The sequence below is a fragment of the Rhodococcus sp. USK10 genome (assembly GCF_019378875.1).
Classification (GTDB): domain Bacteria; phylum Actinomycetota; class Actinomycetes; order Mycobacteriales; family Mycobacteriaceae; genus Rhodococcus_F; species Rhodococcus_F pseudokoreensis.
The window spans coordinates 1,362,852-1,419,757 of sequence record NZ_CP076048.1 but is presented as its reverse complement, the minus strand read 5'-3'; the positions used below and the strand labels follow the sequence as shown (position 1 = coordinate 1,419,757).

Here is a 56,906-nt window from a genome sequence, read left to right as displayed (position 1 = left end):
TGCCGACTCCGCGGTCCTCGACACGCTCGAGAAGGAGGTCGGCACCGTCCTGGCCGACGTGCGCCAGGTGGTGCGGGACACCGACATCATGCGCAAGCTCGAGCGGACGCTGGCCGACGAACTCGAGGCGTCCGCACCCTGTCCCGGCGTGTCGAAGAACGACCTGGAGGACTGCGCCGACCTGCTGCGGTGGATGTCGCAGGGCAATTACGCGGCGCTCGGGTACCGGCGTTTCGAACTGGGGGAGCCGGACGAGTCCGGCGCCCGGAGCCTGCAGGTGGTGCCGGGCAGTGGTCTCGGACTGCTGCGCTCCGACACGGTCACCGAGGGCCCGCTGAGTCTGCCGCCTGCCGCCGAGATCCCCGACCGCCCCCTGCTCGTGCTCACGCAGGGCTCGTTCCCCGCGACCGTGCACCGTTCGGTCTACCCGTTCTTCGTCGGTGTGAGCATCCTCGACGCGACCGGCAACATCACCGGTGAGCACCGCTTCCTCGGCGTCTTCACCGTCACGGCGCTGCACGAGAACGTCCTCGACATTCCGGTGATCGCCCGCCGGGTGCGCAAGGTGATCGACCGAGCCGGGTTCCAGTTGAACTCGTATTCGGGGCAGGCGATGCTGGAGGTCATCCAGTCGTTCCCGCGCACCGAACTGTTCTCCAGTGACGCGGACACCCTGTTCGACACGGTGACGGCCGTGCACAGCATCGGGCTCCGGCGCCAGGTGCGCCTGTTCGTGCGCGAGGACTTCCTCGGACGGTTCGTCTCCTGTCTGATCTACCTGCCTCGGGACCGGTACACCACCCGGGTCCGGCTCGCTATGCAGGACATCCTGCTGCGGGAATTCGGCGGCGGCACTTTGGAATACACTGCACGCGTCACGGAGTCCGACCTGGCGTTGCTGCACGTGACGATCCGCAAGAATATCGAACACAGGGGGTCGCTGCTCGACCTGTCGGACGCCGACCGCGAACGGGTCCAGGCGATGCTGGCCGAGGCGAGCCGCAGCTGGGACGACCACCTCGGGGACCTGTTGCCGGTCACCGCCGGTGTGGATCCCATTCTGGCGCAGCGTTATGCCGACGTGCTGCCCGAGGGGTACAAGGAGGATTTCGACGCCACCCGCGCGTTGTCGGATCTCGCGAGGCTGGAGGCGCTCGCAGGCGGCTCCATCGACCTGTTGCTGTACCGCGACCGTGGGGCGGAGGTCGGGCACTGGCGGTTCACCCTGTATGTGGGCGGCGACGGTATTTCGCTGAGCCAGGTGCTTCCGGTGCTGCAGAGTTTGGGCGTGGAGGTCCTCGACGAACGCCCCTACCAGATTCCGCGGCCCGACGGGTTGACGTGCTGGATCTACGATTTCGGGTTGTCGGTGCCCGCGGAGTTGCTCCGCTCCTCGGTGGAGGACGACCTCGATGCCGAACTCGCCGCCGAGGAGGCGTCCGCGGCCGAACCGAAGCTTCAGGAACGGTTCACGGATGCGTTCACTGCGGTCTGGTTCGGGCGGGCGGAGGCCGACCGCTTCAACGAGCTGATCCTGCGGGCGGGAGTGTCGTGGCGGCAGGCCGTGATCCTGCGTGCGTACGCAAAGTATCTGCGCCAGGCGGGATTTCCCTACAGCCAGTTCCACATCGAGGGGGTTGCGCTGGCCAACCCGCGGTCGGCGTACACACTCGTCGAGTTGTTCGAGGCGATGTTCGACCCGGAGACACCTTCACCCGACCTGGTGGCCGAACTCGACACCCGCCTGCGGGAGTACATCGACTCCGTGGTCAGCCTCGACGCGGACCGCATCCTGCGCGGTCTGTTCGGGCTGATCACGTCGACGCTGCGTACCAACTACTTCGTGACGGGCGAGACCGGGGAGCCGCCGGCCCATCTGTCGATCAAGCTCGATCCGACCTCGATCCAGGAACTGCCGAAGCCCCGGCCCAAGTACGAGATCTTCGTGTACTCACCCGACGTCGAGGGTGTGCACCTGCGGTTCGGGTCCGTCGCCCGCGGCGGGTTGCGCTGGTCGGACCGGCGTGAGGACTTCCGCACCGAGATCCTGGGGTTGGCGAAGGCGCAGGCCGTGAAGAACGCGGTGATCGTCCCGGTCGGGGCGAAGGGCGGCTTCGTCGTCAAGAATCCGCCGACGCCGTCGGGGGACGCGGCGGCCGACCGCGCGGCCGCTCTCGAGGCGGGCCAGGACTGCTACCGCACGTTCATCTCCGGGCTCCTGGATCTCACCGACAATGTAGATCACGTGTCGGGTGAGATCGTGCCTCCTGCCCGGGTGGTGCGGCGGGACGGCGACGACCGGTATCTCGTCGTGGCCGCGGACAAGGGCACCGCGAAATTCTCCGACCTCGCCAATTCGGTTGCGGAGCAGTACAACTTCTGGCTCGGCGACGCGTTCGCGTCCGGTGGGTCGGCCGGCTACGACCACAAGGGGATGGGCATCACCGCCCGCGGTGCCTGGGAGAGCGTGAAACGGCACTTCCGCGAGATGGGCGTCGACACCCAGGCCGAGGACTTCACGACGGTCGGTGTCGGCGACATGAGCGGCGACGTGTTCGGGAACGGCATGCTGCTGAGCAGGCACATCCGGCTGGTGGCGGCGTTCGACCACCGGCACATCTTCCTCGACCCCGATCCCGACGCCGCCACGTCGTTCGAGGAGCGATCCCGGATGTTCGCGCTGCCCCGGTCGTCGTGGGCCGACTACGACACCGGCCTCATCAGTGCGGGCGGCGGAGTGTGGGACCGGACCCGCAAATCGGTCCCGATCAGCGCGGCCGCGCGAGCCGCCCTCGGACTCGACGACACCGTCACCGAACTCTCCCCACCGGAACTGGTCCGGGCGATCCTGTGCGCCCCGGTGGATCTGCTGTGGAACGGCGGCATCGGCACGTACGTCAAGGCGTCCACCGAGACCAACGCGATGGTCGGCGACAAGAGCAACGACTCCGTGCGCGTCGACGGCAACGAGGTGCGGGCCAGGGTGGTCGGTGAGGGCGGCAACCTGGGAGTGACGGCACTCGGCCGCATCGAGTACAGCCAGAACGGTGGCCGGATCAACACCGACGCCATCGACAACTCGGCGGGCGTCGACTGCTCCGATCACGAGGTGAACATCAAGATCCTGCTGGACTCGCTGGTGAGCTGCGGCGGGTTGCCTCGGGAGGACCGCAATCCGCTGCTGGCGTCGATGACCGACGAGGTGGCCCACCTCGTTCTCGCGAACAACATCGCCCAGAACAACCTCCTCGGTGTCTCCCGGACCAGCGCGGTCCCCATGCTGAGCGTGCACCGCCGTCAGATCGAGCACCTGGCGTCCCGCCGCGGTCTCGACCGCAAACTCGAGGCCCTGCCCACCGAAGAGGAGATCGCTCGTCGCAGGCAGGCCGGGCAGGGGCTGACGTCTCCGGAACTCGCGACTCTCACCGCGCACGTGAAGCTTGCGCTCAAGGACGACCTCCTCGCGACGGACCTGCCCGACAGCGAGACGTTCGCGCCGCGGCTGCCGCGGTACTTCCCGACCGTGCTGCGGAAGCAGTTCCGCACGGCGATCAAGGCGCATCCCCTGCGCAGGCAGATCGTGGCGACGATGCTCGCGAACGAGACCATCGACAACGGCGGAATCACCTTCGCGTACCGACTGGCGGACGAGGCGGGGGCGAGCAGCACCGACGCGATCCGCGCGTATGCGGCGGTCACCGAGATCTTCGCCCTGCCCGACCTGTGGTCGCGGATCCGGTCGGCGAACATCGCCGCGGACATCGAGGACGACCTGATCCTCGAGTCTGGCCGGGTTCTCGACCGGGCGTCGCGCTGGTTGCTGACCAATCGGCCGCAGCCTCTCGCGGTGGGCGCCGAGATCGCCCGCTACTCGGCCGATTTCCGGGCCCTCTCGCCGAAGGTGCCGCAGCTCGTGCGGGGGCATCAGCTCACCGACGTCGAGCTGCGGACGCGGCCGCTGGTCGTCCGCGGAGCGCCCGAAGACCTGGCCTTCGAGGTGTACCGGCTCCTGGACAAGTTCTGCCTGCTCGACATCATCGACATCGCCGACATCGCCGAGCGCGACATCGACGAGGTCGCCGAGCTGTACTACGAACTCGACGCGCACCTCGGCATCGACTGGCTGCTCAGCGCGGTGTCCACCCTCGCGCGCGGCGACCGGTGGCATTCGCTGGCCCGCCTCGCGTTGCGCGACGACCTGTACAGTTCGCTGCGCCAGCTCACGATGGAAGTGCTTCTCGGCGGCGAACCTCACGAGACGCCGCAGGAGAAGATCGACGACTGGGAGTCGACGAACGCGTCCCGGCTGGCCAGGGCGAGGTCCGCTCTCACCGAGATTTTCGAGTCTGGGACCCTTGACCTCGCGACGCTCTCGGTGGCGGCGCGTCAGGTACGCAGCATGGTGCGCGGAATGGGCACCCGATCGGAGGTATGACGTTGAGCGAGGGCTTTCACGCGGAGGTCGAAGTTCGATGGTCGGACATGGACGTCTTCCAGCACATCAACCACGCTCGGATGGTGACGCTGCTGGAGGAGGCGCGGATTCCCTGGCTGTTCGAGGACGACCGGCCCACGGTCACGTTGCGTGACGGCGCGGTCATCGCCGACCTGCACGTGCGCTACCGCGGGCAGCTCCGGCACAGCGATTCACCGCTGGACGTGCTGATGTGGGTCGAGAAGGTTCGCGCCGTCGATTTCACGATCAACTACGAGGTCCGACCGAAGGGTGTCGACGTCTCGGTCGCGCCGTCGATCGTCGCGTCGACGCAGATCGCGGCGTTCGACATCGACACTCAGCGACTCCGCAGGATCACCGACGTCGAGCGCGGGTACCTGGAGAGCTGGCAGCGTGCATGAGCGCGTCCTGTCGATCCCGGACGCGACGGAACGCGGCGATCTCGCCACCTTCCTCACCCGGGTGGTCCGGTTGGACGAGGCGACGGTGGTGCGTCTCCGCCAACGCGGACCCGGCCGTCTGACGGCCTGGGCGGCAACCGGTTTCGACGCGCTGGCGGTGCGCACGATCGCGGGGACGATCACCCCGGACGACACGTCGGCTGCCGGTGACCAACTGCTCGCCGCGCTCGAAGCGGCGACCGCAGCCGACATCGATCCGGGGTTCTCGATGGATTCGGCGTGGCGGGGCGCCCTGCCTCCGACGGAGGGTTTCGTCCACGTCGACGACGTCCCGGCGCGCGTCCTCGTCGACCTCGCACAGCGCGGTGCGGCGCTGGCGCAGGAGCACGGCAGCAGCCACGGACCGCCCGCGTCACTGCTCGACCAGGAGGTCCTGCGTGTGGAGGGCGCGGGGCAGACGGTCGGTATCCCGATGCGGGTGGTGTTCGCGCTCACCGCGATGGGGTTCGTGCCGCACGCCGGCTCGGATCGGCTGACCGCCGACATCGACCTCGATCGCATCGACGCCTCGGAACTGGTCCGGGTGCGGGCCACCGCGTCGTGGCTGCGGGTGGACGCCCGGTTCGGGTCGATCTACCGGCACCGCGGTGGGGGGATTCCGCTGTCGGTGGCCCGGTAGGCCGGGCCGCACACCGCAACCGGGGGAGTCCGGGTCAGATGAGCCACGCCGCCGCGTTCGGCGGAAGCTGTCCCTCGACGAGCGGCGCGCTGCTGAGCAGCACCTCGCCGGGCGGCAGCGAGATCGGCGCCTCGGTGGCGTTCAGCGCGCAGATCAGACCACCGCGCCTGCGGAAGGCGAAGCAGCCCTCGGGACTTCCGTACCAGTCGACTCCGGGACCGGAGAACTCCGGGCGGAACGAGCGTAGTTCGAGTGCCGCCCGGTACAGCGAGAGCGTCGACGTGACGTCCTCGAGTTGCGCCTCGACGGTCAGGCCGGCCCACTCGGCAGGCATCGGCAGCCAGGGTTCGCCCGTGCTGAACCCGAACGGCGGTTCGGTGCCCTCCCAGGGGACGGGCACCCGGCATCCGTCGCGGCCGCGTTCGGTGTGATCGGACCGCTCCCACACCGGGTCCTGCAACGCCGAATCGGGCAGGTCGACGTTGGGCAGGCCGAGTTCGGCGCCGTTGTACAGGAACGCCGCACCCGGCAGCGCCAGTTCGACGAGGATCATGGCCCGGGCGCGTGCGGTGCCGATCTCGCCGCCGCCGTACCGGGTGACCTCCCGTTCGACGTCGTGGTTCGACAGGGTCCAGGTGGGGGTTCCGCCGACCTGGTCGACGGCGGTCAGGGAGTTCTCGATCGCCTCCCGGACCGTCTCCGCCGAGAACTCGGCCTCCGCCAGCCGGAAGTTGAACCCGAGGTGCAGTTCGTCGGGCCGGATGTACTCGCCGAAGCGTTCGTTGTCGCGGACCCAGATCTCCCCGACGGCCACCGTGCCCGGGTACTCGTCGAGGACCTTGCGGATGCCGCGGTGGATGTCGTGGACGGCGGGGTTGTCGAACCGCGGGTCGTCGTCCGAGTTGTGCAGCAGTTCGTTGGCGGACCAGTCGTGATCCGGCAGACCTTCGGGCTTCGCCATGCCGTGCGCGACGTCGATGCGGAATCCGTCGACGCCCCGGTCGAGCCAGAACCGCAGCGTCTTCGTGAGATCCTCGACGACCTCCGGGTTGTCCCAGTTCAGGTCGGGCTGCTCCGCCGCGAAGATGTGCAGGTACCACTGGCCGGGCGTGCCGTCGGCCTCGGTGATCCGGGTCCACGCCGGACCGCCGAAGATGCTCGGCCAGTTGTTCGGCGGCTCCGCGCCGTTCTCGCCGCGGCCGTCGCGGAAGATGTACCGGTCCCGTTCCGGACTGCCCGGTGGCGATGCCACGGCGGCTCGGAACCACTCGTGCTCGACGCTGGTGTGGTTGGGCACCAGGTCCATCGTGACCTTGATCTGGCGGGCGTGCGCAGCCTCGATCAGCTCGTCCATGACCTCCAGATCGCCGAACAACGGGTCGATGTCGCGGGGATCGGACACGTCGTAGCCGTGATCGGCCATCGGGGAACGCATGACCGGGCTCAGCCAGAGGGCGTCGACACCGAGCAGTTCGAGGTAGCCGAGTTTGTCGCGCACTCCCTGGAGATCGCCGATGCCGTCACCGTTCGCGTCGGCGAACGAGCGGGGATAGATCTGGTAGAAGACCGCGTCGGACCACCAGGGTGCCGGCTGTGTGTCGTCGGCGGACGTTTCGGCGGGAGTGCTCACAATCGCCCATCGTGCCAAACGATCGTCCCCGCCACGACTCGACAGGCGCAATCGGCTTGCGGCGGTTTCAGAAGGCGGAGTTCACCATCGACGCCGCGGCCATGTCCATGTACTCCCTCAGAGCCTTGCGATGCGCGTCGTCGAGCGTCCCGGAGTCGATCGACGCGATCGCCGTGTGCATGCACCGCAGCCAGGCGTCGCGTTCGATCGGGCCGATCTTGAACGGGTGGTGACGCATCCGCAGTCGCGGGTGGCCGCGCTCGTCCGAATAGGTGTGCGGTCCGCCCCAGTACTGCTCGAGGAACATCCGCATCCGGCGTTCGGCCGGACCCAGATCTTCCTCGGGATAGAGGGGCCGGACGATGTCGTCCTTGGCGACTTCCTCGTAGAAGCGCGCGGTGAGCTTGCGGAACGTCTCCGCTCCGCCCACCGCCTCATAGAAGGTCTGCTGCACGTCAGTCATGGCGCCTTCCATTGTGCACGTGCGGGCGGGAACGGTCTTCGTCACCGTCTGTTCACCGAATGTCCTGCATTTTTGTCGGAAATGGGCGTGCGCAGGCAGGCAATTCATGGTGCACTTGGTGGCAATCTCCCGGAGGTCGCATGAAGAATCGACACAGCGCCCGCGCGCACCGACAACTCGTGCCCACTGATGCCCGGAGTGCCGGGGTTTCAGGGGCGTTTGCTTTACAAGTGATCACCGAAGGCTCCGCGCGCAGCGCCGAGCCTTCTTTCCCGGGCGAGAATGCGGTTCCGCTCTGGATCAAGCGCCGGGTGCTTCTCCTCAACGTCACCTACGAGCCGCTCACCGCCCTTCCTGCCCGCCGTGCCGTGGTGTTGATGACCTGCGGTAAGGCCGACACCGTCCACGAGGATCCGCAGGCCCCGGTCGTCCACTCCGAGCAGTGGTCCGTTCAGGTGCCGTCCGTGATCCGCCTCCGGAATTACGTCCGCGTCCCGTATCGCGCGCGCGTTCCGATGACCCGCGCGGCCCTCATGCACCGCGACCGGTTCCGCTGCGGGTACTGCGGGTCCAAGGCCGAAACGGTCGATCACGTGGTTCCCCGCAGTCGTGGCGGCGAGCATTCGTGGGAGAACTGTGTGGCCTGCTGCGCGCCCTGCAACCATCGCAAGGCGGACAAGTTGCTGAGCGAACTCGGCTGGACGCTCCGGGCCTCACTGGTGCCGCCGTCGGGCCCGCATTGGCGACTGCTGGCATCGACGAAGGACCTGCACCCGTCGTGGATGCCCTACCTCGGTGAAGGCGCCGCCTGAGCGTTCCGCGCGACCGCTTCGCGAAGTTCGGCCCTGACGCTTCCCTTCGCACGGTTCTGGGCTACCGTTTGCGTTGTGAGCATTCTCGAGACAGTGCTGATATTCGTAGGAATTCCGGCGTTGATCACCGCCTTCTTCGCGGCGATGTCGTTCGTCGGCAAGAAGACGCCGGGCCCCGTGCCGCCCGCGTTCCACCTCGGCGAGGAATGGACGCATGCGCCGGTGCTGTGGAGCGCCGTCGACGAGGTGACCACGCACGGTCATCACGGCGGGCACCACGGCGCGCACGCCGGTTCGGAAGACCTGATTGGAGGCTCGGCAAGTGGCAAGTGGTGACCTGATCCCCGCGACCGTATCCGCGGACAATCTGCCCGTCGGCAGCGTCGTGACCGCCAGCGGTCGCATCTCGGGCGTGCACCGCGTCGGTGAGCCCTTCACCGACGACCTGCCGTTCACGACGGACGAACTCGTCCGCCTCGACGATGCCCTCACCGAAGGGACCCGCAAGACGAAGGTGCGCTTCAACGCGTACGTCGGCGACCTCGGCGAGAACACTGCGGCCGGCGCCGATGCGCTCTTCCCGACGACTCCCGAGGCGGAACGGTCCGTCCTCATCGCGGTCTCGCCCAACCAGCGGACGGTCGAGATCCGCAGCGGCCGGGCCGTGGCCAAACGGGTCACCGACCGGGTCGCCCAACTCGGGGCGACGGCGGCGGTGTCGTCGTTCGGCGACGGAGACCTCATCGACGGTCTCGTCAGTGCCATCCGCGTGATGAGCGCGGCGATCGCCTCGCCGTAGATCCGCACAGATCGGCGTCCGCACGGCCCGTCACCGTTCAGTCCTCCTGAACCGTGACGGGCCGTCGGTGTCTCAACGGGTGTCGAGGGTCCGCCGCACGGCCTCGATGCCGAGTCGCATCATCTGCGCGGTCCTCTCGGCGAGAGTGTCGGGAAGAACGTCCGCGATCCAGACGAAATCGGTTGCGCCGTGACCGTCGTCGCTCACCTGGGCGGACGCATGGTGATGCAGGTAGGGGCCGTCGACGATCGACCAGGCCAGCCTGTGTGCGTGTTCGTCGCACGAGTCGAGACGCTCCCGGACGACAGATCCGTCGCAGAACGTGACGACCCGATCACCCCGGTCGAGCACCGTGTCGGTGACGAACCCGGAGGCGAGCCGCGTGTGCAACGCGCCCCAGGCGCGCAGAGCGTCCCCCGCGGCAGCCGGTGGGACGTCGATGTGGGTGGACTCGAGAATGTATGCCATGACCCCAGCGTGCCGCGGGGAATCCCGCGAAGATTGAAGATTCTTGCAGGGCCACCGGCGCGCTCCGGACGTGTCGGTCCCCGCGGGTAGCGTCCCCGTCGTGCCGATGAGCGAGGTCGCACTGCTGCCGGGCGCGAGCGTCTGGACGGTGGACTGCTGCGCCGTGCAGCCGGGGTGGTTCGCGCACCCCGCCGGGGGAGACCGGTGCACGTCGATCGGCGTCCGGCCCGAGTTGTGGCGTTCCATCGCCGGTGAGCACTGGATACTCGGCCTGCCCGATGTGTACGTCGACGCCTCCGTCGATCTCCTGCACCGACGCCTGCTCCGGGCCGGTCGCACCGGCGACATCCAGTTCGGCCTCGCCGAAGAGGTCGTCCGGCTGGTCGCGGTCGCCGCGCACGCCGCGTCTCGGGAACGGTCGAGTGCGCATCGGCGCGACGGCCTTCCGGATCACACGCTGGCCGCCGCCGCCCGCGCGGCGATCCTCGACGACGAGCCCGGCTCCCACAGACTGATTCCCCTCGCCCAACGGCTCGGTGTGTCGCCGTTCGCTCTGAGTCGTGCCTTCAGCGCGGTCGTGGGGGTCTCGCTCACGCGGTACCGCAACCGGGTCCGGGTAGGTCGGGCGCTCGTGCGGATCGAGGACTGCCACCGGGACCTCGCCGGCCTCGCCGCCGATCTGGGGTTCTCGGATCAGGCCCACATGACCAGGACGATCCGCACGCACGTCGGCAGGACACCCACCGCACTGCGCATGCTGCTGTCGGACTGAACCGTCCTCGACTTCTGTCGGTGGTCGATGCGAACATATGTTCGTGTCCGATTCGCCGCGCCCGCGCATCTCGAGTGGCGCCGAGGCGACCATCCTGCACGCCGACCTCGACGCGTTCTACGCCTCGGTGGAGCAACGGGACGACCCCGCGCTGCGGGGGCGTCCGGTGATCGTCGGAGGCGGGGTCGTGCTGGCCGCGAGCTACGAGGCGAAGGCGTACGGGGTGCGGACGGCCAGTAGTGGTGCCCAGGCGCTGCGGCTGTGCCCGCACGCCGTCGTGGTGCGCCCGCGGATGTCGGCGTACGCGGCCGCGAGCAAGGCGGTGTTCGAGGTCTTCGGGCACACGACACCGCTGGTCGAGGGTCTGTCGATCGACGAGGCGTTCCTCGACGTGGCGGGTCTGCGCAAGATCGCGGGCGCACCGGTCGACATCGCGGCACGATTGCGCCGCGACGTGCGCGAGCAGGTGGGTCTGCCGATCACCGTCGGCGTCGCGAGAACGAAGTTCCTCGCCAAGGTCGCCAGCGCGGTGGGCAAGCCCGACGGACTGCTGCACGTGCCGCCGGACGGGGAGATCGAATTCCTCCACCCGCTGCCGGTCGAACGGCTGTGGGGAGTCGGTGCGGTGACGTCGCGCAAGCTCCGCGACGCCGGGATCGGCACCGTCGGCCAGTTGGCCCACTATCCGGAAGAGCTGCTCGTGTCCATCGTCGGACCGGCGGCGGGTCATCACCTCCACGCACTCGCCTGGGCGCGCGATCCCCGTCCCGTGCAGGTGGGGCGCAGGCGGAGGTCCGTCGGCGCCCAGCACGCCCTGGGGCGCAGACCCACGTCGCGGGAGGACGTGGACGCCGCCCTGGTGACGCTGGTCGACCGGGTGGCGGGCCGGTTGCGCCGCGGCAAGCGGGTGGGACGCACGGTGGTGCTGCGGCTGCGGTTCGACGACTTCACCCGGGTCACCCGATCGCACACCCTGGCACAACCGTCGGCGCAGACGCAGACGATCCTCACCACGGCCCAGGGCCTGCTCGGCAACGCGATGCCGATGATCGAAAGCAAGGGCATCACCCTCGTCGGCGTCGCGGTGGCCAACCTCGAGGACGACTGCCCACAACAACTGGCGTTGCCGTTCGATCCGTACACGAGCAGTTCCCTCGACAGCACGCTCGACAGCCTCCGCGACCGCTTCGGCTCCTCGGCGGTCACCCGTGCGGTTCTGCTGGGCCGGGATCAGGGGGTGAGCGTGCCGATCCTGCCGGACTAGGCCGGCAGGATCGGCCACCGATCAGCTCGCGTCGAACTTCCGGGCCGCCAGCGACCGGACGATCCCGGCCCGCCCCTCGACCACCAGGCGGCGCAGCGCCGGCGGACGGTCGCCGGCCAGGAACTCGTCGGCTGCCGCCACGGACTCCTCGCTGATCGACCACGACGGGTACAGGCCCACCACCACGGTCTGGGCGACCTCGCTCGAACGCCGCTCCCACACCGCGGGAATGTCCGCGAAGTAGCGGGCCACGTACGGCTCGAGGATGTCGGACTGACCGTGACCGGCGAACGCGCCGATGATCGAGCGGGCGGTGATGTTCGGCACGGAGTCGTCGCCGACCACCCGGTTCCAGGCCTGTTCCTTCACCGCGGCCTGCGGGCGGACGGTGGCCGCGGCGGCGGCGTTGCGGGCGCCTGCCGCGGTCGGGTCGCGTTCGGCTTCGGCGTCGATGAACGGCGTCGCGATGCCGTCGGCGTCGATCTCACCGGCCCCGGCGAGGGCCGTGACGAGACGCCAGCGCAGATCCGTGTCGACGACGAGCCCCGGCAGCCCGACCGTTTCCGGTGCGGCGTCCAGCAGTTCCTGCAGGACCTCGGTGTGCCACGGCGACAGCTGCGCGCCCGCCAGCGCGTTGACGAACGCCAGCTGGTGGTCCGAACCGGCCTCGGCCTCCCGCGCCAGCTCGAGCAGGCGGTTCGCGAAGTCGGGCCAGCCGTGTTCCTTGGACCACCCGGGTTCGGCGTAGCTGTGCAGCGCGGTCTGGGCCTGCATGAGCAGTCGCTGGACCACGCCGACCTCGGTTTCGGCGCCGATGCCGCGCTGCACGAGCGCGACGAAGTCCCGCGCCTTGAGTTCGGCCTGCCGCGTCATCTCCCACGCCGCCGACCACACCAGGGTGCGGGGGAGCGGCTCCTCGATGTCGCCGATCCGCTCGATGGCGGTGGCCAGCGAGTCGGGATCGAGCCGCAGCGAGCAGTACGTGAGGTCGTCGTCGTTGACAAGGATCAGCTGACCGCGTTCGACACCGACGAGTTCGGTGACGTCGGTGCGTTCGGTGGCGTCGACGTCGAGTTCCACCCGCTTTGTGCGCACGAGCTTGCCGTCCCGGTCGTCGTACACGCCGACCGCGATGCGGTGCACCCGGTGCTCACCGGCACCCGGTGCGGCACCGGACTGCAGCACGGTGAACCGGGTGAACTTGCCGTCAGCGTCGACGTCGAATTCGGGACGCAGGATGTTGAGCCCGGTGGTCTTGAGCCACTGGGTGCCCCAGTCGGACAGGTCGCGGCCCGAGGACTTCTCGAGCGCGCCGAGGAGGTCGTCGAACGTGGCGTTGTCGAAGGCGTGGTCGCGGAAGTAGTCCCGCAGACCGGACAGGAAGGGGTCCAGTCCGACGTACGCGACGAGTTGCTTGAGGACGGACGCACCCTTCGCGTACGTGATGCCGTCGAAGTTCACCTCGACCGCGGCGAGGTCCGGGATGTCGGCGGCGATGGGGTGGGTGGACGGCAGCTGATCCTGCCGGTACGCCCAGGACTTCTCGACGTTGGCGAACGTGGTCCAGGCGTTGGTGTACTCGGTGGCCTCGCTCTGGCACAGCACGGAGGCGAACGTCGCGAAGGACTCGTTGAGCCACAGGTCGTCCCACCAGCGCATGGTGACGAGGTCGCCGAACCACATGTGCGCCATCTCGTGCAGCACGGTCTCGGCGCGCCGCTCGTACGACGCCCGAGTCACCTTGGACCGGAAGACGTAGTCCTCGAGGAACGTCACGGCACCGGCGTTCTCCATTGCGCCCGCGTTGAATTCGGGGACGAACAGCTGGTCGTACTTCCCGAACGCGTAGGGGGTGCCGAAGTTGCGGTGATAGAAGTCGAAGCCCTCCTTGGTTTCCGTGAACAGGCGCTCCGCGTCCATGTGCTCGCCGAGGGAGGCGCGGCAGTAGATCGCGAGGGGAATGTCGCCGTGCTCGTCGGAGTAGTTGTCGGTCCACTCCGCGTACGGGCCCGCGATCAGCGCGACGAGGTAGGTGCTCATCTTCGGGGTGGTGCGGAAGATGTGCCTGCCGGGTTCGGCCGCCACCGTCTCGACGGTCGCGGAGTTGGAGATCACCTTCCAGTCGGCCGGGGATGTGACGTGCACGTCGAACGTCGCCTTCAGGTCGGGCTGGTCGAAGCAGGCGAACATGCGCTTGGCGTCGGCCGTCTCGAACTGCGAGTACAGGTAGACGGCGTCGTCGGTCGGGTCCACGAAGCGGTGCAGACCTTCACCGGTGTGCGAGTACGCGCAGTCCGCCTCGACCACCAGTTCGTTGCCTTCCGCGAGCCCGGTGAGCGTGATGCCGGTGGACTCGTCGTAATCCGCGACGTCGATGGGGGAGCCGTTCAGCGTGGCCGAATGCACACGCGCAGCGACGATGTCGACGAACGTGGACGCGCCGGGGGTGGCCCGGAACGTCACAGTCGTGCGGGAGGAGAACGTCTCCACTCCGGGCTGACCTGTCCCGTCGGTGAGGTCGAGTTCGATCAGATAGTTGTCGACGGTCAGCAGTCCGGCGCGTTCGGCTGCCTGTTCGCGGGTCAGGTTCGGTGGGGCCACAGAGGTCTCCTCGTGATCGGCGGCGGTGCTCTAACTCGATGCTGCCATCCCATCACGAGTGGGCCCTGGGCGTTAACCGGACAGGTCGGTCAACGGCACCGCGGGGTCGGCCAGCCGGTCGGGATCGACCGGGGCGGTCGAGGACACCAGTTGCTTGATCTGATCGGTGGCGTCCCAGATGTTGACGTTCATGCCTGCGAGGACGTGGTTGTCCGCGTCCAGCCAGAACGCGAGGAACTCGCGTCCGGGAAGGTTGCCGCGCACCACGACCCGCTCGTATCCGTCGGACGGGGCGTAGCCCGTGTACTCCATGCCCAGGTCGAACTGGTCGGTGAAGAAGTACGGCAGCCGCGTGTATTCGGCCTCTTGGCCGAGCATCGTCGCGGCGGCGACCGCCGGCTGGTTGAGGGCGTTCGCCCAGTGCTCGACCCGGATCCGGGTGCCGAGTTGCGGATGCAGTTGCGCCGCGATGTCGCCGACCGCGACGACGTCGGGGTCGCTGGTCTGCAATCCGGCGTCGACGAGAACCCCGCCGTCGACGTCGAGCCCGGCCCGTTCGGCGATCTCGATGTTGGGCGCGGCGCCGACGGCGACGAGCACCGCGTCGGCGGGCAGGACCGTCCCGTCGCCGAGCCGCACACCGGTGGCCTTGCCGTCCTCGACGACGATCTGGTCGACAGTGGCACCGAGATGCAGCTGAACACCATGCTCGCGGTGCAGTTCCGCGAACACCGTGCCCATTTCGGGGCCGAGCGAGCCGAGGAGCGGAAGTTCGGCGGCTTCGACCACCGTCACGTCGGCGCCCTTCTCCCGGGCGGACGCTCCCACTTCGAGACCGATCCAGCCGGCGCCGATCACCACGAGGCGCCTGCCGCCACCGACCGCCTCGATCAACCGGTCCGATTCGTCGACGGTGCGCAGGTAATGGACGCCCTCGGCGTCGGAACCGGGTATCGGTGGGCGGCGTGACCGCGAACCCGTGGCCAGCGCGAGCTTGTCGTACCCGAGCGGGGAACCGTCCGGCAGCGTCACCGTGTGGGCGGCGAGGTCGAGGGCGGTCGCGGTGGTGCCGTACCGCAGGTCCACATGGTGGTCGCGGTACCAGTCGCCGTGGTGGACGGTGAAGTCGCCGAGAGCCTTCTTTCCGGCGAAGTGTTCCTTCGAGAGCGGAGGTCGCTCGTAGGGGAGGTGTTCCTCCTCTGAGAGGAGAATGATCGATCCGTCGAAATCCTTGTCACGCAATGCTTCTGCCGTTTTCGCTCCGGCGAGGCCACCGCCGACGACGACGAACGTGCGAGTGGAGGACATGTGAGGATGCTCCCTTCGGGTCGACCACTTCCGACCCTACTGCCGCCGGCGGGGTCTCCGGGAAGGATTCCCGGCAGGGAGGTGTTGACTGAACCGGATCGTGTACATCATCGAGAAGGAGCAACACGTGAGCGCTGGGACGAACACCGGTACTGCCAAGGACGTCGCCGACTTCTGGTTCGACCCGTTGTGCCCGTGGTGCTGGATCACCTCGCGATGGATTCTCGAGGCCGCCGAGGTGCGGGACCTCGAGGCGAACTTCCATGTCATGAGCCTGGCCGTCCTCAACGAGGGCCGGGATCTGCCGGACGAATACCGCGAACTCATGACCCGCGCGTGGGGACCGGTGCGGGTGCTGATCGCGGCCGCGCAGAAGCACGGCGACGAGATCCTGCTGCCGCTGTACACCGCGATGGGCACGCTCATCCACAACGAGGGCAACAAGGACGTCGACGACGTGATCGTCAAGTCGCTCGCCGAGGTCGGGCTGCCCGCCGAACTGGCCGAGGCCGCCGGATCGGACGAGTACGACGCCGCGCTGCGCGAGAGCCACGCCGCGGGCATGGACGCCGTCGGACCGGACGTCGGAACCCCGACCATCCACGTCAACGGCGTCGCCTTCTTCGGCCCCGTGCTGTCGCGGATTCCGCGCGGCGAGGATGCGGGCAAGGTGTGGGACGGCGCGGTCGCGCTCGCCGGCTACCCGCACTTCTTCGAGCTCAAGCGCACCCGCACCGAGGACCCTCAGTTCGACTGAGTCCCATCCCGGTCACCGAGTGACGGGCCCGGCCGGATCGCCCGCGTACTGCAATTGCAGCGGATCGCGGTAGATCTGGCCGGGTTTCACGAACAGGTGACCGTGCCGCGTCCGGTTCCGCAGGGCGGCGGCGCGCCAGGTGAGCACCGGATGTCCCGACAGCAGGTTCACGAACCACGGGAAGAACCCGCGTTCGGTGGTGGCCCGGTCGGCGAGTTCGTCGAATCCGACGACGCTCACCAGATACTTGCCCGCGCCGAGCACACCCATCGCCCCGCGGGCGCCCTGCGGCCGCACGCAGTAGCCGTGGTTGTCGGCGGTGTATTCCATCGACCGGAACAGGGCGGACCCGACGACGGGAATGTAATTGGCGGCGAACTGTCCCAGTTGCCGCCAGTACGAGGCGTGGCCTGCGGCGATGTGACCGACCTCGTGGCCGATGATGAAGGCGAGGGCGTCGGGCTCGCGGGCCTCGCCGCCGATCTCGAACAGATCGCTGTACACCACGACGAAGCGGCGGAATCCGTGCCCGGACGCGAACGCATTGATCCGGCCGTTCCCGAGGACGACGTACGCGTCGGGCGGCTCGGACATCCCGAACCGTGCGGCCGCTTCCGCCACCATCCGGTAGCCGTCGGGGAACTGGGTGGGCGTCATCTTGATCCCGTTCACCTGCTGCGAGCCGTACAGCTGGCCGCGGCCGACGGCGATGAGGATCGGCGCGACCAGCACGATGAGCACCCAGGTGGACACCACCCCGAGGAACAGCGCCGCGATCGCCGCCACGTAGGCGACGACGGTGAGCACGACCGCGGCCACGAGCAGCGGGATCTCCCACGAGTGCCGGGCGGGCCGGTCGTTCGGCATGAGGCCCGGCAACGGGGCCGGGGGATTCCATCCCGTCCCGCCGCCCCAGTGCTGCTGCGCGGGGGCCTGCGGATGTCCCGGATACGCCTGTCCCCAGTTCTGTCGGTTGTCGGGATACATGCTGATCACGATAAGCGTCCCGGGGCCCCGACACGATTCGCGAGGACGCCTGACAGAATCACCAGTCATGCGCGTATACCTGGGTGCCGACCATGCCGGATTCGAACGTAAGAACGAGATCATCGAACATCTGAAGGCCGCGGGCCACGAGACCGTCGACTGCGGCGCTCACGTCTACGACGCCCTCGACGACTACCCCGCCTTCTGCATCGAGACGGCCCGTCGTGTCGTCGCCGACGAGGGCAGCCTCGGCATCGTGCTGGGCGGCAGCGGCAACGGCGAGCAGATCGCGGCGAACAAGGTGAAGGGTGCACGTTGCGCCCTGGCATGGAGCGTCGAGACCGCGCAGCTGGCCCGCCAGCACAACAACGCCCAGCTGATCGGACTCGGCGGGCGTATGCACTCCCTCGAGGAGTCCCTCGCGATCGTGGACGCGTTCCTCGCCGCCGAGTGGTCGAACGAGGAGCGTCACCAGCGCCGCATCGACATCCTGTCCGAGTTCGAGAAGACCGGCGTCGCACCGCCCCTGCCCGAGGCCTGATCGTCCTTGCCCGAAGGTCACACTCTGCACCGGCTGGCCCGGCTACATCAGCGCCGGTTCGCCGGTGCGCCGGTGCGGGTGCTGAGCCCGCAGGGCAGATTCTCCGAGGACGCGGCCCTCGTCGACGGCCGCGTCCTCGTCAAGTCCGAGGCCTGGGGTAAACACCTGTGGCATCACTACGAGTCCGGACTGGTCGTGCACGTCCACCTAGGCCTGTACGGAGCGTTCACGGAAGCGGCCGTTCCCATGGAACCGCCGGTCGGGCAGGTCCGGATGCGGATGGTCGGCGCCGAATTCGGCACCGACCTGCGCGGCCCGACGGCGTGTGAGGTTCTGCATCCGCCACAGGTCGCCGCCATCGAGGCGCGACTCGGGCCGGACCCGCTGCGGAAGGACGCCGACCCCGACAAGGCGTGGAAACGCATCTCGGCGTCGAAGACTCCGATCGGGGCGCTGCTCATGGATCAGGCCGTGATCGCGGGCGTCGGCAACGTGTACCGGGCGGAGGTCCTGTTCCGGCACGGGATCGACCCGGAGCGGCCCGGCCGCGGACTGTCGCGCGACGAGTGGGACGCGCTGTGGGCCGATCTCGTCGCCCTCATGAAGGTCGGGGTGCGACGCGGCAAGATGCACGTCGTCCGCCCCGAGGACGATCACGGCGATCCGGCGTACGCGAAGGACCGCCCCCGGACGTACGTCTACCGGCGGGCGGGATCGCCGTGCCGTGTCTGCGGCACCCCGGTGGCCCACTCGGTCATGAAGAGCCGCAACCTCTTCTGGTGCCCGACCTGCCAGCCGTCCTGACGGTCGCGTCAGAAGTCGAAACCGCCACCGAAGTCGAAGCCTCCACCACCGTCTCCACCGCCGAAGTCGAATCCGCCGCCGTCGCCGCCGGCGTCCCCACCCATGTCGCCACCGGAATCGCCGCCGGCATCCCCACCGGAGTCGCCGCCGTCGCCGCCGGCATCTGCGCCTGCGTCACCGCCGCCGTCCTGCGACGCGTCGCCTGCGCCACTCTCGAAGCCCTGCGCGTCGTATCCCACCCCGTCCATCCCGGAGAACATCGCCGAGAACAGGAACATCGAACCGAGGCCCCACGCGCCCGCGACGAGGGCGGGCTTCCACCACGGCTCCGAGTACCAGCCTGCCGGAACCGGGCGTCCCGCGACGCGACCGCCCGGGTAGTAGTTCGGTGTCTTCGACGACGGGTTCGGTGACGCCGCGACCTGCCGGCCCTCGAACTCGACCTCACGGTCCTCGGTGACCGCGCCCGCGGACTTCTGCCCGTCGATCGACGGGACGTCGGGGCCGGGGTCCATACCCATGGCCGTCCGGGCCGCCCGGATGTAATAGAGGCCCTCGAGTGCCGTCTGCTTGGCGAGACGCGCCTGGACGGGCGTGGATGCCTGGTCGATCTGGGAGCCCGCCGCCGTGTACCGCTCGGACGCGTCGGCCAGCGCCTGCTGGGAGGCGGTGTCGGATCCGGTGAGGCTGTACACCTGCCCGCCGAGTCGTTCGATGGCCTGGCGAGCGTCCGCCTTGGCGTCCTCGAGCTGGTTCGCGGTCTGCCCGGCGCGGTTGTTGCGGCTCCTCACCACCAGGAAGGCGACCGCCGCCACGATCACGAGAATGAGTAGCAGTTCCACGGTGGGCCTCCGGAGTTCTCGCGGACGGTCGGCTGCGGGGGCTGCAACATCCGCGAGTAGGGGACAAATCGGACATCTCCCAGAGTACTGATCGAAATCGGGGTTACGCGCTGGGCGAACGGGGGAGGGGGCGAGGTCGAGGTTCGCTCGATCGCGTGTGACGCATGTCATAGCGAATCGGATGTGCGCGACCGCCCGTGCGCAACAAAAAAGGAGCGTTCCCTGGGGTGGGAACGCTCCTGTGTGGAGGGGATGACGGGAATCGAACCCGCGTAATCAGTTTGGAAGACTGAGGCTCTACCATTGAGCTACATCCCCGTGCATACGACAACCTGGGATCGCCATGCATGTCGTCTGCGATGAGTGACTGTACCCAACCTCGCTTTGGATTTCATAATCGGGGGGCCGTAGGATTCTTCCTCGGGTCCTCGCGAGGTTGGTGAGGGCCGGCTTCGACCGGGGTGTAGCGCAGCTTGGTAGCGCATCCGCTTTGGGAGCGGAGGGTCGCAGGTTCAAATCCTGTCACCCCGACCAGAACCACAGGGCAGGTAACTGCCGCACAGTAAAAGAGCACGACCACACGAAGGAGCCAGTCCGTGAAGAGCACCGTCGAGCAGCTCAGCCCGACGCGAGTCCGTATCAACGTTGAGGTGCCCTTCGAGGAGCTCAAGCCTGATTTCGACAAGGCCTACAAGGCCCTCGCGCAACAGATCCGTCTCCCCGGCTTCCGTCCGGGCAAGGCACCGGCCAAGTTGCTCGAAGCCCGTGTCGGTCGTGGCGCCGTCCTGGAGCAGGTCGTCAACGACGCACTCCCGTCCCGCTACTCCGAGGCCGTCACCAGCGCCTCGGTGAAGGCGATCGGTCAGCCCGAGATCGAGATCACGAAGATTGAAGACGGTGAACTCTTGGAGTTCACCGCAGAGGTCGACGTCCGTCCCGAGATCACGCTGCCCGACTACAGCGAGCTGAGCGTCACCGTCGATCCGATCGAGATCACCGACGAGGCCGTCGAGGAGCAGCTGCTGTCGCTGCGTCAGCGTTTCGGCACCCTCACCGGCGTCGAGCGTGCGGTCGAGGACGGAGACTTCATCTCCATCGACCTGTCGGCCACCGTCGACGGTGAGGCCGTTCCCGAGGCCACCGCGAGCGGTCTGTCGCACGAGGTCGGTTCGGGTCAGCTCATCGAAGGCCTCGACGAGGCTGTCGTCGGCGTCAAGGCCGGCGAGTCCAAGGAGTTCACCTCGACGCTCGTCGCCGGTGACCACGCGGGCAAGGAAGCTGTCGTCACCGTCACCGTCGGCACCGTCAAGGAGCGCGAGCTGCCCGCCGAGGACGACGAGTTCGCTCAGCTGGCAAGTGAGTTCGACACCCTCGACGAGCTGAAGGCCGACCTGCGTGAGCGCGTCGGACGCGTCCGCAAGGTCGAGCAGGCCGGTCAGATCCGCGACAAGGTCCTGGAGACCCTGCTCGAGACCGTCGAGGTCCCGCTGCCCGAGGCCGTGGTCAAGGCCGAGGTCGATGCCGCGCTGCACGACGCCGTGCACGGACTCGACCACGACGAGGAAGCGCTGAACAAGCTCCTCGAGGAGCAGGGCACGAGCCGCGAAGAGTTCGACAAGGACGCCAAGGACAGCGCCGAGCGCTCGGTGAAGACCCAGCTGCTGCTGGACGCCATCGCCGACGCCTCCGACGTCACCGTCGGCCAGGACGAGCTCACCGAGCGCATCCTGTTCCAGGCGCAGCGCTACGGCATGGCGCCGGAGCAGTTCATCCAGCAGATCCAGCAGGCCGGTCAGCTCGGCGCCGTGTTCGCGGACGTCCGTCGCGGCAAGGCTCTCGCCGGTGTCGTCGAGCAGGCGACCGTCACCGACACCTCGGGTGCCTCCGTCGACACCGCCGAACTGTTCGGCAACGGTGAGGCCGAGACCGAAGAGGCGGCGTCCACGGACGAGGTCACGTCGGATTCCGCCGAGGGCGAAGACCAGAAGTAATGCTGGTCGCGGGGTGTTTCCCTCGCGTTCGGCCGTGAGATGTTTTCCGCTTTGAGCGAAGTAGGGCGGCACCGGGACTCCGGTGCCGCCCTCCTTCGTTAGTGTCTGTGTCAGCAATCAACGATTTACGGAGAAGGCAGGTACCGTGACTTCCAATCACCTGGAGACTTTGCAGAGTCCCGCCATGACTTCAGCCACCGCTGGGTTGAACCTCAGCGACTCGGTGTACGAGCGCCTGCTGCGCGAGCGCATCATCTTCCTCGGTACCCAGGTCGACGACGACATCGCGAACAAGCTGTGCGCCCAGATCCTGCTGCTGTCGGCAGAAGATCCCAGCCGGGACATCTCCCTCTACATCAACTCGCCCGGCGGATCGGTCAGCGCCGGCATGGCGATCTTCGACACGATGCAGTTCGCCGAGTGCGACGTCGCGACGTTCGGAATGGGTCTGGCCGCGTCGATGGGCCAGTTCCTGCTCTCCGCCGGGGCCAAGGGCAAGCGGTACGCCCTCCCGCACGCGCGGATCATGATGCACCAGCCGTCCGCCGGAATCGGTGGCACCGCCAGTGACATCGCGATCATGGCCGAGCAGTTCGCGCACACCAAGCGCGAAATGGCCGAGCTGATCGCCGAGCACACCGGTCAGACGGTCGAGCAGATCACCGCCGATTCGGATCGCGACCGCTGGTTCACCGCACAGCAGGCTCTCGAATACGGTTTCGTCGACCACGTCGTCTCCCGCGCGGCGCAGGCGGGCGGGACCGGGCAGTAGCGGCCCGGCTTCCTCACTGACCGCTCCCACACATCCCTTGGAGAACTGATGACCAACCTGTTCGATCCCCGCAGCCTGGGAGGCCAGGCGCCTGCAGGCCCCCAGTCGCGTTACATCCTGCCGTCGTTCATCGAGCACTCGAGCTACGGCGTGAAGGAGTCCAACCCGTACAACAAGCTGTTCGAGGAGCGCATCATCTTCCTCGGCGTGCAGGTGGACGACGCGTCGGCCAACGACGTGATGGCTCAGCTGCTCGTTCTCGAGTCGCTGGACCCCGACCGCGACATCACCATGTACATCAACTCACCGGGTGGTTCGTTCACGTCGCTGATGGCGATCTACGACACCATGCAGTACGTGCGCGCCGACATCACGACGGTGTGCCTCGGTCAGGCGGCGTCCGCTGCCGCGGTGCTGCTCGCGGCGGGTACCCCCGGTAAGCGTCTCGCCCTGCCGAACGCTCGTGTCCTCATCCACCAGCCGGCCACCGGCGGCATCCAGGGTCAGGTCTCCGACCTCGAGATCCAGGCCGCCGAGATCGAGCGGATGCGTCGCCTGATGGAGACCACCCTCGCGAAGCACACCGGCAAGGAAGCCGACGTGATCCGCAAGGACACCGATCGCGACAAGATCCTCACGGCCGCCGAGGCCAAGGACTACGGAATCATCGACGACGTGCTCGAGTACCGCAAACTCAGCGCCCAGAAGTGATTTCCTGCCGCCCCGGCTCGGGCGACACGCCGTGACGGCGTAGTTGCCGCGAGCCGGGTGCGGGATCGGCAAGGCTGACTTTCCCGGAAGATCGGTGCGCGAATCACCGACAACCAGTCGACCTCGCTCGCGATCTGCGGGTACGGTCACATAACGGGCTTTCGTTTCGGTCGATGCGCGCACGGCGTGGGATCGGTTCGATGGTTGCACGTAGACGAAGGAAGTAGGGACCTGACGAGATGGCACGCATCGGTGACGGCGGGGATCTGCTCAAGTGCTCTTTCTGCGGTAAGAGCCAGAAGCAGGTCAAGAAGCTCATTGCTGGGCCTGGGGTGTACATCTGCGACGAGTGCATCGACCTGTGCAACGAGATCATCGAAGAGGAGCTGGCCGAGTCCAGCGAGGTGAAGCTCGACGAGCTGCCGAAGCCGGCCGAGATCCGGGACTTCCTCGAGAACTACGTGATCGGCCAGGATGCTGCCAAGCGGACTCTCGCCGTCGCGGTCTACAACCACTACAAGCGCATCCAGGCCGGCGACAAGGGCCGTGATGCTCGTGGCGAGACGGTCGAGCTGGCGAAGTCGAACATTCTCATGCTCGGCCCGACGGGCTGCGGCAAGACGTATCTGGCTCAGACGCTGGCGAAGATGCTCAACGTTCCCTTCGCGATCGCCGATGCGACGGCACTCACCGAGGCCGGCTACGTGGGTGAGGACGTCGAGAACATCCTCCTCAAACTGATCCAGGCTGCGGACTACGACGTCAAGCGCGCCGAGACCGGCATCATCTACATCGACGAGGTCGACAAGATCGCCCGCAAGAGCGAGAACCCGTCGATCACGCGGGACGTGTCCGGTGAGGGTGTGCAGCAGGCTCTGCTGAAGATCCTCGAGGGCACGCAGGCCAGCGTGCCGCCGCAGGGTGGTCGCAAGCACCCGCATCAGGAGTTCATCCAGATCGACACGACGAACGTCCTGTTCATCGTGGCGGGCGCGTTCGCAGGCCTCGAGCGGATCGTGTCCGATCGCGTCGGCAAGCGCGGCATCGGTTTCGGTGCCGAGGTGCGGTCGAAGGCGGAGATCGACACGCAGGACCACTTCGCGGAGGTCATGCCGGAAGACCTGATCAAGTTCGGGCTCATTCCCGAGTTCATCGGCCGTCTCCCCGTCGTGGCGTCGGTGACCAACCTCGACAAGGAATCGCTCGTCCAGATCCTGTCGGAGCCGAAGAACGCACTGGTCAAGCAGTACAACCGGTTGTTCGACATGGACGGCGTGGAGTTGGAGTTCACCACGGACGCGCTCGAGGCCATCGCCGATCAGGCGATCCTTCGCGGCACCGGTGCTCGTGGTCTGCGCGCGATCATGGAGGAAGTTCTGCTTCCGGTCATGTACGACATCCCGAGCCGGGACGACGTCGAGAAGGTCGTGGTCAGCGCGGAGACGGTCAACGACAACGTGCTCCCGACCATCGTCCCGCGCAAGCCGGAGCGGGGAGAACGCCGGGACAAGTCCGCCTAGGCGGGAGCGCGCTGTATCCTGAGTGCGAACTAACTCACTAGTTCGTACAAATGGAGGTAATGCGCGCGATGACCGCTCCCGGACCGATCTTTGTTCTCAACGGCCCCAACCTGAACCTGCTGGGGCAACGGCAGCCCGAGGTGTACGGGCGGGAGACGCTCGACGACGTCGTGGAGTTGTGCCGCGCCGCCGCCGCGAAGGCGGGACGTGAGATCGTCGCGCGACAGTCCAACCACGAGGGCCACCTGATCGACTGGGTGCACGAGGCCCGCACCACGGCGTCGGGCGTCGTGATCAACCCGGGCGGTTTCACGCACACGTCGGTGGCTCTGCGCGACGCCCTGGTCACGCTCGAGGTGCCCCTCGTCGAGGTGCACATCAGCAACGTGCACGCCCGCGAGGAGTTCCGGCACCACTCGTACGTGTCCGGGGTCGCGACCGGAGTGATCGCCGGACTCGGCATCCTCGGCTACTCGCTGGCCGTCGACTTCATCTGCAACAAGGGCTGACGGCGCCATGGGACGACAGGTTCGTACGAGCGTTGCCACGGTGTCCCTGAGTGGATCGCTGGAGGAGAAGGTCACCGCGATCGCGGCGGCCGGGTTCGACGGATTCGAGGTGTTCGAACCCGATTTCGTGAGTTCGCCGTGGTCGCCGCGTGAGCTGGCCTCCCGCGCAGCGGATCTCGCGCTCACCCTGGATCTGTATCAGCCGTTCCGCGATCTGGATTCCGCCGACGACGCGACGTTCGCGCGCAACCTGATCCGGGCCGAGCGCAAGTTCGACATCATGGAGCAGCTCGGCTGCGACACCCTGCTGGTCTGCTCGTCGCCGCTGCCCGAGGCGGTGCGCGACGACGCCCGCCTGACCGAGCAACTCCACACCCTCGCCGAACGCGCGCACAGCCGGGGACTCCGCATCGCCTACGAGGCGCTGGCCTGGGGCACGCACGTCAACACGTACCGGCATGCGTGGAAGATCGTGCAGGACGCCGACCATCCCGCCCTCGGCACCTGCCTCGACAGCTTCCACATCCTCTCCCGCGGCGACGACCCGTCCGGCATCCGCGACATCCCGGGGGAGAAGATCTTCTTCCTGCAGCTCGCCGATGCCCCCCGGATGTCGATGGACATCCTGCAGTGGAGCCGGCACCACCGGAACTTTCCGGGGCAGGGCAACTTCGATCTCGCGACGTTCGGTGCCCACGTCCAGGCGGCCGGATACACCGGGCCGTGGTCGCTGGAGATCTTCAACGACACGTTCCGGCAGTCGTCGACGGGCCGCACGGCCGCCGACGCGCACCGCTCGCTGCTGTACCTGCAGGAGGAGGTCGCCCGGGTGCAGGCCGAGCACGGTGAGGACACCGGTCGCGGTCTGGCGCTGTTCGAGCCGCCGCCGCGCGCACCGCTCGAAGGCATCGTGTCGCTCCGGCTCGCGGCCGGTCCCGGTAAGGATTCCGACCTCCGGCAGGCGTTGCAGCACATCGGATTCCGTCTGGTGGGCCGGCACCGCAGCCACGACCTCCAGTTGTGGCGGCACGGCCGGATGACCATCGTGGTCGACGCCACCGCTGGCACGGTGTGGACGGCGCCGGGTCTACCTGCGCACCTGCCGGTGCTCACCCAGATCGGCATCCGGTCGAGTGATCCCGACGCGTGGGGGGAGCGCGCCGCGGCGCTCGAGGTCCCGGTGCACGAGGTCCTGCTGCCCGGGGTCGACACCGCGCCCGAATCCGATGTGGTGCGTCTGAAGATCACCGACGCGACGTCGCTGGATCTGCGCGGTCCGGGTAGTGCCGCGTCGTGGCAGTCGGCGTTCGATCTGTATCCGACGGAGTCGCGCTGGCAGGACGAGGTGCCGGTGTTCACCGGGGTCGATCACGTGGCGCTCGCCGTCCCGTCGGACAACTGGGACGGCATCATGCTGCTGCTCCGCTCGGTGTTCGCGATGGCGCCGCACGAGGGCCTCGACGTCACGGACGCGGTCGGGATGATGCGCAGTCAGGCGCTGACGATGGATCAGACGGGCGCCCACGGCGTCGACCGTCCGCTGCGCATCTCGCTGAACATGGTCCCGGGTGCGGTGTCGGGGAGCTCCCACATCGCCGCGGCCCGGCGCGGTGGGATCAGTCACGTCGCGTTCGCGTGCACGGACATCTTCACCGCCGCCGCGACCATGCAGTCGAACGGCTTCGAGCCGCTCGTCATCTCGCCGAACTACTACGACGACCTCGAGGCCCGCTTCGGACTCTCCCGCGAACTCCTCGACCGCATGAGCGGTTCCGGCATCATGTACGACGCCGACGCCCACGGCGAGTTCTTCCACCTGTTCACCCAGACGGTGGGCGCCGACCTGTTCTTCGAGGTCGTGCAACGCGTCGGTGGTTACGAGGGGTACGGGGACGCGAACTCCGCAATGCGTCTGGCTGCCCAGTTGCGGGCGGCCGGCTGAGCGCTCCACCGGACAGATAACGGCGCCCGTGGTCACGACCACGGGCGCCGTCGTCTTTTCGTCGAGTGACGTCCGCCACTTCTGGGGCGTGACCACTGACGTCGATGCGCCCTCCTGGGGTGCATGTGACTGATGGGATCGAAAAATCCGGCCGGAGACCGCGACGGGCGATCACAGGCGTCAACGCGACACGTGGGTTTCTGGCCGATTCGTACTAACCTGTGTCGAAACCGTGACCTTTTCGTTATCAGTCACGAACTCGACGGAGGAATGTGGTCTTGGCTCTACACGCGAACACCGTCCCGCAGGCCCGGCATGCCCGGCGCACCCGTTCTGCGAAGTCCGCCCGCCGGCACGTGGTGGCGACCTCGTTGGCGGCTACTGCGCTGCTCGTGTCCGGCGCCATCGCCTCCGCCGCCACCGGGGAGGTGGCGCACGCATCCACCGAGGCGGGCGTGTCGCTCACGCCGCCGCCGCAGTTCCTGCAGGTCGAACGCCCGGAACTCACCGACCACACCGAGCAGATCCAGCGCGCCGCCCAGCGTGAGGTCGAGAGGCTGGTGGCCCAGAAGGCCGAGACCGAGCGCCTGGCCCGGGAGGCAGCCGAACAGGCCGCACGTCAGGCTGCCGCCGAGAAAGCGGCTCGCCGACCCGCGGTCCTGTTCCCGGCCGACGGCACGTTCACGTCCGGCTTCGGTCAGCGCTGGGGTACCAACCACAACGGCATCGACATCGCGAACTCCATCGGCACCCCGATCAAGGCCGTCACCAACGGCACCGTGATCGAGAGCGGTCCGGCGTCGGGCTTCGGGCTGTGGATCCGCCTGCAGCAGGACGACGGCACCATCGGCGTGTACGGCCACATCGACACCTCGTTGGTCTCGGTCGGGCAGCAGGTCCGGGCCGGCGACCAGATTGCCACGATGGGCAACCGGGGGCAGTCGACCGGACCGCACCTGCACTACGAGGTGTGGACGGCGAACGGAACCAAGATCGATCCGGCGGGCTGGCTCAATTCGCGCGGCGTCCCCGTTCCCGGAGGGCAGGGCAGCTAGCGGCGCCTCGCTGCCTGCTGAGGTGAAAATGATGGGTTTCGGGTGTTGTCTGCTGGTCGCATCACCGCAAGACTGTCTCCATGACCCTCATTTCTCCTCCGCCGACCGGCCGGCGTGAGTGGATCCACGACTCGGACTGCGACCTCGACGCGTTTCGCGCCTCCGTGGACCGCTCGACGAATCTGACCGACTATCCGTTCGCCCACTCCGTGGAGCAGAACGTTCTGATGTACCGCAGCGAATCGCTGATTCCGCACCTCGACGATGCGCAGTCCCGCCGTGCCGTGCAGACCGAACTCGTGCGCGCGCTCACCGACGGTCCCGGAATCGTGTTGTTCCAGAACGCCTTCGGCGACCCCGCCGTGGTGGATCGTGCCACCGAACAGTTCGACCTCCTCATTGCGAAGCAGCATGCGTCGGGTGGTGTGGTGGGTGACCACTTCGGCAGGGCGGGCGCCAACGACCGCATTTGGAACGCCGCGCAGAAGCTGGCTCTCGGCGCACCGGACGTGTTCGCCGACTATTACGCCAACGACATCCTCGCGCTGATCTGCCAGAGCTGGCTGGGGCCGCTGTATCAGGTGACGTCGCAGGTCAACGTGGTCAATCCCGGTGGGGCCGCTCAGGTTCCGCATCGGGACTACCACCTCGGCATCGTGCCTTCGCACGAGCTGCCCGAGTATCCGGCGCATCTGCACCGGATGTCGGCGGCGCTGACGCTGCAGGGCGCGGTGGCGCACTGCGACATGCCCGTCGAGAGCGGACCCACCCTGTATCTGCCGTACTCGCAGCTGTTCGAGGCGGGCTATGTGGCGTTCTCGCGGCCGGAGTTCGTCGAGTTCTTCCGCGACCGTCACGTCCAGTTGCCGCTACGCAAGGGCGACGCGGTGTTCTTCAACCCGGCGCTCCACCACGGTGCGGGCCACAACCGTTCGGAGTCGATCCGGCGGATGGCCAATCTGCTGCAGATCTCGTCGCCGTTCGGCCGGGCGATGGAAGTGCTGGACCGTGAGGCCATGGCGAACGCCGTGTATCCGACGTTGCTGGCCCGGCAGAGTGCGGGGGCGAGCGAGCGGACTCTCCGCAATGCCGTCGTCGCGACCGCCGAGTGCTACCCGTTCCCCACCAACCTCGACCACGATCAGCCGGTGCACAGTCTCGCGCCGGCCACCCAGGTGGACACGGTGTGGGAAGCGTTGCGGGACAGCGCCGACCCGACGGTGCTCGCGGAGCGTCTGGCCGCGCAGACCGCGCGGCGGCAACCGTGAACGGGCCCCGAGGCGTGATCGACGGACACGCGGATTCACTACGACAGCACCGTCCGGTGCGATTGGACGAGACACGACGATGACGATTCGACTTGCAGGCGCACCCATTTCGTGGGGAGTGTGTGAGGTGGAGGGCTGGGGTCACCAGCTCGATCCCGACCGGGTGCTCACCGAGATGCGCGACGCGGGCCTCGCGGCCACCGAACTCGGTCCGGACGGATTCCTCCCTTCGGATCCATGCGAGCTGACGGACACCCTCGCCCGGTACGACCTGACGGCGGTCGGAGGATTCGTGCCGGTGCTCCTGCACGACCCGGATCACGACACGGTCGCTGCGATCGGCGGGGCGCTCGATTCGCTCGTCGCGTCGCGGTCGGAGGTCATCGTCCTGGCGGCGGTGACGGGGGCGATCGGCTACGATTCGCGCCCCGAACTCGACGACTCCGGATGGAAGACGTTGCTGCGCAATCTCGACCGGCTGTCGTCCGCTGCTGCCGACCGGGGCCTGCGGGCGGTGATCCACCCGCACGTGGGGACGATGATCGAGAACCGCGCCGAGGTGGACCGCATCCTGGACGGCTCGTCGATCCCGCTGTGCCTGGACACCGGACATCTCCTGATCGGCGGCACCGACCCGCTCGACCTGGTCTCCACGGCCCCCGAGCGGATCGCCCACGCACACCTGAAGGATGTCGATGCGACACTCCTCGGCCGGGTCCGGGCGGGTGAACTCACCTACACCGAGGCCGTCGCCCAGGGCATGTACACGCCGCTCGGTACCGGCGACGTGGACATCGCCGGTGTGGTCGAGCGGCTGCAGAATCAGGCCTACGACGGCTGGTACGTCCTCGAACAGGACACCATTCTCGCGGCGGAACCCGAGGGCGAAGGTCCCGTGCGCGACGTCGTCCGAAGCGTCGAATACCTGAAAAGCATCGCGAAGTAGGGCCTTGTGCCGACGGGGCGCGGCTACGACCGGGCAGGCCCGGTCGTGCCGCGCACCATCAGGTGGGGGTCGATCACGAAATCCTGCGGGTCGAGGTCCTCGTCCTCGAGTCGGCCGACGGCGAACTGCACGGCGTGCCGTGCCAGGCCCTCCGTGTCCTGCCGCACGGTGGTGAGGTCGATCCGCGACAACTGCGACAGGTGGCTGTCGTCGTACCCGACGATCGAGATGTCGCCCGGCACGTCGACGTGGGCGCGGGTGAACACGTCCATGAGGCCGATGGCGCAGCGGTCGTTGCCGGCGAGGACCGCGGTGGGCAGGCGGTCCTCGGCCAGCAGGGTGTTCGCGGCGGCGACGCCTGCCTCCTCGGTGTGCTGCCCGGGAATGATGCGAATGTGGTTGGAGAGGTCGTGCCTGCGCATCGCCGCGAGGTACGCGCGACGCCGCTCGGGTGAGCCCGGGTCCGCACCTCCGTCGACGTGCGCGATCTCGCGATGTCCGAGTTCGACCAGGTGGTCCACGGACTGCCGGATGCCTTTGGCGTCGGCGGTCCGCACGGTGTCGACGGCGGTGTGGGGGAGTGCGCGGCCGACCACGGTGACCACGGCTCGGTCCGCGAGCGTGCGCAGATAGTCCGCCTCGGAGAGGGGGCCGAGCAGGATCAGGCCCTCGCACCGGTGGCTGAGGAGTGCTTCGATCGCCTTGTGCTCGTCGCGGGTGGGTGCGCTCGCGGAGAGCAGGACCTCGTATCCGGCGGCTTCGGCCTCCGCATAGATCGTTCCGATCAGGTCGGCCTGGAAGGTCTGGTGGACGTCCATGAGCACCCCGAGGGTGCGGCTGCGGCCGCGGGCGAGCATGCGGGCGGCGCGGTCGAGTCGGTAGCCGAGTTCGTCCGCGGCCTGCAGCACGCGGTCCCGGGTCTCGTCGGAGGCGCCGGGTTTGTTGCTGAAGATCAGTGACACGAGGGTGCGTGACACCCCGGCCCGCGTCGCGACATCGGCCATCGTGGGGCGTCGGTGCAGGCCGGCCGGTGCCCGCTCCGCATCCGCGTGCGCGTTGGCTCGGTCGTCGAGCATCTCGATCTCCCTCGGTTGCGTCGTCAGGGGCATTCTCACGGATCGCGACCCCAGCCCTTGACACCTTCTGTGATTCACCTCATAGTAGACAACTGAAGCGCGTTAGTGAAGCGCTTCAGTCCAGGAAGTACGCCTCTCGGCTGCATCGAGCCGAGCGCGTCCCGGGCGATATCGACACACGTGAACCGATCTTCCGTGTCGTGATGCGTGAGCATTCCCAGAAAGGCCACACCTGATGTTGACCACCAAGGCTGCCAGTGCACGCGGAAGCGGCGGCGCTGCGCGTAACGAGCGCAGTCACAAACGCTTCCTGACCAAGCTCACCGTCATCTCCACGCTCGGAGGCCTGCTGTTCGGCTACGACACCGGCGTGATCTCCGGTGCGCTGCTCTACATGAAGGACGAGTTGAACCTCAGTGCGGTCGGCGAAGCCACCGTCGTGAGTTCACTGCTGTTCCCCGGTGCGGCCGTCGGCGCGCTGCTGGGCGGCCGGTTGTCCGATGCCCTCGGCCGCAAGCGCACGCTGCTCGTCTGCGCGGGCTTGTTCCTCGTCGGTGCCCTCGGGTGTGCGATGGCTCCCAACGTGGAGATCATGGTGCTGGCCAGGATCGTCCTCGGTCTCGGTGTGGGCGCCGCCGCCGTCACCTGCCCGCTGTACCTGGCCGAGATGGCCCCGGTGGAGCGGCGCGGCCGGATGGTCACCATCAACGAACTGATGATCGTCACCGGTCAGATGCTCGCCTTCTCGATCAACGCCCTACTCGATCACCTCATCGAGGATCCGACGGTGTGGCGGTACATGCTGGCCATCGCGTCGGTGCCGGCGGTTCTCCTGCTGCTCGGCATGCTCGTGCTCCCGGATTCACCGCGCTGGTACGCGTCGAAGGGCCGCCTCGCCGAAACCCGCAGGACCCTCGAAATGAGCCGCAGCGAGTCCGAGGCCGCCGACGAATACGCCAGCATCAGCTTCCACGCCGCCCGCGACCGGAAGTCGAAGACCAGCGGCGCCGTCCACTACCTGCGTGACTACCCCTGGATGCGCCGGATCCTCTGGATCGGCTGTGGTCTGGCCATCGTGCAGCAGGCGACGGGCATCAACACGGTCAACTATTACGCGCCGACGATCCTCGAGCAGAGCGGGCTGGGTGTCAGCGCGTCCCTGGTGGCCACCATCGCGGTCGGTGTCACTTCGGTGGTCATGACGATCCTCGGAATCGTTCTGCTGGGCTTCGTGAATCGCCGCAAGATGCTGCTCACCGGTTTCATCGGTGTGGCGTCCTCGCAGGCCGCGCTGTCGCTGGTGTTCCTGCTGCCCTCGTCCACCGGCCGCAGCTACATCATCCTCGCCGCGATGATGGTGTTCGTCGCGTTCGTCCAGTGCTTCATCGGCACCTGCGTGTGGTTGCTGCTGTCGGAGATCTTCCCGATGGCCATCCGCGGGTTCGCGATGGGTATCGCGGTATTCGTGCTCTGGACGACCAACGCGTTCATCTCGTTCGTCTTCCCGATCCTCAACTCGGTTCTCGGATCCACCGGAACGTTCGGTTTGTTCGTGCTCGTCAACCTGATGTCGGTGTACTTCGTCTACCGCTTCGTCCCGGAAACCAAGGGCCGCAGCCTCGAAGAGTTGGAGGACCGGCTCGGCGCAGGTAACCCCGCCACATCGACTGCGGGAAACGCCGCCGCCGCCGCGACTCACTGATCGACGGTTCTCACGCGCCGGTACCACCGCCTGCGGGTGGTGGTACCGGCGCGTTGCGGTGTGTGCGGCGCCGCCCGTGGAGTTGGTTCAGGCACTCGGCGTCCTGCTGGTCGTGGGAGAGTTCGGTGAGCAACCGGAGGGCACGGGAGTGCTGCACCCCCCCTGGACCTCATCGAAGTCACGCGAAGGTTCGCCCGTCGACGCTCGGTTTCGCGCTGCCGCGCTCGTGCGTGGTTGACGAGTCCGGGGACTCCTCAAGCACGCACGGGCGCGGAGAGCCTCGCGAGGGTGGCGGCCCCGATGCGCTGTGCCGATTCGCCGAGTTGTGTTTCGCGGATGCGGGCGAGGGGGCGGTGACCGGAACCGGTTGCGAGAGAAGCGTAGACGTCCCGCGCGTGGTCGAGGAACAGCGGAGCCGAACCGCTGACACCGCCGGCGATGACGACGAGGTCGGGGTCGTAGACGTCGCCGACCATGGCGAGTCCGACACCCAGCCAACGTGCGAACTCCTCCATCGTGCGGATGGCGAGCGGGTCGCCGTCCCGCGCTGCGCTCGCGATCCGGCGGCCGGTGAGCGATCCCGGATCGCTCGCCACTTCGCGTGCGAGGATCGTCGAACTCGTGGGGTCGGCGGCGAGAAGCTCGATGGCCGTGTCCACGAGCGCTGTTCCGCTGCAATACCGTTCCCAGCACCCGCGCTTGCCGCAGGCGCAGGGTCTGCCGCCCGGAACCACCTGCAGGTGGCCGAGTTCGGGAGCGACGCCGTGGCTCCCGCGGTACAGCGTCCCGTCGATGAGCAGGGCCGCACCGATGCCGGTGCCGATCGCGACCATCACCACATTGCGACCGCCGGCGGCGGCCCCGAACCGGTGCTCCGCCCACGCCGCCGCGTTCGCGTCGTGTTCGAGGACCACCGGCAGTCCGAGCCGCTCGCTGAGGTCGTTGGCGACCGGCACGTTCTTCCACGGCAGGTGCGGCGCGAACCGCACGGTGGTGAGGTCGGGGGTGATGAAACCGGCCACCGCAAGCCCGACTGCCGACACGGGATGGCGGCCCGCGAGTTCGCGAACGGCACGGTCGAGCGCGTCCTCGAGGGCCTTGGCCGATTGCGGTGTGGGCGCCTGCACGGAATCGAGCACCTCGCCGGTGTCGTCGACCACGCAGGCCCGGATACTGGTACCACCGACATCGATGCCGACGGTGAGAGCGGAGACAGGCACGGAGGCGACGGTACTCACCGTGCCGAGGCCGTCGCCGCCTCGGGTACCGCCCGGGAATCCTCCCAGGCATCGAGCCGGCTGATCGCGGTCCGGGCGACCACCTGTTGTTCCGTGACGGCGAGGTGACCCCGGGTCCGGCCCAGGAACGACCACGTCCAGGACATGGCCGTCGCGAGGCGGCTCTTGAATCCGACGATGTAGACCAGGTGGATCAGGAGCCACAGCAGCCAGGCGAGCAGCCCGGTCAGCTGGAGGCGGCCAACCTTCGCGACCGCGTTGAAGCGGGAGATCATGGCCATGCTGCCCTTGTCCGTGTATCGGAACGGGGCGCGTTCAGGCTTGTCGCTGCCCTTCCGGTGGGCGCGGACCTCAGCGGCTATCAGCTGCGCGGCGTAGCGGCCGCCCTGGATCGCAACCTGCGCGACGCCGGGAAGACCGTCCCGGTTCATCATGTCCCCGACGACGAAGACGTTGCTGTGGCCGGGCAGGGTGAGGTCGGGTTCGACGAGGACCCGGCCCGCGCGGTCGGTGCCGGCGCCGGTCTGTTCGGCGAGTTGCCTGCCCAGCGGGCTGGCCGCGACGCCCGCGGACCAGATCTTGCAGGCGGCCTCGATCCGCCGCTCGGCTCCGTCCTGGTCGCGGACGGTGAGTCCGTCGTCGTCGACGTCGGTCACCATCGCGCCCAACTGGATCTCGACCCCGAGATTCTCCAACGTGTCCGCGGCCGCCCGGCGCAGCTTGTCGTCGAACGGCGGGAGCACCGTCGGCGCCGCGTCGAGCAGGATGATGCGCGCGTCACGGGGATCGATGGTGCGGTACGCACCGGCGAGAGTGCGATGCGCGAGCTGGGCGATCTCACCGGCCATTTCGACTCCGGTGGGCCCGGCGCCGACCACGACGAACGTGAGCAGCCGCGCCCGCTCGGCGGGATCGGTGCTGACCTCGGCGCTTTCGAAGGCGCCCAGAATGCGGCCGCGCAGCTCGAGGGCGTCGTCGATCGTCTTCATTCCGGGTGCGTGCTCGGCGAAATGGTCGTTGCCGAAATAGGATTGGCGGGCGCCCGCCGACACGACGAGACTGTCGTACTCGGTGACCGTCGTGCGGCCGCGGTGCGTGGACGTGACGGTCCGGTCGGCGACGTCGATCTTCTCGACCCCGCCGATAAGGACGGACGCGTTCTGCTGGTCTTCGAGGACGAGCCGCGTCGCGGGCGCGATCTCGCCCTCCGACAGGATTCCCGTCGCCACCTGGTACAGCAACGGCTGGAACAGGTGATGCGTCGTGCGATCGATCAGAGTGACATCGACGTCCGTCCGTTTCAGGGCCTTGGTGGCGAAGAGGCCGCCGAATCCCGATCCGATGACCACGACCCGATGACGGCGGGCGAGAGAGGTGTCGCTCATGAAGTTCCTTTCGATCGAACGGACGCCGCGCCGGACCGCGGACGGTCCGGCGCGGAGAACCAGTACTTATGCGTTCTGGGGGAAGCCGAGGTTGAGGCCGCCGTGGCTGGGGTCGAGCCAGCGGGTGGTGACGACCTTGCCGCGGGTGAAGAAGTGGACGCCTTCGGCGCCGTGGGCGTGGGTGTCGCCGAACAGGGAGTTCTTCCAGCCGCCGAAGGAGTAGTAGGCCATGGGGACGGGGATGGGGACGTTGATGCCGACCATGCCGACCTCGACCTCGTTCTGGAATCGGCGGGCGGCGCCGCCGTCGTTGGTGAAGATGGCGGTGCCGTTGCCGAACTGGCTGGAGTTCACCAGGTCGAGGGCGTCGTCGTAGCTCTCGACGCGGATCACGGAGAGGACGGGTCCGAAGATTTCGTCGGTGTAGACGGACATGTCGGTGGTGACGTGGTCGATGAGGGTCGGTCCGAGCCAGAACCCGTCGGCGCCGCCGTCGGCCTGCACGGTGCGCCCGTCGACGACGATGGTGGCGCCGTCGGCCTCGCCGGCGTCGATGTAGGAGGCGACCTTGTCGCGGTGCACCTTGGTCACCAGCGGGCCCATGTCGGAATCTTTGGTGCCGTCGCCGATCTTCAACGTGTCGGTGCGCTCCTTGATTTTGGCGACCAACTCGTCCGCGATGTCCCCGACCGCAACCAAAGCACTGATGGCCATGCAGCGCTCGCCCGCGGATCCGAAGCCGGCGTTGACCATGGCGTCGGCGGCGAGGTCGAGGTCGGCGTCGGGCAGGACGATGGCGTGGTTCTTGGCTCCGCCGAGGGCTTGGACGCGTTTGCCGTGGGCGGTGCCGGTGGCGTAGACGTATTGGGCGATGGGGGTGGAGCCGACGAAGCTGATGGCCTTGATGGCGGGGTTGGTGAGGAGTTCGTCGACGGAGGTCTTGTCGCCTTGGAGGACGTTGAACACGCCGGCGGGGAGTCCGGCTTCGGCCCAGAGTTCTGCCATCCAGATCGCGGCGGTGGGGTCCTTCTCGGAGGGCTTGAGGACGACGGTGTTGCCGGTGGCGATGGCGATGGGGAAGAACCACATCGGGACCATGGCGGGGAAGTTGAAGGGGGAGATGATGCCGACGGGGCCGACGGGTTGGCGGAGGGAGGAGACGTCGACGTTGGTGGAGGCGTTTTCGGTCATGCCGCCCTTGAGCAGGTGGGCGATGCCGCAGGCGAATTCGACGACTTCCTGGCCGCGGGAGACTTCGCCGAGGGCGTCGGAGACGACCTTGCCGTGTTCGGAGGTGATGATCTCGGCGAGTTCGCCCTTGCGCTGGTTGAGCAGTTCGCGGAATGTGAAGATGATCTGGGTGCGCTTGGCGAGGGAGGTGTCGCGCCAGGCGGGGAAGGCGGCGGCGGCGGCGTCGATGACGGCGCGGGCGTCCTCGACACTGGCGAGGGCGACCTGACCGGTGACGGCACCGGTCGCGGGGTTGGTGACGGGGGCGGTGTTACCGCTGGTGCCGGCGAAGGTCTTGCCGTCGGACCAGTGTGCGATCTCGCGAGTGATGTTGGTGCTCATGTGTTGTCCTTTCACCGCGTGCGCGCGATGTAATCCTTCATGGTCTTCAGTTGGTAGCGGGAGACGTCGTGGGCGTTCTCGTCCTCGGCGAAAACGCTGGACACCATGACCGTGTCGGGCTTGTCGTAGAAGCCGAGTTCGCCGAGACCGCCGAAGAACTCGTCCCAGTCGAGGTCGCCGTCACCGATCTTGAGGTGCTGGTGCACACGCACCGGGTTGCCGGGCGGATTGGTGATGTACCGCAAGCCGTGGGAACGGTGGTGATCCATCGTGTCCGCGACGTGGACGAGCCGGAGCATGTCGCCCGCAGTGCGCATGATCTCGAGCATCCCGGCACCCATGTGATAGCTGTGGCACGCGACGAACACCAATCCGAAGTTCTTGGAATTGATGCCACGGATCATCCGGATGGCGTCCAGACCGTTCTCCACGAAGTCGTCGGGGTGCGGGTCGATGCGAACGTCGATGCCTTCACGCTCGATGATGGGGACGAGTTCCTCCATCGACCGGTAGAAGGCGCGCTCCGACTCCTCGGCCTTCTCCGGCCGGCCGCTGAACTCGGTGTTCATCACGTTCACACCGAGGTCGACGGTGATCTGGATGGCGCGCTTCCAGTACCGCACCGCCGCCTCGCGGGCGTCCTCGTCCGGGCCGGACCACCGCAGGACCGGCAGCACCGAGGCGATTCCGACGCCGGCGTCGCTGCAGGCCTTGCGGAACTGACGGACCAGTTCGTCGTCGGCCTTCGGGTGGTTGAAGAACGGGATCATGTCGCGGTGCGGAGTGAGCTGCAGGTGTTCGAAGCCGAGTTCCGCGACGACGGCCGGCAATTCGAGCAGCGAGTAGTCGTGGTGAAACGGGGTGGGATCGAGTGCGATCTTCATGGTGATCAGGCTCCCGGAATGGAGGAACGGTCGACCATCTCGACGGTGACGCGCTCGCCCGTCTCCAGTGACTGCACGCCGGCCGCGCACACGGCGGCGGCGGCGTAGCCGTCCCACGCGCCGGGGCCGTCGACGTAGTTACCCGTCTCCGCGCCCGTGCGGACGGCGTTCACCCACCGCTGGATCTCGACGTCGTACGCCTGGCCGAAGCGTTCCTTGAACGACGGGGTGATCTCTCCGCCGTACATGCCGGCACCCGAGCGGCCGGTTCCCGCGCCGGTGCCGTACTTGCGGACCAGTCCGACGTCGAGGCCGATGAACGCCGAACCCTTCTCGGCGACGATCTCGGTGCGCACCTCGTAGGCGACACCGGTGGTCACGAACAGTTCGACGTCGACGTGACGACCGGACTCGGTGCTGAAGAACGCGATCTGCGGGTCCTGAAGTCCCTCGGGCGCACCGGGGTTCGCGGCGGGCTTGAGGACGTGGACCGACGTGATCTCTTCGTCGAACAGGAAGCGGGTGACGTCGACCTCGTGGACCAGCGAGTCCTTGACGATCATCGAGCTGTCGAAGCTCGGCGGCACCACCGGGTTGCGGTGCACGCAGTGGGCGAGGAGCACCCGCCCGAACACGTCGTCGTCGATGAGGGCCTTCAGCTGCTCGTACTCGTGGTCGAAGCGCCGCATGAAGCCGACCTGGATCAGTTTCTTGCCGAGTTCGGCTTCGGCCTTGACGATCTCGAGGGACGTGGCGACGTCGGTGGTCAGCGGCTTCTCACACATCACCGGCTTGCCGTGCTCGAGGCAGGCCAGGAGCTGCTTTTCGTGTGTCGGACCGGGGGTGGCCAGGACGACCGCGTCGACACCGGGGTCGGCGATCGCGTCGAGCGGGTCGTTGACCACGCGGCAACCGGGGATTCCGGCCGCGATCTCCTCGGCCTTCTCGGTGAAGTAGTCGTTGACGACGGCGACGGTCGCACCCTTGATGCGGTCGGTGATCCGCGCGACGTGGTCGGCGCCCATCATTCCGACACCCAGGACGGCGATACGCAGGTCGTTGCTCTCGGACATAGCTGACTAGCTCCTGACGTGGTCGGTTAGACGAACTTGACGGACGGGATTCCGCAGGATCCCAGGTACTTGCGGGTGCGCTGGGCGATCGGGAGCGGCACGTCCACGGCGCAGGGGTAGAGATCCTGCTCGACGATCGCGAACACGTCGATGTCGAGCTTCTCGATCGCGGCGAGCAGCGGCGGCAGGTCGGGGATGCCGAGCGGGGGTTCGATCATCGCGCCGAGCTTGACGGCCTCGCCGAACGGCAGGTCCTCGGCCTCGACCTTGGCGCGGACCTCGGGGTCGACCTGCTTGAGGTGCAGGTAGCCGATCCGTTCGGGGGCCCGCTCGATGACCGCGAGGTTGTCGCCGCCGCAGTAGCTGATGTGGCCGGTGTCGAGGCAGAGGTTCACGAATTCGCTGTCGGTGCCGTCGAGGAAGCGGTAGACGTTCTCCTCGGTGTCGACGTGGCTGTCGGCGTGTGGGTGGTACTGCGCCTTCACGCCGTACTGCTCGAACATCTTCTTGCCCAGCTCGTTCATGCCGCCGGTCTTCTTCTTCCACTGCTCCGCGGTGAGGTTGCGGTCCTCGAGCACCTCGCCGGTGCCCGGGTCGCGCCACATCTCCGGGATCACGACCACGTGCTTGCCTCCGACGGCGGCGGTCAGCTTCGCGACGTCCTCGATCTGGGTCCACACGGCATCCCAGGAATCGTCCTGGTGCAGGTGCTCGAAGACGGTGCCTGCCGACAGCTTCAGATTGTGGGCGGCCAGTTCGTCGCGGAGTTGCTGCGGGTCGGTGGGCAGGTAGCCGTACGGCCCCAGCTCGATCCACTCGTAACCGGATGCGGACACCTCGTCGAGGAACCGGCCGTACGGGGTCTGCTGCGGGTCTTCCGGGAACCACACGCCCCAGGAGTCGGGGGCCGATCCGACGCGAATGACGCTCATCGGGAAATCCTTTCGAAAGTTCTGCTGGGGGCGGGTCAGTTGCCGGACGGGCGGAGGAACGGACGCTGGATCTTCTTCCACTGCGCGTACGTCTCGTACGCGTTCTGCGTGGACTCGAGGGTGCTGGTCGAGCTGACCGGCACGTCCCACCAGGATTCGCTGTCCGGGGCGGCGATCCGGGGGTCCGTCTCGACGTGGATGACGGTGGTCTTGTCGCTCGCCTTCGCCACCTTGACGGCGTCGGCGAACTCGGCGGCCGTGTTCGCGCGGATCACGTCGGCGCCGAGGCTCGCCGCGTTGACCGCCAGATCGACGGGCAGGATGTCGCCGTCGAGCCGGCCGGAGTCGCCCCGGTAACGGTAGTCGGTGCCGAAACGCTGGGAGCCGAGCGACTCCGACAGCGATCCGATGGACGCGAAACCGTGATTCTGCACGAGGACCACGATGACCTTGACGTTCTCCTGCACGGCCGTGACGAGTTCGGTGGCCATCATCAGGTAGGAGCCGTCGCCGACCATGATGAACACGTCGCGGTCGGGGCACGCCATCTTGGCGCCGATGCCGCCGGCGACCTCGTAGCCCATGCAGGAGAAGCCGTACTCGACGTGGTAACCCTTCGAGTCCCGGGTGCGCCACAGCTTGTGCAGGTCGCCGGGCATCGAACCGGCGGCGCACACCACCACGTCGCGCGGGTCCGACAGTGTGTTGGCGAGACCGATGACCTGGTTCTGGTTCAGGCCGAGCGAGTCGTCGTCGATCTTGTAGACCGAGTCGACGGTGGACTCCCAGTGCGCGGCGAGTTCTGCAGTGCGCGAACGGTACTCGTCGGAAACCCGGTAGTCGCCCAGTGCCTCGGCGAGGGCCTCGAGTGTCTCGCGGGCATCCGCGACGACGCTGACGCCGCCCTGCTTCACCGAGTCGATCGACGCCACGTTGATGTTGACGAACCGCACGTCGGGGTTGTTGAACGCGGTGCGCGACGCCGTGGTGAAGTCGCTGTAGCGCGTGCCGATGCCGATGATCACGTCGGCCTCGGTGGCGAGCGCGTTGGCCGCGGTCGTGCCCGTCGAGCCGATCGCCCCGACCGACTGCGGGTGGTCGTACGGCAGCGAACCCTTGCCGGCCTGACTCTGGCCGACCGGAATGCCGGTCGACTCGACGAACGAGGCCAGCGCCGCGGTGGCGCCGGAGTAGATGAGGCCACCACCCGCGACGATCAGGGGCTTCTTCGCCGACCGGATGACGTCCGCGGCCCGCGCGATCGCCGACTTCTCGGGGAGCGGCCGGGCGACGTGCCACGTGCGCTCGGCGAACATCGACTCGGGCCAGTCGAACGCCTCCGCCTGCACGTCCTGCGGGATGGCGACGGTGGCCGCGCCCGTCTCGACAGGGTCGGTGAGCACGCGCATCGCGCCGAGCAGCGCCGACGGCAACTGCTCGGGCCGCCAGACGCGGTCGAAGTAGCGCGACAGCGGCTTGAATGCGTCGTTGACGGTGACGTCCCCACTCGACGGCAGTTCGAGTTCCTGCAGGACCGGTGCGCTCGCGCGGGTGGCGAACGTGTCGGCGGGCAGCAGCAGGACGGGCAGCCGGTTGATGGTGGCGAGCGCCGCGCCGGTCAGCATGTTGGTCGAGCCGGGGCCGACGCTGGCAGACACGGCCCAGGTCTGCAGGCGATCCTTCTGGCGTGCGTACGCGACCGCGCTGTGCACCATCGCCTGCTCGTTACGGCCGAGGACGTACGGCAGTTCCGGTTCGGTGCCGGCCTCGACGGCGTCGATCTCGGCCTGCAGCAGCGCCTGACCGAGGCCGGCGACGTTGCCGTGACCGAAGATGCCGAAGCAGCCGGCGAAGAACTTGGTGCGTTCGCCGTCCCGCTCGACGTACTGGCCGGCGAGGAATCGGATGGTCGCCTGAGCCACCGTGAGGTGGACGGTGCCCTCGGCGTTGGGGTTCTTGCTCGCCGACATCGGCGCGGTGGACACCACGGTCATGCTCCTTCGGACGGTGCGTGGAGGGGGAGGCGGGGATCGACGGTCTGGTGTTCCCAGCTGCCGCGCAGCCAGGTGTGTGCCGGGTCGTCGCAGATGTTCCAGGAACGTTCTTCGCCCGGTCCGGCCATCACGTTCAGGTAGTACATGTGATGTCCGGGGGCGGCGATCGACGGTCCGTGGTAGCCGTGCGGGACGAGGACCACGTCGCCGGATCGCACTTCCTCGAGCACCTCGATGGGCCGCTCGGGAGTACCGTACACACGATGGTAGCCGAATCCGGTGCCGCCGAAATCCACTGCTGTGTCGCCGGCTTCGGCGATCTCGAAGTAGTAGATCTCCTCGAGCTGGGATTCGACGTCGCTGTTCTCGTCGTGCTTGTGGCTCGGGTACGACGACCAGTTGCCGCCGGGAGTGATGACCTCGCACGCGATGATCGAGTCGGCCTCGAACCGGTCGGCGGTGCCGAAGTTGTGCACCTGCCGGCTGCAGTTGCCCGCGCCGCGCAGTTCGACGGACACGTCCGCGGCCGGAACGTACCGGAACGGGAACTTCTGCCGGGCGCGGGCGCCGCACAGTGCGAAACGACCACCGGTCGCGCTCGCCACCGCGTAGGCGGAGTCCCGTCCCACGTAGGCGAAGTCGCTCGGCCCGTCGAACACGGACCGGCGCCCGGTGAGCGCGAACTCGGTGCCCTCACTCGACACCGACGCCGACCCGGCCAGCGGCACGACGATGATCTCGTCGTCGCCGGTGGTGAGTTCGGCCGACCCGCCGGGTGCCAGGGTGAGCACCCGGAGGCTCGATTCCGTCCAGCCCGCCGACTCGGGGGTCACCTCGAGGTCGAACGGCCCGGTGGCCGCGGAACCGACCGGAACGTAGTACTTGCTGTTCATCGTGGGCCTCTCCGGCGTGCGTCAGTGAACGAGGGATACGGCGGTGTCGACCGCGGCGGCGACGTCCTCGTCCCGCGGGTACAGCAGGGTGCGTCCGACGATCAGGCCGCGGACCGACGGCAGTGCGAGGGCCTTCGCCCAGCTCGCGAACGTCTCCTCGGGGGCCGTCTGCGGGTCGCCGCCGAGCAGCAGCGTGGGAAGCGTCGTCGCGTCCATGACGCGTTCCATCTCGTCGACCACCGGAAGCTTCATCCAGGTGTAGGCGGACGTGGAGCCCAGGCCCTGGCTGATGTGGATGGACTTGATCACGGCGTCGGCGCTGAGATCGTTCTTGACCTTGCCGTCGACACGGCGCGACAGGAACGGTTCCACCATGGCCATCAGTCCGGCCGCGGCCAGCGAATCGACGGCCTCGGCGCAGGCGGTGAGGGTGGAGAGGGTGCCCGGATCGTCGAGGTCGATGCGGCACAGCATCTTTCCGCCGTTCATGCCGGCCTTCGCGGTGCCCGCCGCGGTGTAGCCCGTCATCCGGTCGTCGAGTTCGAAGCTGGCGCCTGCGAGGCCGCCGCGGTTCATCGACGAGATGACCACCTTGTCGTCGAGTGCGCCGAGCAGCACCAGATCGTCGAGGATGTCGGCGGTGGCGAGCACGCCGTCCACGCCGGGATTGCGCAGCGCGGTGCGGAGGCGGTCGAGGAGGTCGGTGCGACTGTTCATCGCGGTCGGACGGTCGCCGACCGACAGTGCGCCGCGGGCGGGGTGGTCGGCGGCGACGATCATGAGCCGGCCGTTACCGCGCACCGTGGGCCGGGCGACGCGGGTCGCCCAGGCGCGGTCGATGGCGGCCGGATCACTGGCGCGTACCTCGGTGACGTCGGCGTAGGACGCGCAGACTGCGCGGTGAGCGAGAGTTTCAGACATTGACAGCCTCCGAAGCGGTGGATTCGGCGAGCTCACGGACCTCGTCGGCCGTCGGCATCGCGGTGGAGCATTCGAGCCGGGAAGCGACGATCGCCCCCGCGGCGTTGGCGTAACGCAGGATCTTCTCGAGCGGCCACCCGGCGAGCAGGCCGTGGCACAGCGACCCGCCGAAGCTGTCGCCGGCGCCGAGGCCGTTGACGACGTCGACCTCGTTGGGCGGCACCGTGATGGACTGCGTGCGGGTCTTGCCGAGCACACCCTTGGGGCCCTGCTTGACGATGGCCAGTTCGACGCCGAGGTCGAGCAGCGCATCGGCGGCCTTGTGTGCGTTGGTCTCGCCGACTGCGATCTCGCACTCCTCGCGGTTGCCGACCGCGACGGTGACATGCTGGAGGGCACGCTGCACCTGCGCGGTGGCGTCGGCGGGGGAGGACCAGAACATCGGGCGGTAGTCGAGGTCGAGAACGGTGTGGCTGCGACGTCCGCGAGCCTCCCATGCGGCGAAATGTGCACTGCGGCTAGGCTCTTCGGACAGTCCGGTGACGGTCGACCAGTACAGTTTGGCGTCGCGGACCGCGTCGAGGTCGAGGTCTGCGGGCTTCACCTGCAGGTCCGGGGCGACCGGCTTGCGGTAGAAGTACAGCGGGAAGTCGTCCGGCGGGAAGATCTCGCAGAACGTGACGGGGGTCGGGTGGTCGGTGTCGATGCCGACGTACCGGTTGTCGACGCCGAGGTCGGTGAGTGCGGTGCGGACGTAGCGTCCGAACGGATCGTTGCCGACGCCCGAGATGAGGGCGCTGCGGCAGCCGAGGCGGGCGGCGGCGACGGCGACGTTGGCGGCGCTTCCGCCGAGGAACTTTCCGAACGTCTCGACGTGCTCGAGTCCGACTCCGGTCTGCAATGGGTAGATGTCCACACCGCAGCGCCCGATGGCGAGGACGTCCAATCCGTTCCGGTTGGGTTGCGTCTGGTTGGTGGTCAAGGCTGACTCCCGAATAGGTCGTTGTGGGTGGTCTGCGCAGGGCGCCGAGGTCTGGTTGAAACTGTGCTCCACATCACCGGCTCCTGTCAAGACTTTGTCCTGACATTATTACTTGAAGTCAATCTGGTGTTAGTGTTCGCATACACTGCCGGAAAGATCGGCGGCGGCGGACGTCGCCACGCGCACGAGGATCGGAGTTGTCCGTGGGTGCACCACTCGCAGTCGAGCTCGACAGATCGAGCCCGGTTCCGCTGTATTTCCAGCTCGCGCAGACGATCGAGAACGCGATCATCGGCGGGGAACTCGCGCCCGGCGACCGCTTCGAGAACGAACTGGCGCTCGCCAAACGTCTGAACCTGTCGCGCCCGACCACGCGCCGGGCCATCCAGGAACTCGTCGACAAGGGATTGCTCGTCCGCAAACGCGGTGTCGGCACGCAGGTCGTGCAGAGCGCCGTGCACCGGCCGGTCGAGCTCACCAGTCTGTTCGACGACCTCGCCCGCGCAGGGCAGAGTCCGACCACCAAGCTCCTCGACTATCAGGTCGCCGTGCCTGCCGAGGACGTGGCCGCCGAACTCAACCTGCAACCCGGCAGCGAGGTCGCGTCCATCCGGCGCCTCCGCAGCACCAACGGCGAACCACTCGCGCTGATGACCAACCACATCCCGGTGGATCTCGCGCCGGACCCCGACGAACTCGAGGCGCACGGCCTCTACCACGCACTCCGCGCCCGCGGCGTGCACATTCGCCTCGCACGGCAACGCATCGGCGCGAAAGCGGCGAGCAAGGCGGAGGCGTCACTCCTCGACGAGAAGACCGGGGCGCCGCTGCTCACGATGAACCGGACCGCGTTCGACGACTCGGGAAGCGCCGTCGAGTTCGGCAGCCACTGCTACCGGGCGTCGCGGTACTACTTCGACACCACCGTTGTCGATCGTTAGGACGGGGCGCGCGACGTCGTTCCCCCGGGGAATGGCCCTGCTGGTGGCGGGCGCCCTCTTCATGGAGATTCTCGACGCCACCATCATCGCCCCCGCCGTCCCGCTGATCGCCGACTCCTTCGGCGTCGACCCCGTCGACGTCAACATCGCGATCTCCGCCTACCTGGTCACGGTCGCAGTCCTCATCCCGGCGAGCGGGTGGGTGGCCGACCGGTTCGGGACCCGCCGGGTGTTCGTGGCCGCCATCACCGTGTTCACCCTGGCGTCCATCGGGTGCGCCGCGAGCGTGTCGTTGCCGATGCTCGTCGCGATGCGGGTGCTGCAGGGAGTCGGCGGCGCCATGATGGTGCCGGTCGGACGGCTCGCGGTGCTGCGGTCGAGCACGAAGGGCGATCTCGTCCGCGCGATAGCCCTGCTCACGTGGCCCGCGCTCGCCGCGCCCGTCATCGCGCCCCTGCTCGGCGGCGCGATCGCCACGGTGGGCTCGTGGCGGTGGATCTTCGTCATCAACATTCCCATCGGCCTCCTCGGAATCCTGCTGTCGCTGAAGCTGGTTCACGGGGCCGGCTCGCGGTCGGCGAGGAGGCTGGACTGGAGGGGCCTGCTCGGGGTCGGAACGGGAATCGCGGCGGCCCTGATCGCGCTGGAAAGCATCCGCGTGACGGGCACCGACTGGCGGCGGGTCGCGCTCGGGGGAGTGGTCGCGGTCGTCCTGCTGGTCGCGTCCGCTGTCCATCTCGTCCGCACTCCGCACCCGCTCGTCGACGTCCGCGTGCTGCGTGTCCGGACGCTGCGGACCACCGTCACCGGGGGTTCGCTCTACCGCCTGATCGTGACGGCCGTGCCGTTCCTGCTGCCACTGCAGTTCCAACTCGGCTTCGGCTGGACGCCGTTTCTCGCGGGTCTGCTCGTCGCCGCGCTGTTCGCAGGCAACATCGCGATCAAACCCTTCACGACGCCGCTGATGCGGCGCTTCGGCATCAGGCCGATGCTGCTGGTGAACGCGCTGCTGTCGGTGGGCTGCTTCGGGTTGCTCGCCGCACTGAATTCGTCGACCCCGATGCCCGTCATCGCGGCGGTCCTCTTCGTGAGCGGAGCCCTGCGTTCGGTCGGATTCACCGCGTACAACAGTCTCGCGTTCTCCGACGTCGATCGCGCCGACCTCACGCACGCGAACACTCTCAACGCCGCGGTGCAGGAACTGGCAGCCGGCCTCGGGATCGCACTCGCGGCTCTCGCGCTCACCGCGTTCACGCCGCTGGCGACGTCGTCCGAGCACGGGTTCGGTTCCGAATATTCTTGGACCTTCGTCCTTTTGGGCGTGCTGATGCTCGGCACGGTGGTCGACACGCTGCGTCTGCCGCGCGACGCCGGGGCATCGGTCACGCGCTGAGCGCGTCTCCTTCTTTCGGCATTTCCGCTCGATTTCCGGGCCGGCAGCGGTGACACGCGCGCCCGCGCATTTGATATGTGGTCCTAATGTCCAGACAAACTATTGACTTTCGGGTGTGACGCGTATTACATCTAAGGCACACGGCCAAGACGTCAACGAGCCGTTCGTCCCCCCGAGAGGAAAACCAGATGAACTTCCCCAATCGGCGTCGCGTGGCAGTGCTGGCCTGCGCGAGTGCCCTGGTGATGAGCCTCGCGGCGTGCTCGAGCACCGGCGGCAAGCCGGACAGCAGCGGCTCCGGGATCGGCGCGGGCAGCGCCGACACCCCGCGCATCACGATCGCGATGGTCACCCACGCGGCGCCGGGTGACACGTTCTGGGACCTGATCCGCACCGGTGCGCAGGATGCCGCCGACAAGGACAATGTCGAACTGAAGTACTCCTCCGATCCGCAGGCTCCCAACCAGGCCAACCTCGTGCAGACGGCGATCGACTCCAAGGTCGACGGCCTCGCACTCACCCTCGCCACCCCCGAAGCGATGGCGCCCGCAGTCAAGAGCGCGCAGGACGCGGGTATCCCGATTTCGGCGTTCAACGCCGGATACGGCGCCTGGAAGGACATGGGCGTCACCCAGTACTTCGGGCAGGACGAGACCATCGCCGGCCAGGCGGCGGGCAACCGGCTGAACGACGACGGCGCCAAGCACGTCGTCTGCGTCATTCAGCAGCAGGGCCAGATCCAGCTCGAATCCCGTTGCGCCGGAGCCAAGCAGACGTTCCGCGGCACGTTCGAGACGCTCAACGTCAACGGCGAGGACATGCCGTCGGTGAACTCCACGATCGCCGCCAAGCTCCAACAGGACCCGTCCATCGACGGTGTGCTCGCGCTCGGCGCGCCGATCGCCCTCACCGCCGTGCAGTCGGTCGGTAACGCGGGCAGCCCCGCCAAGGTTTTCACGTTCGACACCAACGCCGCGCTCGTCGACGCCATCTCCGACGGCAGCGTGCAGTGGGCCATCGACCAGCAGCCGTACCTGCAGGGCTACCTGGCGATCGATTCGCTGTGGCTCTACCTGAACAACGGCAACGTCATCGGCGGCGGCGGGCCGACACTGACCGGGCCGTCGTTCATCGACAAGACCAACATCGACAAGGTCGCCGAGTACGCCAAGGCCGGCACCCGCTGATCGGCGGTCGATTCACATGACAGGACACACGATCCGGACCCCGGTGGGTCCATCTCTCGCACACACAATCACCGTCACCATCGACCCGGTCGCAGGACCGGCCGGCACCGCACAACGCTGAGATCCACCGGCGCGGAGAGGAAATCATGTCCACACAGCAAGATCTGGACCTTGCCAGTCACAAGGTCGTCCACGACGAACGGGTGAAGGAACAAAAACGCCTGCAGCGGCTGCTGGTCCGCCCCGAGATCGGGTCCCTGTTCGGTGCGATCGCGATCTTCGTCTTCTTCATGATCGTCGCACCCCCGTTCCGCAGCCCCGAGGCGCTGGCCACCGTCCTGTACGCCTCCTCGACGATCGGGATCATGGCCTGCGCCGTCGCACTGCTGATGATCGGCGGCGAATTCGACCTCTCCGCCGGCGTCGCGGTCACCACCAGTTCCCTCGCCGCGTCGATGATCGCCTACAACCTGCACCTGAACCTGTGGGTCGGCGCCGCCCTCGCCCTGATCGTGTCCCTCGCGGTCGGGTTCTTCAACGGCTACCTGGTGATGAAGACGAAGATCCCCAGCTTCCTGATCACCCTGAGCTCGTTCCTGATGCTCACCGGCATCAACCTGGCGGTCACCAAACTCGTCACCGGGCAGGTCGCCACCCCCAGCGTCTCCGACATGCAGGGCTTCGACTCCGCGAAGAAGGTGTTCGCGTCCTCGTTCGTCATCGGCGGGGTGTCCGTCCGGATCACCGTGATCTGGTGGCTGCTGTTCACCGCGATCGCCACCTGGGTGCTGTTCAAGACCCGGATCGGGAACTGGATCTTCGCCGTCGGCGGCAACCAGGACTCCGCCCGCGCCATCGGCGTCCCGGTCACCAGGGTCAAGATCGGGTTGTTCATGACCGTCGGGTTCGCCGCCTGGTTCGTCGGCATGCACCTGCTGTTCTCGTTCAACACCGTCCAATCCGGCCAGGGTATCGGCAACGAGTTCCTCTACATCATCGCCGCGGTCATCGGCGGCTGCCTGCTCACCGGCGGCTACGGCACCGCGATCGGCGCCGCGATCGGCGCGTTCATCTTCGGCATGACGAACCAGGGCATCGTCTACGCCGGCTGGAACCCGGACTGGTTCAAGTTCTTCCTCGGCGCGATGCTGCTGTTCGCGGTCATCGCCAACAATGCCTTCCGCAACTACGCCGCCAAGAGGTGACCCGTATGAGTACCATCGAACAGATGCCCGTCGATACCGAACCCGGTGGTGGCGACAAGATCCCGCTGATCGAACTCAAACACGTCGGCAAACAGTACGGCAACATCATCGCCCTGCAGGACATCAACCTGCGCGTGAAAGCGGGGGAGGTCACCGGTGTCCTCGGCGACAACGGCGCCGGCAAGTCCACCCTGATCAAGATCATGGCCGGGCTGCACCAGCAGAGCGAGGGCGAGCTGCTCGTCGACGGTGAAGCCCTCACCTTCGGCTCCCCGAAGGAGGCCCTGTCCAAGGGCATCGCCACCGTCTACCAGGACCTGGCGGTGGTGTCGCTGATGCCGGTGTGGCGCAACTTCTTCCTCGGCCAGGAACTGCGCAAGGGACCGCTCAAGACCCTCGACGCGAACGGTATGCGCGCCACCACGATGTCCGAGTTGTCGAAGATGGGCATCGAGCTGCCCGACGTCGACGCCCCCATCGGCTCACTCTCCGGCGGGCAGCGCCAGTGCGTGGCGATCGCCCGGGCGATCTTCTTCGGCGCCCGCGTCCTGATCCTCGACGAGCCCACCGCCGCCCTCGGTGTCAAACAGTCCGGGATGGTGCTGCGCTACATCTCCGCCGCCAAGGAACAGGGCTTCGGGGTCGTGTTCATCACCCACAACCCGCACCACGCCTACATGGTCGGTGACCACTTCGTGCTCCTCAATCGCGGCCGGCAGAAGCTGGACTGCACCTACGACGAGATCAGCCTCGAAGAACTCACCCAGCAAATGGCCGGCGGCGACGAACTCGAAGCACTCACCCACGAACTCCGGCGCTAGGAACTGACACGACGATGCGCCCGGCACACGTGCCGGGCGCATCGTTCGTTTCCGAGTGGATCAGACCTTCGCGTTCGCTTTCGTCTTCGTGAGCGCGACGTCCTCCTTGTCGAGGTCGAGCAGCGGGGTGCGGGAGTTCTCCTTGGCGGTGGAGGCGGACGCCGCGGCGATGAGCGCGCAGACGGCGGTGAAGATCGCCACCGGCACCCAGTTCTTGGGGTCGCCGCCGCGGAGGGCCTGGGCGATGGTCGGTGCGAATCCGGCGAGAGCGAAACCGAGCTGAGTGCCGATCGCCATGCCGGAGTAGCGAACCCGTGAGGAGAACATCTCGGCGTAGAACGCGGGCCAGATGGCGTTGGTCCCGGCGTAGACGCCACCCATCAGCAGGATGCCCGCCAGGAAGATCATCGTGACGTTGCCGGTGCCGATCGCGGCGAAGTACAGGAAGATTCCGGCGGCCGAACCGATCGCGCCGCCGATGAACACCGGCTTGCGGCCGATGCGGTCGGACAGGATGCCGAACAGCGGCTGCGAGACGAGGGCCACCGCGTTGGCGGCGATCGCGACCCACAGCATGGTGGTGCGGCTCATCCCGATCTCCGGGGTGGTGGCGTATGCGAGGCCGAACACGGAGAACACGGTGCTGACGACGGCGATGAAGGCGCAGAAGACGACGCGCAGAACGTCGCGCCAGTGCGTGCGGAAGAGGTCGACGACGGGCAGCGGCGCAGGCGCCTCGTCCAGCGCCTCCTTGTTGGCGATGAAGATCTCGGGCTCTTCGAGCTTGCGACGCACGATGTACGCGACGACGAGGACGAGCAGGCTGCACCAGAACGGCACGCGCCAGCCCCAGCTGTAGAGGGTCTCGTCGGGCAGTGCGGCGACGGGGATGAACGCGAGGCTCGCGACGATGAAGCCGGCCTGGGTGCCGGTGAGCGTCCAGCTGCAGAAGAAGCCGCGACGGTGAGCGGGGGAGTGCTCGAGGGTGAGGGAACCCGCACCCGACTGCTCGCCCGCCGCGGAGACGCCCTGGCAGATGCGCAGGAGCACCAGCAGCACGGGGCCGACCATCCCGGCAGTCTCGGAGGACGGCAGGCAGCCGATCAGGAACGTGACGACGCCCATCAGCACCAGACAGAACATCATCACCTTCTTTCGCCCTGCCCGGTCGCCGAAGTGTCCGACGAACACGGCACCGATGGGACGCGCGATGTAGGAGATGCCGAACGTCGCCAGCGACAGCAGCAGCGGGTTCTTCGAGCCCTCGAAGAACACGTGCGGGAACACCAGCGCGGCAGCCGAGGCGAAGATGTAGAAGTCGTAGTACTCGAGCAGGCTGCCGAAGAAGGCGGCCTTCGCGGCCTTCTTCGCGTTGGTGGGATCAGCGTTGGGGTCGACGGAGGAGCGGCCGTTGCCGTCACCGTTCCGACCGGAGGCGCCGGTGCCGTAGTCGATGGTCATCGATACTCCTGGGGAGCGAGGGATGTGAACACTGGCGGCTCGAATGAGCAGGTGTTCGTAGGTCGTACAAGCAAGGTAACCCAGGTCACAGGCTCGCGTCAATAATGGTCGAAATGGTTAGTTCATACTTTCCCGGGCTGCTGCAGGTAGGCCAGGACGACGTCGCCGATCATCGCGCGCAGGTGGGGACGGTTCTCCGCGCCGGTGAGATCCCAGTCGAACAGGGCCTTGAACGTGTACCGATTCGCCACCCGGAAGACGCAGTACGAGCTGATGAGCATGTGGATGTCGAGCGCCGTCGTGTCGGTGCGGAAGATGCCCGCGTCCTGCCCTCGCTGGAGGATCCGATCGAGCGTGCGGATCGCCGGCGCCTGCGTCTCGGGGAGGCCCTCGGCCTGGACGAGGTTGACCCCGCGATTGGTGTTTTCGATCGCGACGAGGCGGATGAAATCGGGGTGCGCCTCATGATGGTCGAACGTCAGCTCGGCGAGCGCCCGGATGGCCTCGGCCGGCTCGAGGTGGTCGACGTCGAGTTGGGACTCCTCGTAGCGAATCTCCTCGTAGGCGCGCTGCAGGACCGCCCGGTACAGGCCGTCCTTGTCGCCGAAGTAGTAGTAGAGCATCCGCTTCGTGGTGGCGGTCTTCGCTGCGATCTCGTCGATGCGGGCCCCGGTCAGGCCCTTGTCGGCGAATTCCGTCATCGCCACCTTCAGGATGTTCTCCCGGGTCTTCTCTGGATTGCGCGTGCGCTTGGCTGCCTGCTTCTCGGCGGATGCGCCCGTGGTCTCGCTTCGTGTCATTCCTGAAACTCCTGCCTGTGCTGTCTTCCGCGCGGTATGGAGATATGCTACCGTGACATAACTCACTAGATAGTTAATTAGTTCTCGCACCCCTCCCGGAAGTGATCCTCATGACCTCTCGTGACCTCGATGCCCCCACCGCCCGCCCGTCCTACCTGTGCGGTCTGATCGGCACCGGGATCTCGAAATCGCTGACCCCGCCGCTGCACGAGGCAGAGGGTCGCGCGCAGGGTCTCGGGTACGTCTACCGGATTCTCGACCTCGACACGCTGGGCGTAGGCGTCGAGGGACTGCCGCGGCTCCTCGACGCCGCCAAGCTCCTCGGATTCAACGGGCTCAACATCACGCATCCCTGCAAGCAGGCGATCATTCCGCTGCTCGACGACCTGTCCGACGACGCCCGTAAACTCGGCGCGGTCAACACGGTCCACATCGACGGCGGGCGCCTGATCGGCCACAACACCGACTGGTCCGGATTCGCGCGCAACATGGACGAGGGCCTCGAAGGCGCGCCGATGAACCGTGTCGTGCAACTCGGGGCGGGCGGGGCCGGGGCGGCCGTCGCCTACGCCGCCCTCACCCGGGGCGTCGGACACTTCACGATCATCGACGCCGACGCCACGCGCTCGACGGCTCTGCGCGACTCGCTCGCCGCACTGTTCCCGGACCGGGAGATCGAGGCCGGTGACCTCGCCGCCGTCCCCGCCGCGGTCGGAGCGGCCCAGGGTCTCATCCACGCGACGCCGATCGGCATGGCGGCCCACCCCGGCATGGCACTCGACGGCGCACTGCTGCGCCCCGACCTGTGGGTCGCGGACGTCGTCTACCGTCCGGCCGAAACCGAACTCCTCCGCCGCGCCCGTGAAATCGGCGCCCGGACGCTGAGCGGAATCGGCATGACCATCGGTCAGGCCGTCGACTCCTTCCGGATCTTCACCGGCCTCGAACCGGACGCCCAGCGGATGCGTGAGTACATGGGTCTGCTGCTGGAAGCGGAGGACGCCGCCGCGCTCGCGGGCGCGTAAGAGCCCCGCCTGCCGCCGTGGCGCAGACTGTCACGGTGAGGTTATTGCTGCTCGCCGACACTCATGTCCCGAAACGGGCGCGAGACCTGCCCGCCCGGGTGTGGGACGAGGTCGACCGCGCCGACGTGGTGATCCACGCCGGCGACTGGGTCGACCTCCCCACATTCGAGGCGCTGCGGTCGCGCTCGGCGCGGCTCGTGGCGTGCTGGGGCAACAACGACGGCGACGACCTGCGCGCCCTGATGCCGGAGCGGGCCGACGTGACCTTGGCCGGAGTGCGCATCACCGTCGTGCACGAGACCGGGGCTTCGGCGGGCAGGGAGAAACGGATGTCGGCCGCCTACCCGGACACCGACGTCCTGGTCTTCGGACACAGCCACATTCCCTGGGACACCACCACGGAAACCGGTCTGCGACTGCTGAACCCGGGATCGCCGACCGATCGGCGGCGTCAGCCGTACTGCACGTACCTGACCGCCACCGTGCGCGACGGGGAACTCGGCGACGTGGAGTTGCACCGGTTGTGACCGGTCCCGGACGCACATCGACGAGCAGGCCCGGAGCCTGCCCGCCGATGTGCGTGCGCTGAAGGCCGCCGAATCAGACCCGCTCGAACACCGCGGCCAGGCCCTGGCCGCCGCCGATGCACATCGTCTCCAGTCCGTACCGGGACTCGCGACGGTCCATTTCCCGCAGGAGGGTGGCGAGGATGCGACCGCCGGTGGCTCCGACGGGGTGCCCGAGCGAGATGCCGGACCCGTTGGGGTTGAGGCGTGCGTCGGTGGGGTCGAGGTCCCAGCTGCGGAGGACGGCGAGCGTCTGCGCGGCGAAGGCCTCGTTCAGTTCGATGACACCCATGTCGGACAGCGACAGTCCGAGCTGACCGAGGGCCTTCTCCGTCGCGGGCACCGGGCCGATGCCCATCGTGCGCGGCGGGACCCCGGCCACGGCCCACGACGCCATCCGGGCGAGGGGCTTCAGTCCCAGTTCCTTCGCCTTCTCGGCTGTCGTCACGATGCACACGGCGGCGCCGTCGTTCTGTCCGCTGGCGTTGCCGGCGGTGACGGTGGAGGCGGAGTCGATCTTGGAGCGGATGGCGCGGAGCTTCGACAGCGACTCCACCGTGGTGTCGGCGCGCGGGTGCTCGTCCTTGTCGATCACGAGCGGGTCCGACTTGCGTTGCGGCACCGTCACTCCGACGATCTCCTCGGCGAAGCGGCCCGACTCCTGCGCGGCGACGGCACGCTGGTGCGACTGCACGGCGAGCGCGTCCTGGTCTTCCCGGCTGATGTCGAATTCGGCGCGCAGGTTCTCGGCGGTCTCGATCATGCCGCCGGGCACGGGGAAGTTCGCGCCGCCCGCGGTGACGCGGGCGCGGGCGAGCCGGTCGGCAAGTTGCACCCCTTCGCCCTTCACGCCCCAGCGGATGTTCGGGTTGGTGTAGAACTCGGCCTGGCTCATGGATTCGGCGCCGCCGGCGAGCACGAGGTCGTTGCCGCCGGACGCCACCTGCAGCACGGCGGTGATGACGGCCTGCAGACCGGATCCGCAGCGGCGATCCACCTGCATGCCCGGGACGTCGATGCCGAGTCCGGCGTCGAGAGCGGCGATTCGGCCGATGGCCGGGGCCTCTCCGCCTGGGGACGCCTGACCGAGGATGACGTCGTCGATCTGGCTGCCGTCGATGCCGGTGCGTTCGACGAGCGCCGTGATGACGGTGGCGGCGAGGCTCTGGGGAGTGATGTCCTTGAACACTCCGCCGAACCGCCCGACCGGCGTCCGGAGGGGCTCGCAGATGACGACGTCACGCATGAAAAGGCCTTTCGTGAAGATTCCTCGCCCCCGTCAACGGTTGACGGTGGCGAGGTCCTGTTCGATGTCGGTTGCGGTGACCCGCAGCGACGGGATGAGATCGGAATGCAGATCCTCGAGGCTGTACCGCGCGGCCGGAGTGGAGATGTTCACCGCGGCGACGGTGAGCCCGGAGGCGCCCCGGATCGGTGCGGCCATCGACCGCAGGCCCGCCTCGAGTTCCTGGTCGAGAACGCAGATGCCGTCCGCCCGGACCGCGAGAATCGCGGCCTTCAGGTCGTCGCGGGCCGTGATCGTGCGCTCGGTGAGGCGCTGGATGTCGAGTTTCTCGAGGTACGTGTCGAGTTCGTCGTCGGGCAGTCCCGCCAGCAGGACGCGGCCCATCGACGTCGCGTACGCCGGGAGCCGGGTGCCGATGGTGATGCCCACCGTCATGATCCGGCTGACGGGCACGCGGGCGACGTACACGATGTCGGCGCCGTCGAGGATTGACACCGACGACGACTCGTGGACCTTGTGGCTCAACTTCTCGAGGTGCGGCTGAGCGACCTCCGGAAGCGACAGACTCGACAGGTAGCTGTACCCGAGTTCGAGGACCCGCGGCGTGAGCCAGAACGCGGAACCGTCCGTGGCCACGTAGCCGAGTTCGACGAGGGTGAGCAGGAACCGGCGCGCGGTGGCGCGGGTCAGGTCGGTGGCGCGGGCGACGTCGCTGAGCGTGCGCCGCTGATTCTGGTGATCGAAGCAGCGGATCACGGCCAGGCCCCGGGCCAGCGACTGCACGTAGTCGGGGGACGGGAGGATCTTCTCCGTCGGTTCGGTGGCTGTCATGTCTGCGAATCCTCCACTGTCGACTCGGCGGCCAGGTCGGCGAGGGCCTGCTTGCCGAGGGCGAACCCGAGATTGCTGTTGGGCACTCCCGCGTAGACGGCGGTATGGAGGAGCACTTCGCCGATGGTGTCGGCGTCGACGCCCGCGCGGAGGGCGGCCCGGATGTGCATGTCGAGTTCGTGCTCGTTGCCGACCGCGGTGAGGACGGCGATCGTGAGCAGCCGGCGCAGTTCGTGGTCCAGCCCGGGACGCGACCAGATGTCGCCCCACGCGGTGCGGGTGATGAAGTCCTGGAACGGTGCCGTGAATTCGGTGGTCCCCGCGACGGAGCGGTCCATGTGGGCGTCGCCGAGCACCGAGCGGCGCACGGTCATGCCCTGGGCATGCGCGGCGCGTCGTCCGCGCGCGTACCCGCCGCCGGCGATGTGTTCGCGCAGCAGCGCCGTGACGGCGCCCGCCTGCTCGAGGTTCGCGACGTGG

At 67.8% G+C, this 56,906-nt stretch carries 52 protein-coding genes and 2 tRNA genes (2 of these 54 cut by a window edge); 29 read left to right on the top strand and 25 right to left on the bottom strand.

Translation table 11 applies throughout. The features are described from left to right. The 3 genes in view from I1A62_RS13525 to I1A62_RS13515 are tightly spaced (each overlapping or abutting the next) and all read left to right on the top strand, a layout consistent with a single transcriptional unit that may run on beyond the window. A protein-coding gene (locus I1A62_RS13525) for an NAD-glutamate dehydrogenase (RefSeq protein ID WP_124390100.1) crosses the window boundary here: on the top strand, positions 1–4,435 show its 3' portion. The gene continues 467 nt to the left of window position 1, outside the view; 4,435 of the gene's 4,902 nt are visible here — the last part of the coding sequence; its start codon lies off the left edge, out of view; its stop codon occupies positions 4,433–4,435. Continuing rightward, on the top strand, positions 4,432–4,857 hold the full coding sequence (locus I1A62_RS13520) for a thioesterase family protein (RefSeq protein ID WP_124390101.1): 426 nt from the start codon (positions 4,432–4,434) through the stop codon (positions 4,855–4,857). Before I1A62_RS13525 ends, I1A62_RS13520 begins: the two co-directional genes overlap by 4 nt. Continuing rightward, positions 4,850–5,536 carry a hypothetical protein gene (locus tag I1A62_RS13515; protein ID WP_095865127.1) on the top strand — a complete coding sequence of 229 codons (687 nt, stop codon included), beginning with the start codon at positions 4,850–4,852 and terminating at the stop codon, positions 5,534–5,536. The genes I1A62_RS13520 and I1A62_RS13515 overlap by 8 nt, the downstream gene beginning before the upstream one ends. A 34-nt stretch (positions 5,537–5,570) precedes the next feature. Here I1A62_RS13515 and I1A62_RS13510 read toward each other — a convergent pair whose 3' ends face one another. Together I1A62_RS13510 and I1A62_RS13505 are read right to left on the bottom strand one after the other, a co-directional pair. Next, on the bottom strand, positions 5,571–7,166 hold the full coding sequence (locus I1A62_RS13510) for a glycoside hydrolase family 13 protein (protein ID WP_219458884.1): 1,596 nt from the start codon (positions 7,164–7,166) through the stop codon (positions 5,571–5,573). 67 nt (positions 7,167–7,233) lie between these two features. After that, positions 7,234–7,629: a globin gene (locus tag I1A62_RS13505; protein WP_043824253.1), complete on the bottom strand. Its 396-nt coding sequence runs from the start codon at positions 7,627–7,629 to the stop codon at positions 7,234–7,236. A 140-nt stretch (positions 7,630–7,769) separates the two neighbouring features. On the opposite strand from I1A62_RS13505, the gene I1A62_RS13500 reads away from it, so the two are divergent. The 3 genes from I1A62_RS13500 to I1A62_RS13490 all read left to right on the top strand — a co-directional run bounded on the left by I1A62_RS13500 (position 7,770) and on the right by I1A62_RS13490 (position 9,240). Then, positions 7,770–8,441, top strand: a complete 672-nt coding sequence (locus tag I1A62_RS13500; RefSeq protein ID WP_192581730.1) for an HNH endonuclease — start codon at positions 7,770–7,772, stop codon at positions 8,439–8,441. Positions 8,442–8,516: 75 nt separating this feature from the next. After that, positions 8,517–8,777, top strand: a complete 261-nt coding sequence (locus tag I1A62_RS13495; RefSeq protein WP_012688329.1) for a hypothetical protein — start codon at positions 8,517–8,519, stop codon at positions 8,775–8,777. Continuing rightward, on the top strand, positions 8,764–9,240 hold the full coding sequence (locus I1A62_RS13490; protein WP_219458883.1) for a DUF5130 domain-containing protein: 477 nt from the start codon (positions 8,764–8,766) through the stop codon (positions 9,238–9,240). Before I1A62_RS13495 ends, I1A62_RS13490 begins: the two co-directional genes overlap by 14 nt. A gap of 72 nt (positions 9,241–9,312) precedes the next feature. Here I1A62_RS13490 and I1A62_RS13485 read toward each other — a convergent pair whose 3' ends face one another. Next, positions 9,313–9,708, bottom strand: a complete 396-nt coding sequence (locus tag I1A62_RS13485) for an SRPBCC family protein (RefSeq protein WP_219458882.1) — start codon at positions 9,706–9,708, stop codon at positions 9,313–9,315. Positions 9,709–9,814: 106 nt separating this feature from the next. Between I1A62_RS13485 and I1A62_RS13480 the strand changes: the two genes are divergently transcribed. Beyond that, the gene (locus tag I1A62_RS13480) at positions 9,815–10,480 is read left to right on the top strand and encodes an AraC family transcriptional regulator (protein ID WP_257890945.1); all 666 of its coding nucleotides are present in this window, start codon (positions 9,815–9,817) and stop codon (positions 10,478–10,480) included. Positions 10,481–10,517: 37 nt separating this feature from the next. Beyond that, positions 10,518–11,744: a DNA polymerase IV gene (dinB, locus tag I1A62_RS13475; protein WP_219458881.1), complete on the top strand. Its 1,227-nt coding sequence runs from the start codon at positions 10,518–10,520 to the stop codon at positions 11,742–11,744. A gap of 21 nt (positions 11,745–11,765) precedes the next feature. Here dinB and pepN read toward each other — a convergent pair whose 3' ends face one another. Beyond that, the gene (gene pepN / locus I1A62_RS13470; protein ID WP_219458880.1) at positions 11,766–14,345 is read right to left on the bottom strand and encodes an aminopeptidase N; all 2,580 of its coding nucleotides are present in this window, start codon (positions 14,343–14,345) and stop codon (positions 11,766–11,768) included. 72 nt (positions 14,346–14,417) lie between these two features. Then, on the bottom strand, positions 14,418–15,653 hold the full coding sequence (locus tag I1A62_RS13465) for an NAD(P)/FAD-dependent oxidoreductase (protein ID WP_124390110.1): 1,236 nt from the start codon (positions 15,651–15,653) through the stop codon (positions 14,418–14,420). A 100-nt stretch (positions 15,654–15,753) separates the two neighbouring features. Here I1A62_RS13465 and I1A62_RS13460 point away from each other — a divergent pair, with 100 nt between their 5' ends. Continuing rightward, positions 15,754–16,410 (top strand): DsbA family protein, encoded by a 657-nt coding sequence (locus I1A62_RS13460; RefSeq protein WP_374710772.1) that lies wholly within the window; start codon positions 15,754–15,756, stop codon positions 16,408–16,410. A gap of 12 nt (positions 16,411–16,422) precedes the next feature. Here I1A62_RS13460 and I1A62_RS13455 read toward each other — a convergent pair whose 3' ends face one another. Further along, a complete protein-coding gene (locus I1A62_RS13455) occupies positions 16,423–17,397 on the bottom strand; it encodes a M48 family metallopeptidase (protein ID WP_225928587.1) in 975 nt (324 codons plus the stop codon). A 67-nt stretch (positions 17,398–17,464) separates the two neighbouring features. On the opposite strand from I1A62_RS13455, the gene I1A62_RS13450 reads away from it, so the two are divergent. Together I1A62_RS13450 and I1A62_RS13445 are read left to right on the top strand one after the other, a co-directional pair. Further along, a complete protein-coding gene (locus I1A62_RS13450; RefSeq protein WP_219458879.1) occupies positions 17,465–17,938 on the top strand; it encodes a ribose-5-phosphate isomerase in 474 nt (157 codons plus the stop codon). 6 nt (positions 17,939–17,944) lie between these two features. After that, positions 17,945–18,742: an Fpg/Nei family DNA glycosylase gene (locus I1A62_RS13445; protein ID WP_219458878.1), complete on the top strand. Its 798-nt coding sequence runs from the start codon at positions 17,945–17,947 to the stop codon at positions 18,740–18,742. 8 nt (positions 18,743–18,750) lie between these two features. On the opposite strand, the gene I1A62_RS13440 is transcribed toward I1A62_RS13445, so the two are convergent. Both I1A62_RS13440 and I1A62_RS13435 read right to left on the bottom strand, forming a co-directional pair. Continuing rightward, positions 18,751–19,584, bottom strand: a complete 834-nt coding sequence (locus I1A62_RS13440) for a DUF1542 domain-containing protein (RefSeq protein ID WP_124390113.1) — start codon at positions 19,582–19,584, stop codon at positions 18,751–18,753. Positions 19,585–19,828: 244 nt separating this feature from the next. Then, positions 19,829–19,902 (bottom strand) — tRNA-Gly (locus I1A62_RS13435). Positions 19,903–20,041: 139 nt separating this feature from the next. Between I1A62_RS13435 and I1A62_RS13430 the strand changes: the two genes are divergently transcribed. The 10 genes from I1A62_RS13430 to I1A62_RS13385 all read left to right on the top strand — a co-directional run bounded on the left by I1A62_RS13430 (position 20,042) and on the right by I1A62_RS13385 (position 30,298). After that, positions 20,042–20,118 (top strand) — tRNA-Pro (locus tag I1A62_RS13430). A 62-nt stretch (positions 20,119–20,180) separates the two neighbouring features. Beyond that, positions 20,181–21,575 (top strand): trigger factor, encoded by a 1,395-nt coding sequence (gene tig, locus I1A62_RS13425; RefSeq protein ID WP_124390114.1) that lies wholly within the window; start codon positions 20,181–20,183, stop codon positions 21,573–21,575. A gap of 184 nt (positions 21,576–21,759) precedes the next feature. Next, positions 21,760–22,347, top strand: coding sequence for an ATP-dependent Clp protease proteolytic subunit (locus I1A62_RS13420; protein WP_011594411.1), 588 nt, complete (start codon positions 21,760–21,762; stop codon positions 22,345–22,347). 48 nt (positions 22,348–22,395) lie between these two features. After that, on the top strand, positions 22,396–23,058 hold the full coding sequence (locus I1A62_RS13415; protein ID WP_124390115.1) for an ATP-dependent Clp protease proteolytic subunit: 663 nt from the start codon (positions 22,396–22,398) through the stop codon (positions 23,056–23,058). 239 nt (positions 23,059–23,297) lie between these two features. Then, on the top strand, positions 23,298–24,578 hold the full coding sequence (gene clpX, locus I1A62_RS13410) for an ATP-dependent Clp protease ATP-binding subunit ClpX (protein ID WP_005248181.1): 1,281 nt from the start codon (positions 23,298–23,300) through the stop codon (positions 24,576–24,578). A gap of 68 nt (positions 24,579–24,646) precedes the next feature. Continuing rightward, entirely contained in the window at positions 24,647–25,087 is a 441-nt protein-coding gene (aroQ, locus tag I1A62_RS13405; RefSeq protein ID WP_219458877.1) for a type II 3-dehydroquinate dehydratase, read from the top strand. A 7-nt stretch (positions 25,088–25,094) separates the two neighbouring features. Continuing rightward, positions 25,095–27,029 carry a bifunctional sugar phosphate isomerase/epimerase/4-hydroxyphenylpyruvate dioxygenase family protein gene (locus I1A62_RS13400; protein WP_219458876.1) on the top strand — a complete coding sequence of 645 codons (1,935 nt, stop codon included), beginning with the start codon at positions 25,095–25,097 and terminating at the stop codon, positions 27,027–27,029. A gap of 278 nt (positions 27,030–27,307) precedes the next feature. Beyond that, entirely contained in the window at positions 27,308–28,084 is a 777-nt protein-coding gene (locus tag I1A62_RS13395; protein ID WP_219458875.1) for a M23 family metallopeptidase, read from the top strand. 80 nt (positions 28,085–28,164) lie between these two features. Beyond that, positions 28,165–29,352 carry a phytanoyl-CoA dioxygenase family protein gene (locus I1A62_RS13390; RefSeq protein WP_219458874.1) on the top strand — a complete coding sequence of 396 codons (1,188 nt, stop codon included), beginning with the start codon at positions 28,165–28,167 and terminating at the stop codon, positions 29,350–29,352. Between the two features lie 79 nt (positions 29,353–29,431). Continuing rightward, positions 29,432–30,298, top strand: coding sequence for a sugar phosphate isomerase/epimerase (locus I1A62_RS13385; RefSeq protein ID WP_219458873.1), 867 nt, complete (start codon positions 29,432–29,434; stop codon positions 30,296–30,298). Between the two features lie 23 nt (positions 30,299–30,321). Here the strand turns inward: I1A62_RS13385 and I1A62_RS13380 are convergent, their stop codons facing one another. Then, the gene (locus I1A62_RS13380) at positions 30,322–31,374 is read right to left on the bottom strand and encodes a LacI family DNA-binding transcriptional regulator (RefSeq protein WP_124390120.1); all 1,053 of its coding nucleotides are present in this window, start codon (positions 31,372–31,374) and stop codon (positions 30,322–30,324) included. Between the two features lie 235 nt (positions 31,375–31,609). On the opposite strand from I1A62_RS13380, the gene I1A62_RS13375 reads away from it, so the two are divergent. After that, on the top strand, positions 31,610–33,076 hold the full coding sequence (locus tag I1A62_RS13375) for a sugar porter family MFS transporter (RefSeq protein ID WP_124390121.1): 1,467 nt from the start codon (positions 31,610–31,612) through the stop codon (positions 33,074–33,076). Positions 33,077–33,086: 10 nt separating this feature from the next. On the opposite strand, the gene I1A62_RS13370 is transcribed toward I1A62_RS13375, so the two are convergent. The 11 genes from I1A62_RS13370 to iolC all read right to left on the bottom strand — a co-directional run bounded on the left by I1A62_RS13370 (position 33,087) and on the right by iolC (position 44,950). Then, positions 33,087–33,233, bottom strand: a complete 147-nt coding sequence (locus tag I1A62_RS13370) for a hypothetical protein (protein WP_219458872.1) — start codon at positions 33,231–33,233, stop codon at positions 33,087–33,089. Positions 33,234–33,330: 97 nt separating this feature from the next. Then, a complete protein-coding gene (locus I1A62_RS13365) occupies positions 33,331–34,314 on the bottom strand; it encodes an ROK family protein (RefSeq protein ID WP_124390122.1) in 984 nt (327 codons plus the stop codon). Then, on the bottom strand, positions 34,311–35,699 hold the full coding sequence (locus tag I1A62_RS13360) for an NAD(P)/FAD-dependent oxidoreductase (RefSeq protein WP_219458871.1): 1,389 nt from the start codon (positions 35,697–35,699) through the stop codon (positions 34,311–34,313). Before I1A62_RS13360 ends, I1A62_RS13365 begins: the two co-directional genes overlap by 4 nt. A 66-nt stretch (positions 35,700–35,765) precedes the next feature. After that, on the bottom strand, positions 35,766–37,271 hold the full coding sequence (locus tag I1A62_RS13355) for a CoA-acylating methylmalonate-semialdehyde dehydrogenase (RefSeq protein WP_219458870.1): 1,506 nt from the start codon (positions 37,269–37,271) through the stop codon (positions 35,766–35,768). Between the two features lie 11 nt (positions 37,272–37,282). After that, on the bottom strand, positions 37,283–38,155 hold the full coding sequence (locus tag I1A62_RS13350; RefSeq protein WP_124391176.1) for a sugar phosphate isomerase/epimerase family protein: 873 nt from the start codon (positions 38,153–38,155) through the stop codon (positions 37,283–37,285). 5 nt (positions 38,156–38,160) lie between these two features. Beyond that, the gene (locus I1A62_RS13345; protein WP_219458869.1) at positions 38,161–39,228 is read right to left on the bottom strand and encodes a Gfo/Idh/MocA family protein; all 1,068 of its coding nucleotides are present in this window, start codon (positions 39,226–39,228) and stop codon (positions 38,161–38,163) included. Positions 39,229–39,254: 26 nt separating this feature from the next. After that, positions 39,255–40,160 (bottom strand): sugar phosphate isomerase/epimerase, encoded by a 906-nt coding sequence (locus I1A62_RS13340; protein ID WP_219458868.1) that lies wholly within the window; start codon positions 40,158–40,160, stop codon positions 39,255–39,257. A gap of 35 nt (positions 40,161–40,195) precedes the next feature. After that, the gene (gene iolD, locus I1A62_RS13335; protein WP_219458867.1) at positions 40,196–42,154 is read right to left on the bottom strand and encodes a 3D-(3,5/4)-trihydroxycyclohexane-1,2-dione acylhydrolase (decyclizing); all 1,959 of its coding nucleotides are present in this window, start codon (positions 42,152–42,154) and stop codon (positions 40,196–40,198) included. Beyond that, a complete protein-coding gene (iolB, locus tag I1A62_RS13330; RefSeq protein WP_124391179.1) occupies positions 42,151–43,047 on the bottom strand; it encodes a 5-deoxy-glucuronate isomerase in 897 nt (298 codons plus the stop codon). The genes iolD and iolB overlap by 4 nt, the downstream gene beginning before the upstream one ends. A gap of 21 nt (positions 43,048–43,068) precedes the next feature. Then, positions 43,069–43,968, bottom strand: a complete 900-nt coding sequence (locus tag I1A62_RS13325) for an aldolase (protein ID WP_124391180.1) — start codon at positions 43,966–43,968, stop codon at positions 43,069–43,071. Further along, positions 43,961–44,950, bottom strand: a complete 990-nt coding sequence (iolC, locus tag I1A62_RS13320) for a 5-dehydro-2-deoxygluconokinase (protein WP_072947096.1) — start codon at positions 44,948–44,950, stop codon at positions 43,961–43,963. Before iolC ends, I1A62_RS13325 begins: the two co-directional genes overlap by 8 nt. Before the next feature lie 203 nt (positions 44,951–45,153). On the opposite strand from iolC, the gene I1A62_RS13315 reads away from it, so the two are divergent. The 5 genes from I1A62_RS13315 (at position 45,154) to I1A62_RS13295 (ending at position 50,497) form a co-directional block, all read left to right on the top strand. Next, entirely contained in the window at positions 45,154–45,891 is a 738-nt protein-coding gene (locus tag I1A62_RS13315; protein WP_072947097.1) for a GntR family transcriptional regulator, read from the top strand. Positions 45,892–45,922: 31 nt separating this feature from the next. Continuing rightward, entirely contained in the window at positions 45,923–47,284 is a 1,362-nt protein-coding gene (locus I1A62_RS13310; protein WP_219461188.1) for an MFS transporter, read from the top strand. A 188-nt stretch (positions 47,285–47,472) separates the two neighbouring features. Next, complete coding sequence (locus I1A62_RS13305) at positions 47,473–48,471, top strand: substrate-binding domain-containing protein (protein WP_095865150.1); 999 nt, start codon at positions 47,473–47,475, stop codon at positions 48,469–48,471. A 146-nt stretch (positions 48,472–48,617) separates the two neighbouring features. Continuing rightward, entirely contained in the window at positions 48,618–49,676 is a 1,059-nt protein-coding gene (locus tag I1A62_RS13300; protein WP_219458866.1) for an ABC transporter permease, read from the top strand. 5 nt (positions 49,677–49,681) lie between these two features. Next, complete coding sequence (locus I1A62_RS13295) at positions 49,682–50,497, top strand: ATP-binding cassette domain-containing protein (RefSeq protein WP_095863878.1); 816 nt, start codon at positions 49,682–49,684, stop codon at positions 50,495–50,497. Positions 50,498–50,557: 60 nt separating this feature from the next. Here I1A62_RS13295 and I1A62_RS13290 read toward each other — a convergent pair whose 3' ends face one another. Beyond that, positions 50,558–51,958: an MFS transporter gene (locus I1A62_RS13290; protein WP_219458865.1), complete on the bottom strand. Its 1,401-nt coding sequence runs from the start codon at positions 51,956–51,958 to the stop codon at positions 50,558–50,560. Between the two features lie 122 nt (positions 51,959–52,080). Next, entirely contained in the window at positions 52,081–52,758 is a 678-nt protein-coding gene (locus tag I1A62_RS13285) for a TetR family transcriptional regulator (protein ID WP_124391186.1), read from the bottom strand. A 110-nt stretch (positions 52,759–52,868) separates the two neighbouring features. On the opposite strand from I1A62_RS13285, the gene I1A62_RS13280 reads away from it, so the two are divergent. Then, positions 52,869–53,783 (top strand): shikimate dehydrogenase, encoded by a 915-nt coding sequence (locus I1A62_RS13280; protein ID WP_124391187.1) that lies wholly within the window; start codon positions 52,869–52,871, stop codon positions 53,781–53,783. Between the two features lie 35 nt (positions 53,784–53,818). Then, entirely contained in the window at positions 53,819–54,310 is a 492-nt protein-coding gene (locus I1A62_RS13275; RefSeq protein WP_124391188.1) for a metallophosphoesterase, read from the top strand. Positions 54,311–54,383: 73 nt separating this feature from the next. Here I1A62_RS13275 and I1A62_RS13270 read toward each other — a convergent pair whose 3' ends face one another. The 3 genes in view from I1A62_RS13270 to pcaD are tightly spaced (at most 33 nt apart) and all read right to left on the bottom strand, a layout consistent with a single transcriptional unit that may run on beyond the window. After that, positions 54,384–55,595, bottom strand: a complete 1,212-nt coding sequence (locus I1A62_RS13270) for an acetyl-CoA C-acetyltransferase (RefSeq protein WP_219458864.1) — start codon at positions 55,593–55,595, stop codon at positions 54,384–54,386. A 33-nt stretch (positions 55,596–55,628) separates the two neighbouring features. Further along, a complete protein-coding gene (locus tag I1A62_RS13265; RefSeq protein WP_124391190.1) occupies positions 55,629–56,426 on the bottom strand; it encodes an IclR family transcriptional regulator in 798 nt (265 codons plus the stop codon). Further along, positions 56,423–56,906: the end of a 3-oxoadipate enol-lactonase gene (gene pcaD / locus I1A62_RS13260; protein ID WP_219458863.1), read on the bottom strand. It continues 710 nt past the right edge of the window; the window shows 484 of its 1,194 coding nt (coding positions 711–1,194); the start codon falls outside the window, past its right edge; it ends in the stop codon at positions 56,423–56,425. The genes I1A62_RS13265 and pcaD overlap by 4 nt, the downstream gene beginning before the upstream one ends.

What these genes read in the sequence shown, in the direction of transcription:
- I1A62_RS13520 (WP_124390101.1), top strand. Translation starts at nt 4,432, where the DNA reads ATGACGTTGAGCGAGGGCTTTCACGCGGAGGTCGAAGTTCGATGGTCG.
- I1A62_RS13505 (WP_043824253.1), bottom strand. Translation starts at nt 7,629, where the DNA reads ATGACTGACGTGCAGCAGACCTTCTATGAGGCGGTGGGCGGAGCGGAG.
- I1A62_RS13500 (WP_192581730.1), top strand. Translation starts at nt 7,770, where the DNA reads ATGAAGAATCGACACAGCGCCCGCGCGCACCGACAACTCGTGCCCACT.
- I1A62_RS13485 (WP_219458882.1), bottom strand. Translation starts at nt 9,708, where the DNA reads ATGGCATACATTCTCGAGTCCACCCACATCGACGTCCCACCGGCTGCC.
- I1A62_RS13480 (WP_257890945.1), top strand. Translation starts at nt 9,815, where the DNA reads ATGAGCGAGGTCGCACTGCTGCCGGGCGCGAGCGTCTGGACGGTGGAC.
- dinB (WP_219458881.1), top strand. Translation starts at nt 10,518, where the DNA reads ATGTTCGTGTCCGATTCGCCGCGCCCGCGCATCTCGAGTGGCGCCGAG.
- I1A62_RS13465 (WP_124390110.1), bottom strand. Translation starts at nt 15,653, where the DNA reads ATGTCCTCCACTCGCACGTTCGTCGTCGTCGGCGGTGGCCTCGCCGGA.
- I1A62_RS13455 (WP_225928587.1), bottom strand. Translation starts at nt 17,397, where the DNA reads ATGTATCCCGACAACCGACAGAACTGGGGACAGGCGTATCCGGGACAT.
- I1A62_RS13450 (WP_219458879.1), top strand. Translation starts at nt 17,465, where the DNA reads ATGCGCGTATACCTGGGTGCCGACCATGCCGGATTCGAACGTAAGAAC.
- I1A62_RS13420 (WP_011594411.1), top strand. Translation starts at nt 21,760, where the DNA reads ATGACTTCAGCCACCGCTGGGTTGAACCTCAGCGACTCGGTGTACGAG.
- I1A62_RS13415 (WP_124390115.1), top strand. Translation starts at nt 22,396, where the DNA reads ATGACCAACCTGTTCGATCCCCGCAGCCTGGGAGGCCAGGCGCCTGCA.
- clpX (WP_005248181.1), top strand. Translation starts at nt 23,298, where the DNA reads ATGGCACGCATCGGTGACGGCGGGGATCTGCTCAAGTGCTCTTTCTGC.
- aroQ (WP_219458877.1), top strand. Translation starts at nt 24,647, where the DNA reads ATGACCGCTCCCGGACCGATCTTTGTTCTCAACGGCCCCAACCTGAAC.
- I1A62_RS13400 (WP_219458876.1), top strand. Translation starts at nt 25,095, where the DNA reads ATGGGACGACAGGTTCGTACGAGCGTTGCCACGGTGTCCCTGAGTGGA.
- I1A62_RS13390 (WP_219458874.1), top strand. Translation starts at nt 28,165, where the DNA reads ATGACCCTCATTTCTCCTCCGCCGACCGGCCGGCGTGAGTGGATCCAC.
- I1A62_RS13385 (WP_219458873.1), top strand. Translation starts at nt 29,432, where the DNA reads ATGACGATTCGACTTGCAGGCGCACCCATTTCGTGGGGAGTGTGTGAG.
- I1A62_RS13380 (WP_124390120.1), bottom strand. Translation starts at nt 31,374, where the DNA reads ATGCTCGACGACCGAGCCAACGCGCACGCGGATGCGGAGCGGGCACCG.
- I1A62_RS13375 (WP_124390121.1), top strand. Translation starts at nt 31,610, where the DNA reads ATGTTGACCACCAAGGCTGCCAGTGCACGCGGAAGCGGCGGCGCTGCG.
- I1A62_RS13360 (WP_219458871.1), bottom strand. Translation starts at nt 35,699, where the DNA reads ATGAGCGACACCTCTCTCGCCCGCCGTCATCGGGTCGTGGTCATCGGA.
- I1A62_RS13355 (WP_219458870.1), bottom strand. Translation starts at nt 37,271, where the DNA reads ATGAGCACCAACATCACTCGCGAGATCGCACACTGGTCCGACGGCAAG.
- I1A62_RS13350 (WP_124391176.1), bottom strand. Translation starts at nt 38,155, where the DNA reads ATGAAGATCGCACTCGATCCCACCCCGTTTCACCACGACTACTCGCTG.
- I1A62_RS13345 (WP_219458869.1), bottom strand. Translation starts at nt 39,228, where the DNA reads ATGTCCGAGAGCAACGACCTGCGTATCGCCGTCCTGGGTGTCGGAATG.
- I1A62_RS13340 (WP_219458868.1), bottom strand. Translation starts at nt 40,160, where the DNA reads ATGAGCGTCATTCGCGTCGGATCGGCCCCCGACTCCTGGGGCGTGTGG.
- iolD (WP_219458867.1), bottom strand. Translation starts at nt 42,154, where the DNA reads ATGACCGTGGTGTCCACCGCGCCGATGTCGGCGAGCAAGAACCCCAAC.
- iolB (WP_124391179.1), bottom strand. Translation starts at nt 43,047, where the DNA reads ATGAACAGCAAGTACTACGTTCCGGTCGGTTCCGCGGCCACCGGGCCG.
- I1A62_RS13325 (WP_124391180.1), bottom strand. Translation starts at nt 43,968, where the DNA reads ATGTCTGAAACTCTCGCTCACCGCGCAGTCTGCGCGTCCTACGCCGAC.
- I1A62_RS13310 (WP_219461188.1), top strand. Translation starts at nt 45,923, where the DNA reads ATGGCCCTGCTGGTGGCGGGCGCCCTCTTCATGGAGATTCTCGACGCC.
- I1A62_RS13305 (WP_095865150.1), top strand. Translation starts at nt 47,473, where the DNA reads ATGAACTTCCCCAATCGGCGTCGCGTGGCAGTGCTGGCCTGCGCGAGT.
- I1A62_RS13300 (WP_219458866.1), top strand. Translation starts at nt 48,618, where the DNA reads ATGTCCACACAGCAAGATCTGGACCTTGCCAGTCACAAGGTCGTCCAC.
- I1A62_RS13295 (WP_095863878.1), top strand. Translation starts at nt 49,682, where the DNA reads ATGAGTACCATCGAACAGATGCCCGTCGATACCGAACCCGGTGGTGGC.
- I1A62_RS13290 (WP_219458865.1), bottom strand. Translation starts at nt 51,958, where the DNA reads ATGACCATCGACTACGGCACCGGCGCCTCCGGTCGGAACGGTGACGGC.
- I1A62_RS13285 (WP_124391186.1), bottom strand. Translation starts at nt 52,758, where the DNA reads ATGACACGAAGCGAGACCACGGGCGCATCCGCCGAGAAGCAGGCAGCC.
- I1A62_RS13280 (WP_124391187.1), top strand. Translation starts at nt 52,869, where the DNA reads ATGACCTCTCGTGACCTCGATGCCCCCACCGCCCGCCCGTCCTACCTG.
- I1A62_RS13270 (WP_219458864.1), bottom strand. Translation starts at nt 55,595, where the DNA reads ATGCGTGACGTCGTCATCTGCGAGCCCCTCCGGACGCCGGTCGGGCGG.
- I1A62_RS13265 (WP_124391190.1), bottom strand. Translation starts at nt 56,426, where the DNA reads ATGACAGCCACCGAACCGACGGAGAAGATCCTCCCGTCCCCCGACTAC.